This window comes from Streptomyces sp. C36 (genome assembly GCF_040932295.1).
In the GTDB taxonomy this organism is placed as follows: Bacteria; Actinomycetota; Actinomycetes; order Streptomycetales; family Streptomycetaceae; genus Streptomyces; species Streptomyces triculaminicus.
On the sequence record NZ_JBFQGI010000010.1, the window covers coordinates 1 to 56,804 of the forward strand.

Consider the following 56,804-nt stretch of genomic DNA (forward strand, 5'->3'; position numbering starts at 1 on the left):
AGCGCTGGGGCGATCTAGCCGGTGCCCGCTTCGTGAGCTCCGCGCGAGCGGAGGTGAGCCGTCATCGACGATTCCGTCCATGGTCGGCTTGAGGTGAGCTCCGCGCGAGCGGAGGTGAGCCGCCGGTGGCTACGGCGGGCAGTCGACCGACGCGGTGAGCTCCGCGCGAGCGGAGGTGAGCCGTTCACGGAGTACACCCGGAAGAACGTGCAGGAGTGAGCTCCGCGCGAGCGGAGGTGAGCCGGACGGTCAGGGTCAGTACCTGTGGCAGTCCTCGTGAGCTCCGCGCGAGCGGAGGTGAGCCGTTGCCGCGGTCGCGTGCGCGTGGATCGCCGCCGTGAGCTCCGCGCGAGCGGAGGTGAGCCGCAGACCTTCCTGCGGCAGTGGGCCGGCCAGGGGTGAGCTCCGCGCGAGCGGAGGTGAGCCGTGGGGTGGCTTCAGCTTCTCGGACGACATCCGGTGAGCTCCGCGCGAGCGGAGGTGAGTCGAGGGCCGATTCGAGGAGTCGCCCTGGGGCGATGTGAGCTCCGCGCGAGCGGAGGTGAGTCGTCGGTGGGGTTGTAGCTGACGCCGTGCGGATGGTGAGCTCCGCGCGAGCGGAGGTGAGTCGCCTGGATGATGCCGGCCATGCCCTTGAAGACCGTGAGCTCCGCGCGAGCGGAGGTGAGTCGCCATCCAGGTACGGAGCCATCTCCGGGTCGGCGTGAGCTCCGCGCGAGCGGAGGTGAGTCGGTGACGGGTACGTGGGTCAGGCCGATGGAGTCGTGAGCTCCGCGCGAGCGGAGGTGAGTCGTGCCCCAAACCTGCCGCCGTCGCGCCCGCAGTGTGAGCTCCGCGCGAGCGGAGGTGAGTCAAACGTTCCCTGGCCGTCGGGGCGTGGAAGCCGGTGAGCTCCGCGCGAGCGGAGGTGAGTCGCCCGGGGCCGCCGGGTCCAGCAGCTGACGGAGGTGAGCTCCGCGCGAGCGGAGGTGAGTCGCAGCGGGCGATCGAGCGCGGCATCCGCAAGTGGTGAGCTCCGCGCCAGCGGAGGTGAGTCGTCGGCGAGGAGATTTTCCGTAGAGCCGGACGTGGGAGCTCCGCGCCAGCGGAGATGACCACGAGCAGGAATCGGGGCTGCCAGTGTGAGCTCTGCGTAAGCGGAGATGCGGTGGTTTCTTCGACGGTCGGTTTTTCGTCCATGGCCTGGCTCCGCACACGCTGCGGTGAGTCTGTTCCGACCAGGCCTGAACTGTGCGAACACAGCGAGACCAGCACTCGAGGAGGCGAGCTGGGGTCGTAGCACCGGCCAGCTACCCGACGCGTTAGCTCCGTGCAGGCGGAGGTGAGCTGATTCGGGGCGAGGGCGGGGGCACTGCTCTGGTCTGAGCACCACACAGCCTGAGGATGTCCCAACTTCGGTGTCCTCCAGTTTCAGGCAGGACTACAAGCACCAGCAGTAGATTCAGCGATTTGCGGCAGAGATGTCACTTTTGCCCACCCTCCAGGAGAGCAGCATGCCCCAAGTGGGGGGCCGTCCATTCAGGCGAATCATCAGACACTAACGCCCCATGAGCACTTACTGCCCTCGATGTTAGTAAGCTGCCCCGCATGACGTCTCCTCAGAGCGACCGCGAGAAGGTCGTATCGAAACTGCCGGCGGCGCTTCGGCAGAGCCTGAAGGTCCGCACCGCCCAGCTGGGTATCGACATCCAGGATGCGGTGGAAGCCGGCATCACCGCGTGGCGGAGCCTGGGCTCGAATCCCGCGTCCATCGATACCAGTGGTGCCGAGTCCTTCGCCACCTGGCTGCCGGAAGGCCAGTGGGAGGGGTTCCGGGCCGACTCCAGCCAGCGCGGGGTGTCCCTTATCCAAGGGCTCGCGCAGTCTGTCCAGCTGTGGCTCGACAAGAACCCCGCCCCTTCCGATGCGCGTCCGTCCATCGCCAAGCGGAAGATCATCTGCAACCAGAAGGGCGGTGTCGGTAAGACCACCATCACCGCCGGCATCGCCGAGGCCTACGCCGAGGACCCCGCCCAGGACCGTCCGGTCCGTGTGCACCGGACGATGACCGATTCGGGCACCGACGCGGAGATCGCGAAGCTGCAGGGGCTGGGGCTCCGGGTCCTTATGGTCGACTTCGACCCGCAGGGCCACCTGACTCAGCAGCTCGGTCACGCCCGTCTGCCCATCGGTGGCGACAGCCTGGCCAATCACATGGCGGGTGAGCCCAAGGGTGAGCTGCGTGATCTGATCATCCCGATCGACGAGGACCACTTCGGCGGCCGGCTGCACCTTCTTCCCGCTTGCACTGATGCCTTCCTGCTCGATGTCCTCCTGTCGCGGGTGCGGTTCCGTGAGGCTGCGCTCGAGCGCACCCTCGCTCCGCTCGAGCAGGATTACGACGTCATCGTCATCGACTGCCCGCCCAGCCTGGGCATGAGCATGGATGCCGCGGTGTATTACGGCCGGCGCCGGGACGGCGAGGCCCCGGGGGCCTCGGGTATCGGGATCGTCGTGCAGGCCGAGGACAGCTCGGCCGATGCCTACGAGCTCCTCATCGCGCAGATCGAGGACCTGCGCGATGACATGCAGATCGAGCTGGACTACCTCGGACTCATCGTCAATCTCTACGACGCACGGCGCGGCTACGTCACCACCTCCTCCCTGGAGTCGTGGAAGAGCCTGAAGGATCCGCGGGTCGTCGGTGTCATCCCTGAGCTGCGTGAGCAGCGGGAGGCAGTGCGTATGAAGCAGCCGCTTCTGTCGTATGCGCCGTCGTGTGAGCAGGCGGCGAACATGCGGGCGCTGGCGAGGGAGGTCGCGTGACCAGGGCAGCCGACCGTCTGGGAGCCGGCTCCTTCGGGCAGGCCCGTCCTGTCAGCGCGCGTCGCGCGGCGATCGCCGCTGTGACGGAGGCGCCGACTGCGGGGGCTGCGCCGGCGATGCCGGCGACGCTCTCTCTGTCGCTTATTAGCCAGAACCCGGATAACCCTCGCGAGAAGGTCGGAGACGTCTCAGATCTGGCGTCAACGATTAGCGAGGTGGGCCTCGTCCAGGCCATCACCGTGGCCACTGTCGATGCGTACCTCAAGAGTCATCCGGGGCGGGCGGGTGACCTCGAGGACGGCGCGCGGTATGTCGTGGTCGATGGTCACCGTCGTCTCGCCGCTGCGCGTGAGGTCGGCCTGGAGAGCGTCAAGTACGTCGTCAACGACGACTTCGTGACGTCCGACGAGGCGATGCTCGAGGCGGCCTTCGTGGCCAACTACCAGCGCGAGGGTCTCTCCGATCTAGAGGAGGCGGCCGCTCTCGAGCGGCTGGTGAAGCACTACGGCAGCCAGGGCAAGGCAGCCAAGCGTCTGGGCGTCACCCAGCCGTTCATTTCCCAGCGCCTGTCCCTGCTCGAGCTGGACCCCTCGCTGCAGGCCGACCTCGAGGCCGGCGTGCGCAAGGTCGAACATGTCCGCGGCCTGTCGAGGCTCTCCCCCGACGAGCAGCGGCAGAAGGCCGATGCCCGCGCTGCGGAGGCGCAGCGCAAGGCGGAGGAAAAGGAACAGCAACGCCGGGCGAAGGCCTCCGCAGGGGCAGGTGTCGACACCACGCCTATCGGCGTTGCGGCCTCCGAGGTCCGCAGCGAGTCGGCTCCCAGCGGCCCGAGTGTGGCGACCTTGGCGACGGAGAGCAGCCCTGCGCCGCAGGTCTCGCCGTTGCCGGCCGCCCGTACGGCTGCTCCGCGGTCCGAGGATGCCCGGCCCGTCGCGGCTCGTGACGGTGCGGAGGCTCCGTGGGACGACCCGTCGGAGGTGCTGCGGATACTGCGTGAGCGCATGCGTCCGGCGGATCTGCGGCAACTGGCAGAGGCTCTGCTCGAGGTGGTCTAGCCCCACGGGCTGTCAGGTACAAGCTTCGGTGACGAAAGGGAACGCGATGGCCGTAACGCCAGCCGCCTCGCCGACACTCCGGAGGGGAAGTTGTGCCGGGAGTGTCAGCCCGATGGAGGAAGATAAGTCCGTAAACGCGATCAGGCCCCGTATATGGGGGCCTGGCCGGTCGCTCGTCGGTGTGTGGAAGCCCGACGGACGATCAGACACTCCAGCTGCGTCTGAAGAAGGGTGCCTGCAATGAGCAGGGTACAGATGCCGACCGGCATCCGTCGGCAGCCGCCACCGTGCGGCACGTCGGCGCGTCCTCCGTCACGGGACCGCCGGCCGTACCCCTCAAGAGAACGCCACCTCAGCACGCCGCCCCTCATGATTCCGCGCCCTGCCCTGCCACATGCCGGGCGCGGGATCACCGGGCACGGCCACGCCGTGCCCCGGCCGGTCATCCCTGCAGATTCTGCTGTGGGAGCCACCATGACCGTACGGGCCCCGTAACGCCGATGGCCGTTCCTGTCGCCACAACAGGAACGGCCATCAAAGAAGACGACTCCCAGCCTCCACAGCCTGAGTCGTACGTCGGCGGTAAACCGAGGCTCCCGTCCCCACGGGGGCGCGGTCACCGGTACCAGAATAGCCAGACTTCCGGACGCGGTGCAGTACGCGTGTCCTGTGTCACTGATCTGGTGATCGCTCGCCGGCGTATGGCTCCCCGACTTTCGGGGTGACCACCGCCACCATGTACGACGCGACACTACCCAGCACCGGCCCGTACGACACGGGTTTGCACCGCTTCTTCTCTGGCCTCTTCGCCGCGGCCGGGGCCAGCGCCGTCACCACTCCTACGCAGTGTGCGGGGGAGGGGCGATGAGCATGACGTCGGACCCGTTCGCCGGGGAAGAGCTGCTGGAGTTCACCGGCGACATCACGGACTACTGGTCCTACACCCAGGTCCGCGACTGGATCCTGCTGCAGCCCGATCTCACCCGGACGGCACTGCACCTGTACCTGCTGCTGCGGTCGATGGTCTCGGAGACCGCCCGACGTGTGGGCGGCGGCCTGCGCCGTATGTCCCTGGACCAGCTGTGCTGGCTGCTGCCCGGCGTCAACGGCAAGCCGGCCAGCCCGACCATGGTCAAGGACGCTCTGCGCCTGCTCGCCACCCACGACCTGGTGGTGAACCCGGACGGCGGCCGACTGGTCACCTCGGCGGGCAAGGGCGCCATCCAGAACAGCTTCCGCCGCTACCAGGTCAATGACCTGCCCCCCGAGGTCTATACAGGTTGGCGAAACGTCTGGGACAAATTGGACGCCTACGTGCCCGACTGGCGGGACAACCCGCCCCAGCCGCCCACCCACACCCGCACCGCCACCGGAGTGCAGAAGCTCGAAGGCCGGATTTCCGACCATCGAACCGACCAGGCCCCCAGCAGCGAAACCCCAGCTCACATCGATGGTCGGAAATCCGCCCGCCCTCGACGGATTTCCGACCAGCCGGGACGGAAATCCGCCTCACCCGGACGGAAAAAAAACGCCGACAAGCCTCTGACCAGCGAAAACGCCGCCCCCAAAGAAGCCCCCCAAAAAAGTTCTCCCTCTCCCGCGCCCACCATCGAGGCCTCCACCACCCCCACAAGCAGCACCACGAAGAAGAGAGAGACCTCGGCTGCGCCGGAGAGCACGAACACCGACCGCTCGGTGGACCCCGAGCTGGTCAAGCTCGTGCTGCAGGCATGGGCCGACGGCGCCAACCGCCCGCGCCCACCCGCCTCCACCCGCCGCCAGCTCACCGAACAGCTCCCCGACCTCGCTGAGGACTACCCCACGCCCGAGGCACTGCGCACCATCGCCCGGTTCGCCGGCGAACGAACCTGGCACGACCTGGGCCGCGCCGCGCTGCACCCCGACTGCAAGCGCCGCCTCGCCCGGTTCGACAGAACCCAGGAAGCCGCCATGCCCGTCCCAGCCCAGCGCGAACCCGGTATTCGGCCCTACTGCGGGGCGCTGGAATGCGACGAGGTCTCACGCCTGCGCAGCGCCGAGGACGAGCAAGGCTGCACCGTGGTCAGCCCGTGCCCCCAATGCCACCCGTCCGCTGCACGACCCCTGTCAGCTGTCTCCTGACCCTTGCCCGCCCACTCCACTCGCCGTCGTCGCACACCAGCGGAGACGGCGGGCGCGAGACCGAGGAGTGACCCGAGAACTCACCGGCTCGTGCCCCGGAGCCATAACGCCGTTATGGGTCCGGCCCCCGTAGCCCCGGCTGCCGCTCGAAAACTCAGAAACGGACCCACTCAACGTGAGCATCGCCGACGTCCCCCGACCCGCCAACGGCCACTCCGCCCTGCCCGCGGACGAGCTGCCCCCGGAGGACGGCGGTTTCCACCGCGAACCACCACACGATCTGGAGGCCGAACAGTCCTCCCTCGGTGCCCTGATGCTCTCCGCCCAGGCCATCGAGACCGTCGCAGCCGTCATCAAGGACTCCACCGACTACTACCGGCCCGCTCACCAGACGATCTACAGCACCATCCTCGACATGTACGCCGCCAGCACTCGCGGCACCTCGATCGACCCGATCACCGTCACGGCCGAACTCACCAAACGCGGCGACCTCGCCAAGGTCGGCGGCGCCCCCTACCTCCACACTCTCGTCCAGACCGTCCCCACCGCCGCAAACGCCGAGTACTACGCCGAGATCGTCCGCGAGAAAGCCGCACTCCGACGCGTCATCGAAGCCGGCACACGCATGGTCACCATGGCCTACGCGGGCCTGGACGACGCCGACCAGATCGTCGAAGGCGCCATGGCCGAAGTCCAGGCCGCCGCCACCGGCACCACGGACGCCATACCCCTGCTCTCCGTCGCCGACCGCTGGGAAGGCTTCCTCGACGAACTCCAAGCAGGAACGGACCCCCAGGCCCTCGACACCCCCTGGCGCGACCTCAACGAAATCATCGAGCTCAAGCCCGGCCAGCTGATCACCATCGGCGCCGCGACCGCCGGCGGTAAGAGCCTCTTCGGCATGAACCTCGCCGCCCACGTCGCCCTCAAGCGCAACAAGCCCGCCCTCGTCGCCAGCATGGAAATGGGCGGCAGCGAGCTCATGGCCCGCCTCACCGCAGCCGAAGCTGGCGTCAACCTCGACCACCTCGTCCGCCGCAAGCTCACCGAAGCCGACTGGGGCCGCATCGCCAAAGTCGCCGACCAGCTCGCCAACGCCAAGAACTTCGTCCTCGACGACTCCGCCAACCTCACCCTGTCAAAAATCAGGGCCCGCATGCGCTGGATGACCGCCCGCGACAACCCACCCGCCATCGTCGTCGCCGACTACCTCCAGCTCATGACCCCCGAAGGCGGCAAAGCCACCGACAACCGCGCCCAGCAAGTCGCCGAGATCAGCCGCGGCCTCAAGCTCATCGCCATGGAGTTCCAGGTCCCCGTCGTCGCCCTCGCCCAGTTCAACCGCGGCGCAGTCGGCCGACGCCCCCTCGTCTCCGACTTCAAGGAATCCAGCGCCATTGAGCAGGACTCCAACATCATCGTCCTGCTCCACCGCGAACTCGCCGAGGACGGCACCGACACCGGCCCCAAGGCCGGCGAAGTCGAAGCCATCGTCGCCAAGAACCGCAACGGCGCCAGCGGCCGGATCGTCAGCCTGATCTTCCAAGGCCACATGGCCCGCCTGGCCTCGTTCGCCCGCTGACCACAGCGCGCGAACATACACAGAACCTCGTGGCACGGCCTTGCGGGGAAGGTTCTTCTTGGGGTAACTGCCGGGGACCGGGGCCGGTACTGCGGAGGAGGCATCACGAGTCTGCAGCTGTGAGCTTCTGGTGAGCCACATACCCTGCGCGGGACGTGAGTGTCAGTGGCGCGTGACAGGCTGCGGTCATGAGCTACGACATCGCGGTCTGGGAGGGGGAACGCCCGGCGGATGACGCCACTGCGGGCCGGATTTTCCGTGACCTGTACGAGCACTACATCGGCCTCGGCACCAAGCACCCGCCAACCGCACGCATAGCCGGGTACGTTGCCGCTTTGCTGAGCCGGTGGCCTGATCTCACAGAAGATGAAGACGATGCCTCGCCGTGGAGCACCGAGCCGTTGATCAGCGAGGCTCGTGGCCCGCTGATCTACTTCCCGGTGCGGTACAGCATGGCCGACGAAGCATCGGCCTATGCTGCGCACGTCGCTTCGTCGATGAGGCTTGTGTGCTACGACCCCCAGGAACAGCGGCTCAGACCCTGAAAGCCTGCAGAGACAGCGATGGTAGACAAGGGATGCAGAGAATTGGCGGTCCCATGTCCTTGGCCTACTGCTGCTTGTGTGGAGTTCAGTTGGTGGCGCTGGGGGTCTGAAGGAGCGATTGGCTTGTCCTCCTGAGGTAGCAAGTACCACCTCTCATCAGAGGTGGGAGTTTTGTGCTATAGATCCGCTAAGTCTGTTTCGGCGCAAGTGCTCGAGAATCGCGTCTGTGATCAAGAAATCTGCAGGTCACGCAGCTGCTCCCCGCGCACGCAGGGATGATCCCATGCGGCGTCGGTCAGATAGTCGGGCGCCGACTGCTGCTAGTGCTTCCCCCCTTTCTGGAGGAGGGGGAAACCCGGCTCAGCAGTCGGACTGGGCGGGGGCGAGGTGGAGGGTGAAGACGCCGAGGGCTTCTTTCCCGGGTGGGTAGGTCGCGAGCGCGTGTTCAGCATGCTGGCGGGTCTGCTCGGCTTGGCCGAGCCAGATGAACGAGGACCCGGTGAGCAACTGTCAGTCGTCCAGGCACTGAAGGACTTGCGTGAACTCGCCATTCTCGATCAGTCCGGCGAGTACCTGAGTTATGTTGCTGATGCCGGCGTCGCGGACGATCAGCCCGTCCGAGCACCAGAAGTAGCGGCCCCCCAAGGCCTCACCGCTCGCAGCCCAGCGCTTCATCAGGGCCTCAACCTGGGCAACAGTGAAGATGGTCGCGCTCCACCGCGACCCATCTGGCAGCCGCACTTCGACGTCGACGTTGTCCACGGCCTCCAGATCCTCGTCAGCACTCGGCAGAAACGCGGCCTCGAACTGCTCTGTACGGACGCGGTACCAAGGGCCATCCCAGCTGCCAGGCTGTGTGCTCTCACTCATCCGGCGAGTGTGCGGGTGGAACTTGTTCACTTCAACCGCATTGTTCTGCCGTGAAGGGCTGAAAAGACACCTCGTGCGTTAAGCCGTCAAGTCGTGAGGTGGTTGCCACCCCATCGCGCCCGTAGAACCTCGGCCCAGTCGTCGGCGTCCGGACCCGGATCCTCCAGCTGTGGCACCGAGCCGGGAGCTGTCTCGATCAGGTGCACGAGCGTCCAGGCAATGCCATAGCAGTCGTCGGGGCCGAAGCAGGTGGCCAGGGCAGCTGCTTCTTCGGGGGTGACAGGGCGGGAGATCGCCGTCAGCTGGCGTTCACGCCGGTCGATTTCCTCCTCGCTCGCGTCCCAGTCGGGAAGCGGTCCGTGGGCGACGAACGTCTGTACTTCGGGTCTCATGGCTGAATGATCGTCTCCCCTGCCGCCCCTGAACAAGCTGCCCCGTTCCGTTCACGCGGTGGCTGTTCCTGCTGGCTGGGGCTCTGCGGGGAAGGCGATCGCTTCATCGAATGGGATGCGTGCCAGGAGGGAGTGGTGGAGCTGGCCGAGCACCCGGTTGAACAGGTATCGCAGAGCCTGCATGTGCCAGTTCCTTCCCGTCCGGCGACGCCGGTAGTGGGAGTCCGTGCCGGATGAACCGCTGAGGAGGCGAAGGCCCACAGGTAGCCAACATGGTTGAGCCAGTTGTACTTGACGAACCGGCGTCCGACGTAGCGGCGTTTGCCGGAGACCCGCGTGATCGGGGCCGCTCCTCTGTTCCCTGCGCACGCGGGGATGATCCCGACACCCCTTATGCCGCGCGGGTCCACGAGGGCTGCTCCCCGTGTACACGGGGATGGTCCCACCACCGGAGACTGTTCGCCGGTGGGCAGCTGCTCCCGTGTGTGCTGGGCTGCTCCCAAAGCCGAGCCTGAACAGGCCCCTGCTCCTCGCGCGCGGTGGTGTTCCCTCAGCTTGAGCCGAGGCTTGCGTGGTGCGCCGGCCGGTCGAGAGGCGCGTTGCCGGTTGGAAGCCTCGGCTGCGGCGAAGGTCCGAGCAGCACTGCTGGCTCCTCGATCGCCATCGCTCCAACGGTGTCCCGCATGCGGCGCACGGCCTCTCGGCCCGTGGCATGGGTGACACCTTGATCGGCGAGGCGGGGCCTTGCACGGGATCTCCGATTTGGGTGCACTCGCCATCTGGCTGACTTGGCCTCATTCGCGGGCTTGCGCAAGTTCGTTGGGGGAGTCGGTGATGTCTCGTGGGCCCTCTTGGTTGCGATCGACTTTCCCGGTATGTACTGACGCAGGGAGTGGAGTCGGCCTTTCGGCGGCTCGTATCCGGAGGGGGAGTGCATGGGGATCAAGGTCCTGCCTGTGTCTGGGGCGCAGCCAGAACTGATCGATGCAGCCGTTGCGCTGGGAGACCGCTACACCAAGACCCTGGGGCTCATGACGCCTCCCGCCTACCAGAAGATGGCTGAGGAGGAAGGTCTGCTCGTTGCGGTTGAGCACGGGGAGGTTGTCGGGTACGCGCTGTTCGGGTTACCGAAGCGCAGTCCCCACGTCCGCTTGGCACACTTGTGTGTCGCGGAGGAGCACCGGGGGAGGGGCATAGCGCGAGCGCTGATCCGAGCGATCTGTGACCGGCATCCGCAGCGGCTCGGCATCAAGGCCAAGTGTCGCCGCGACTACGGGCTCAGCGGAATGTGGACAAACCTTGGCTTCATCGCCCGTGGCGAGGTTCGAGGCCGCAGCCGCGAAGGAAAGATCCTGGATGGTTGGTGGCTCGACATGGGGCACCCGGACCTCTTCCAGGATGTCGAGAGCGACGCACTGCTGATCGTGGCTGTCGACCACGGGGTGTTCGCCGACCTGTGCGGCATGGAGCCGGCACGTGAGGCAGCCGAGTCGCAGACTCTTGAAGCTGGCTGGCTGTCTGATCTCGTGGAACTTGCCTGCTCGCCCCAAGTGCTCCAGGAGATCCGGGACATCGCCGACACTACGGAGCGGCAGCACCAAAGGGCGGCCGTCCACGGGCTGCGCCAGCTCTCTCCCATGGCAGAGGCGGTTGCGCAGCGCAAGGCCGAACTGCTGCAGGCCGCCCGTGCAGCGCTGGGTGACCTTCCCGAAGGAGCCGGTCGCTGCCTCCAATACGTAGCAGAGGCCTCGTGCGCAGGTGTGCAGGTGCTGGCCACACGGGATCCTCTGCTGGCCCAGCTGGCAGATATCGCCTGGGAGGCCGCTCGGGTACGCGTTGTTGCTCCGTCAGCGGTGACGTTGCACGTGGATGAGCTTCGTCAGGCCCAGGTGTACCGGCCGGCCGACCTGATGGGTACGGAGTTCAGGACGGGTGAAGTCGCGTATGGAGCGGAAGAGGAGCTGGGCGCCTTCTTCGACCAGACGGGAGGCGATGACGGTTCGGCCTTCGTCGAACGGCTGAAGTCCCTGGCAACGGACACGGTGCTCTGGCGACGTGAGATGTTGCGTGATGGTGAGGGGCATCCAGTCGCGCTCTACGTGTGGGCAGTGGACGGTTACACGTTGACGGTGCCTGTTCTGCGCACGGCATCCCACCCACTGGAGGAGTCGCTTGCGCGACAGTTGCTCTTCTCCCTGAAGCGCCATGGGCGAGAGTGCGGTGCCCAGATCGTCCGTATCAGCGATGTCTGCCCCTCTCCTGTGGCGCAAGCCGCTGCTGGAGACGACGGCTTCTTCGAACACAAGGGCAGCCTGGTGGCGCTGCTGGTGGATGTGTGTGGCACGGCCGAGAAGGTCGGGCTGGCGGCATGCGCGATCGCCAGGGAACTTGGAGTGAACGTGGCGTCTCTCCAGGCTGGTCTTCCGGCAGAGGTGGCGTCCACGGTGGAGCGTGCATGGTGGCCGGCCAAGGTGACGGACTCCCTGATGCCGTCCTTCACGGTGCCGATCGAGCCACGATGGTCCACAGAGCTGTTCAACGTCCCCGCCATGCTTCTGCCTCGCAACGACGCCCTCGGGATCAGCCGGGAACACGTCTACTACCGCTCATCCGGGCGCCGTAAAGAGAGCGTGCCGGCACGACTGCTCTGGTACGTGAGCAAGGGGGTAGGCGGGCAGGAAGGACAGATGGTCATCGGCAGCTCCCGGCTGGACGAGGTGATCGTCGATACACCCGACGCCCTCTTCTCGAAGTTCGAACATCTAGGCGTATATGGTCGTGACGAGGTACGCCGTGCTGCAGACTCGACGGGCCGCGCTATGGCGCTGAGGTTCTCCGACACTGAGATCTTCCCGAAGCCGGTCACGTTGCGGCGTTTGAGCGCACTGGCCGCAAGCCTGGGACTACCGTTGTCCCTGATCTCGCTGTCGAAGATCAGCAACGAGCTCTTTCGGACGGTCTACGAAGAGGGGCACAGAACGACGTGAGCGATCTGGACCGCGCGATGCTGCTGTCCGTCCACCCGCGGTTCGCCACAGCGATCCTCGCCGGACGCAAGACAGTAGAGGTGCGACGACAGCGCGTGGCGGCACCACCCGGCACGCCAGTGCTGCTCTACGCCACTTCTCCCACCATGGCCCTGGTAGGCATGGCTCGCATCGCCGCAGTGCAGACCGCATCACCGCGGGAGGTCTGGTCAGCGCACCGCGCACACACAGGGATCAGCCGACGCGAGTACGACGCGTACATGAAGGGCGCCACCCAAGCCAGTGGCCTCATGCTGGAAGACCCCGTGTCGTTCGAAGAGCCGGTTTCGCTCAGCGCACTCCGCGCTGCCGGGTCGTTCCATCCTCCGCAAAGCTACCGGTACATGAGAGCTGACGATCTCCGCCAGGTCGCCGAGGCAGTACCAGCGGCAGGTACGGCTCTGCGTGGCGTACTGGAGGACCTTGTTCCTGCGTAGACCGCCGATCGCAACAAACTCTGGGATAGCAGGCAGTGCTATGAGGCCCTACCTCCTCCGATGCCATGCCACTGGGGTGGCCCTGGACCGGAGGAGGCAGCGCACGGACCAGTTGTCAGCTGGCCGGCAGTCCAGGGCCCGCTGAAGCGCCTTCGTCCGTCATTCCCCTTCAGCCAACCAACGCAGCCGGCCGTCCTTCGGGGACGTTCGGCAGGTGAGTTCCTCACCGCTCGAGGAGATGGTGGTCGCGCCGCTCTCTCGGCACTTTCGGTGCAGTTCGTTGCAGCTCCCCTTCTTCTTGCCTGGGATCTTTGCGCAGCTCTCGGTATCGTGAGCCTCCTTGCCCTTGGGCGAGAGGTTGTCGTAATTGCTCCCGTCATGGCGACCAGGAGAGTCGGTGTCCCCCACGTCGGCTGGCTCGGGTTCGGGCTGTGCCGCAGTGGGACGGCCAGAGGGTGTAGCGCCCTCCGTCTCCACTTCAGTCGGGCCCGAACTGGCCGACGATGGGGCAGACGAAGCAGCAGTCGGATTCTTTTCTGCAGGCGGTGCCGAGCTTGTGCCACAAGCAGTCACTGTGCTGAGCAGTAAGAACACGGCCGACATGGCGGTGGCGAAGCGCGCAGGGAGGCGGGCCTCTATTCGATCAGGCATGACGGCAGCCTAGGCTCGGGCTGAACGCTTGCTTGGCCAGATGGCCGTCTCGTCCGACTCTCATCCTCTGCAGGACCTTTGTCGTAGCTTGTTCCCCGTGCATACGGGGATGGCCTCACTGCCGCCACGACCGCGTGGTGACTGTTGAGCTGCCGCCCGTGCACACGGGGATGGTCCCTGGCTGGCCGGCGTGCTGAAGATCGTGGGCGCCTGGCTCGCTGTGGTACTCACCACCGAAGTCTTCAAGCTCCGCACTGGCACCGGCGACCCCCTGGTGGGCCGCATGATGAAGTTCGACGCGCGGGCCGCCACCTGCGTGGCCGTCCCGCTGCGCCGCGATCCGCGTACCGAGCGCCCCGCTGAGCTCACCGCCGCCGAGCCGTTCTTCGGCCTGCTCTCGCCGGAGGCTGCCGAGGCGGCACGCCAGTCCACCCTCTCGGCGGAGGAGCTCTAGGCACTCCTCAACTCGGGCGAGCCGCTCACTTTCGTCGACGTCCGCGAACCCGACGAGTACGCCTTCGCCCACCTGCCCAGCTCGCTGCTCATTCCCAAGGGCGAGTTCCTCGACGGTGACGCGCCGCCAGGATCCCGAAGGGCCGCAAGGCAGTCTCGCTCCGCCGGGTCGGTGTCCGATCTGCCGAACTTTTCGCCGCCCTCAATCGCAGTGGCCACCCCGGCACGGCGCACTGAGGGTGAGGATGGCTGGTGGCCGCACGTGTTCGAGGGAGCCGTACGATGCGCGCCGTGGATACCTCACAGCACGACGTGCGCTGCGGGCTCTGTGGGCAGGTGATGAATGCCCGGCACGAGCAGAACCATGAGGAGCCGGTGGTGAGCGCGGGCAGGCGCGTGGAGTACGTAGTCATCGGACTGCGCGGCGCCTTTGCCCTCTATCAAGCTGCCGATGACCCCTCTCGGACCTTCAAGACCGGTGCCGACGTGTTGGCGGAGCAACTGGGGATTGACCTGTGCGAGCTTCCTGGCCGCCATTACATGTGCTGGATGACGCCTGGGGAATACGGCGTCATCCAGAGTGGCTTCGAGCTGGCTTGAGCCAGGCGATCCGAAAAAGCGCCCAGCCGAGCCAGGCCTTCTAGCTGGTGTCCGAGGGGGGACTTGAACTCTCCTCTCGGGGACCAGCCCACAACCGCGATCGGACCAGGTCACCGGCCGCACCTGGGGCGTCAAGGGAACGACGCCGTGGTCCGCCGTACCAAGAACTGGTTCTGCGTGAACGTGATGTCCGTGATCAGCACCCGCAGCCGGATGCACTTCATGGTCTTCACCGAGTCATTCGACGCAAAGGTCATGTGCAGCTTCCTTACCCAGATCACCGGACACTTTGACCACAAGATCCACCTAATCGTCGACCGGCACTCGGCACACCGCTCGAAGGTGGTCCGGGCCTGGCTCGCCGACCACGAGGACGAGATCGAGCTGCACCCCCTGCCCTCGTACTCACCCGAGCTCAACTCGGACGAGCTGGTCAATGCCGACCTTAAACGCAGCCTGCCCCACCCCCACCGGGCCAGGAACCAGGCAGAACTCGCCGCCGAACCCGCAGATTCCACCGCCGACAACGCCAACCTCACATCGTCATCACCAGCTACCTCAAAGCCCCACGCGTCCGCTACTCCACTGCGAATGAACTCAATGAGATTCCGATCAATAGTTCAGTTAGTTGATTGCCAATTAATCGTGTGTCGACGGTCAACCAACGTGACGTTTTCTTCAGATGCTGACGATCAATTCACTTAGGCATTGGCGACCGTGTGTTCGTGTATGGCAATGGGTAAGCCCTTAGCCGTGACGTCTTCGAAGCCGCAGGGTCAGCCGCATCCCCTTGCCCCTCTCCCACCTCCAGAGTCAGTCTCTCCTCAGCCACCCCCGCGCAACTATGAGCAAGAGATTAAAGCACTCTTCCAGGAGTACAGGACCCTCCGCGAGGAGATCAATCAACGCATCGCTGGGCGCATGCAGCTCATTGGACTCGTCGGCATCGTGTCAGCCTTGCTGGTTGCATCAGATCGGATCACGTTCCGCGGTCCCGGCGTCTACGTGGCCGGGTTTGCGCTGCTCCTGGCTGCCCTATGGCTGCGCGGGATAAATCGAGGGATTCAGCGAATAGGGGAACATCTGATCGGCATCGAGAAGCGAATCAATACGCTGGCCTGTGAGGCTTGGGGAGCCCCCAAGGAGGTTCTCACCTGGGAAGCCGAGGTACGGGCCGGGAAGCTTCAGGTGCGCGGGTTGGCCGGCTGGGTCGGCCGCTTGGGCGGATACCACGATCGACGGTGAACTCGCCTTCGGTTGAGGCAAGATAGCTTCATGGCGACCGTTGTGGCGTTCCACGCTCACCCTGATGACGAGGTGCTGATGACGGGCGGCACTCTTGCCCGTATCGCCGCCGAAGGACACCGCGTGGTGATTGCGGTTGCCACCGACGGCGAAGTCGGCGCAGCCACCCATGGCGAGCCGGTCCGCATGAGGGAACTCCGCGCGAGTGCTTCCACGCTCGGCGCTGCACGCGTGGTGCATCTGGGCTATGCGGACAGCGGTAGCGGCAGAGAGCTCTACCCCGATCCACCCGACCGGGTGCGGTTCGTACGGGCCGACACGCAGGAGGCCGCCGAGCAGCTGGCCTCACTTCTTCGCGAGGAACAAGCAGACGTGCTCCTCAGCTACGACGTCAACGGAGGTTACGGCCACCGTGATCACCTTAAGGTCCATGAGGTCGGCAGGCACGCCGCCCGCCTAGCAGAAGTGGATCACGTGCTCGAAGCGACGATTCCTCGTGACCTCGTCGCCCGAGTGGTGAAGCTTGTGGATCATTTACGGATTCCGGTGCGCCATGACGCTGTGAGCGTACGCAGTTCCTACAGTCCACGCGCGACAATTACCCACCGGGTCAACGCCCGAAGCTTCGCCCGACAGAAACAGGCCGCACTGGCCAGGCACCAGACACAGCTGAGAGGAAGCGGAAGATTGGCCCCGGTGATGCGGGTACTGGCCCGCCTGCCGGTTCCTGTCTTTGGACTGCTGCTTGGCCGGGAGTGGTTTGTCGACGCTACCGGATCATCCACTCCAGAGGTCCTCTCCAGTATTTTCCAGCCGTTGACCACTCCCTTCCGGCGATAACCATCAACTGGTCTCATGGACAGGAGCCTTTCCTTTCCTCCCCTTATCTCTTCTACCTCTTCGCGCCGCCGCCTTGGCGAGTAGCTCGAAGACCTCTTTGGTCTTGGAGTTCTCTACCTGCTGGTCACTTCACTGGCACCAAGGAGCGCGGCCACCAGGCCCCTGAGAAGGCCTCTGCCCGGTGGCGGACAGTCCGGAACCGTCTGCGCCTGCTGGAAGACGTTCGACTGCATGACTGGCAAGCCAGCAAGATCATGAACGACCTCAACGCGCAAGAAAGTCCGGTGGAGGTCTCGAAGAACGCCCGGCATCACAGCCCCGGCTACGCGATGGAGCGCTACGGCAAGCGCCGCCCGGACGCTGCAAAGACGCTGGCCGGTCGCAGTGCCAGCCGGATCGGTCTGATCTGCGTAGCAGCCTGATCCAAGATCGCTGACCAGTCTGTCACGTTGCCAGTCTCTGAAGGTCCCGAATCGTACTGGCCACGCCTACGCGTGGTTCACTCACTGCGCGCCCTGGGCGGAGACGAGGAAGCAGCCTTTGTGGCCTTGGCGGGAGGCGGGCCTGCCCGAACGGGGTCTGGTGAGTACTGGTCAGCCCAGCCGTGCGCTGAACCCACTGCTGGGCGCCCGCCGCCCATAGAGGCCGTGTCCGGCCCGGCTCGCTACCTCTTGCCGCACGCGGAGATGGTCCGGGTTCGTTGGGTTGGCCAACGGTTGGTGGGGCTGCTCCCCGCATACGCGGGGATGGCCCCGGGTGCGCCTCACCCGCATCCACTGGCTTTGAACCCCTCCAGCTCAGCGTGCCAGGCGTGGATGCGAGCAATAAGCAGGGCACGGCCGTACGCCAGTACCGCATGCTTGGCATCTCGCAGTTCCATGACCTTTCACCACAGTCGCTCGCGCTCCTGCTCATCCGTCGCGGACCGCTGTAAGTAGATGTAGTGCGCGCATAGATCGGAAGCTGTGTCGGCGAACACGTGGTAGACCGTCGCGGTGGGCACGCCCTCGTCCAGGTCGCTCATGGGGATTGACCTTCCCTTCGCGGGTAAGAGGCGGCCTTGTAACCAGTGCGGGGAGTCAGTCGTCACCGTGGCCTGCTCATGAAACGGGCCGCCGGGCTGCCCTGCCCCATAGGGCCGGCATCATCGCAGTCCGCTTCACACAGCCATCTGCACGGCGCCCAGGAACTCTCGCCACGAGGGCGTGCGCCGGCCGGGCAGGGCGCTGCTCAGACTGAGTTGCAGAGTACGGCGCAGGGGGTGCGGGGACTGCATGATGGCTTCGTTACGGGCGGCCAGATGGGCGAGCTCGGCCGGGGTGGGCAGCCGGTCGCTTTTGACGCCGTTGCAGGCGGCGTGTGTGGGGGCAAGGTTCCACAGGGTGTCCAAGTCCGGGCCGTGCCAGGAGCCGATGCTGGCGAAGCGGTGCATCAGGGAGAACGGGAAGACGTGGTCGACGGCTATGGCATCGTCGGAAGCCAGGACGTCGCTACAGATCAGGCAGCGGCCGTGCTGGAATCCGACCGTGGCCTCGACGACGCCGGTCACCGAACGGCGCCGCCGCTTATCGGTGATCGTGAGGCTGTCCCAGTCGACGGCGATGCCCTCCTGGACAAGGCTGCGGCCGACGCCCGCCGCGAAGGAGCTCTCCACGATGCTCCAGCGCGCCCCCAGCTCGCCCGCCAGGCCTTCGGCCTGTCCCGACAAGGCCAGCCGCAGAAGATCGGGAGTCAGGCGCACCACACGGTTGCGCCCGATACCGGTCAGCTCGTAGAAGGTGTGGGGCACCGCACTGTCGCCCCGCAGGTTATGAAACTTCTGCATCACCATCACCGGCATCGAACGCACCGCGGCCGTCAGCAGCCGCTCCGTGGGACGGTCGGCCTCAACACTCGCAGCACTCTCCTGCGCGGCGACGGTAAGGAAGTCCTTGGCACCCAGCTCCACAGCCTGCGGCGCCTGCGGACCCCGGGACAGACGGCGCACGATACCCATGCTGTAGATGCTGGCAAACTCCCCAAACGGAACCGCCTCCTGACCACGCTGCCCGAACTCCAGCAACGCCTGGCCCAGGGCGAACTTATAGGTACGCGAATTGGCCCCCATCAACACGGCCAGCCGCCACGACGCACGCGCCGAGGCATCCTGCGCATAAAAGTCCCGTCCGCCGCTCACATCTCCCCCTTACGCAAAACAATCACCTGCCACCACACCCCGGCACGCCCGAGACGGTCCGCACCCGCATCCACCAGCCGCACCACACGCAGCCCTGCCCGCTCCCCGTCCCGCGCGACCTCCTCGGCCGGCACATCGAACATCACCCGGTCCGCTGGCGGCGCACCACGTCGCAGCGAGACCACCAACAACCCCCCAGGAGCCAGCAGCCCGCCCAGCCGCTCCATCGCCCGCCCCCTCGAGCCCGACGGCAAATGCATCCACACCGCCGACAACAGCGCCAAATCGAAAGCAGCCCCTTCCAGCCGGGACAGTCCGGGCAGAGAATCCTCCACCCAACAAACCTCCTCACACGGGTACAGGCGCCGAGCAACCTCCCGCATGGCGCGTACCGGCTCGACCGCCACCACCTGATAACCGCGCCGCGCCAGCGCCACAGCGTCCCGCCCCGTACCAGCCCCCACATCCACCACCCGCGCCGGGGCCGGCGGCAGCAGATCCAGCACACCGCCGTGAACCTCCTCGAAGGCAACACTCCCGTAGCGCTGCCCGAGGCTGCTGGCGTTCTGCTCGTAATACGACTGCACACCCGCAACAGGCCGACGCACAGCCGCAGATGGCCTACCTCGCTGGATAGCGCTCTCGCCTGTACCGGCCATGGGACCACGCTACGGGAGCCCACTGACACAGCCTGCCCGAGGAGCCTGGGCTAGGCCCCCACAGTGACGCCCTCCCCACGAGCCGGAGCCTGCTCACAGAAGCGTTCAGCACCCCCATTCCCGCGATGTCCAACCCCGTGAACCTGCTTGAGAATGACCTACTGAGGTTTTCGTTAGTTCTGTGGTGGTTTGTGGTGAATGGTTAGTCCGGTGTGGGTGAGGAAGGACCAGGGGAGTTGTTCGTTGGAGCAGACGCGGTGGATGCCGCGTTCGGTGGCGTCGGCGACGTCGGCGAGGTGGCCGCCGGCGAGGTTGGCCAGCTCACGGGTCTTGATGGCCGACCACAGCAGTTCCACCGGGTTGAGTTCGGGTGCATAGGCGGGCAGCCGTTCCAAAGTGAGCCAGTCCTGCTCGGCCACCCAGGCACGCATGCCCCGGCTCCAGTGCGCGGAGAGTCCGTCCCACACCAGCACTACCGGCTCACCGGCGTAGAAGATTTTGACCTGTTCCAGTACTTCGATTAGGGAGATGGTGTTGTAGCTGCCGGGCTTGAGGTGGAAGCACAGCCGCGGACCACGCCCAGGGTCGGTGGCGTGGTAGCCCAGGGCGGCGGCCATCGAGGCGCGTTTCCAGTTCAGCCGGTGCCGCAGGATGGGAGTGCGGCCGCGGGGTGCGTAGGTGCGGCGGACCTGGGGCAGCAAGGACACGCCCGATTCGTCGAAGAACACGATCCAGGCACGTTTCTTCACCGCCCCTTTTTGATGCGCGGCCACTCCTGGGCGACCCACCGGGCGATCTCGGACTCGTCCCGCTCGACCGCCTGGCGCCGGGGCCGCTGCAGACTCCACCCCAGCCGCCCGGTCAGCAGCCGCCACACCGATGCGCGCGCCAGCGTCACCCCGGTCAGCCGTTCAATCACGACGCCGGCCCGCTCCAGGGTCCACAGATCGGCCTCGAACCCGTGCGCCTGGGCGCCCTGTTCCAACGCTGCCCGAACCACCTCGACTTGGGCATCATCCAGCTTGGGCGGCCGGCCAGTGGCCGGCCGTCGCCGCAGCGACTCGAGCCCGCCCTGTTCCCACATGCGCTTCCACCGGCGCACGCTCTCGGGGTGAATCCCCACCATCCGTGCGACCTCGGCATCAGCCCGTCCCTGCTCGAACAACTCGACCGCGCGCATACGCCGGGCCTCAGCCAACTGCGGCCGCGTCAACGGCGGAACGGGAACTTCGGACACAACGGGCGGAGGCTCGGAAGGCACACCAACATCCTCACACTGCTACAGCCCCTGCACCCACAGAACTAACGAAAAACTCAGTAATAGCCAGACAGATACGTAAATGGGCTCTCTGCTCCCCGCGCACGCGGATGACCACTCAAGCAGGGATCACCCACGACAGAAGCGACAACACGGGGATCTGAGGCCGAGGACCACGACGCTGAAGGCTCCAGCTACCTGGGGGACCAACACGACTAGGTGAACTGGGCACGCTCTGCACCGGCCTTCCTCCCGCATGGAGCTCAAGCCACCGCTGCGCGCGCCGCCTGGATCTCCTCCGGCTCACCTCCGTCTGCGCGGAGCTCACGACCCACGGGCCCGCCGTGATCGTGCCTGGGTCAAACAAGGGCGACTCACCTCCGCCTGCACGGAGCTCACCCGTCCTTCAGCTTGCGCATCTGGGCTGCCACCGGCTCACCTCCGCTCGCGCGGAGCCCACGAGGCCAGTCCGGTGGGCGTGATCACGGCGACCGGCTCACCTCCGCTCGCGCGGAGCCCACAAGCCCACCTGGACCAGGGCCAGGTAGGGAGCCGGCTCACCTCCGCTCGCGCGGAGCCCACGGTGCGTCAGCGGTTGGTGCCGCTCAGCACGTCGGCTCACCTCCGCTCGCGCGGAGCCCACAAGCTCGACCGAGTTACTGCTGAGGTGCGCGGCGGCTCACCTCCGCTCGCGCGGAGCCCACGGAGGCCAGGGAGGCGCCGCCGATGCCGGTGGCGGCTCACCTCCGCTCGCGCGGAGCCCACGGCCCGGTCCTCGGCACGCGCTTCACGGTCGGCGGCTCACCTCCGCTCGCGCGGAGCCCACACCACCGGCTCCACCTCCACCGTCACCCTCAGCGGCTCACCTCCGCTCGCGCGGAGCCCACCTGGCCGCCTCCTTCCCCGGCCAGGTGACCTACGGCTCACCTCCGCTCGCGCGGAGCCCACCCTGCAGGCCCGCACCATCCACCACGACCCCGCGGCTCACCTCCGCTCGCGCGGAGCCCACCGGGGCTCCCCGACGAGCAGCCTTCCCCTGTCCGGCTCACCTCCGCTCGCGCGGAGCCCACCTCACGAACTGCACAGGTACATGCAGAATGAACGGCTCACCTCCGCTCGCGCGGAGCCCACAGGCTGCGGCCATCGTGGATGCGGTTGGCCCACGGCTCACCTCCGCTCGCGCGGAGCCCACTGGAACCCCGTCGGCTTCTGGATCCGGCAGGGCGGCTCACCTCCGCTCGCGCGGAGCCCACCCTTCGTGACCTGCATCGTTGTTAGGGCTTTGCTATTTCTTGACTAGGAAACGCTCGCTACAGCCCCATTGAACACGACGAACATGCGCAGCGGCTCAGGACCGAGAACGGCGATTGGCCGTTCAGCCTCTGCTTCTAGGCTGTGTGCCTGATCGATGAAGATGCTTCCGGCGGCCTGGCGATCCGGGTGGAGGGCTCCGGACCGCGACCAGTTCACATCCTCCTCTACGAGCAGCGCTGCGGGTCACGAAGGTGAGCTCGGCGCAGGCGGAGGTGGCGCGGCAACACCGTGGAACGCTGTGTCCAGACTCCCGAGGCGATGTGGGGGCCAGCTGTAGGGCGGATCATTGGTCTTCGTGTTCAATTGCAGCGTGCCTCTCCACCTCTATTTCAAGAAAGAGCAAAGCCCTAACAACGATGCAGGTAACGAAGGGTGGGCTCCGCGCGAGCGGAGGTGAGCCGGACGCTGCCCTTGCATTCATGGTCCAGGCTGGGTGGGCTCCGCGCGAGCGGAGGTGAGCCGACGAGCACTCTCTCCGACCGGGGCAGGTCCACGTGGGCTCCGCGCGAGCGGAGGTGAGCCGTCTGGCAGAGCGGGGCCGTCCGACCCGTCAGCGTGGGCTCCGCGCGAGCGGAGGTGAGCCGCGGGCCGGCGGTGCGGAGATGCTGCGGCTGCGGTGGGCTCCGCGCGAGCGGAGGTGAGCCAGGCACGGCGAACTTCACGCGGATGCTGACGGGGTGGGCTCCGCGCGAGCGGAGGTGAGCCGACCATTGCGAGTTTGCTCGCGTTCCTGATCTCGCGCTCTCCGTGCAGGCGGAGGTAAGCCGACCTGGTCCCCACCAAAGAAGCTGGTCAGGGCCGTCCACCGGGCTGGTGGGCAGGCCCTGGACCCCGGCCGTCCGCCAAACGCGGGCCGGTCGGTAATGACGTGCTCGTCGTGGACGGAACGCTGGTGCCCACGCGGGACCGGTCGGTCGGCCGCCCCGTCGAAGCGTCACTGGTATTCGACGAGCCGCTCGAGTGATCGTCTGACCTGCGTTGACCCAACGAAGTTCCCGGTTGACGCGCGAAACCAACTCTCAGTAGTTGCCGCCGTTTTCCGGGGGGCTTCCTGGTTCTTGTGCCCTGGGTATGCCCTCGGGGCACAGGAGAGCGGCCCAGCTTTCCAGCGCCAGCCCGGTGGCACGCGCTGCCAAGGTGATGCACGTTAAACAGGCGCAGTGCCTGTAAGTGATCACCGTTGCCGCATCTACGCTGATGGAACACGATTCCGTCGCGAGGAGTAGATCATGGGGCAGCATCCGGACCGCTACACCGCCGTTGTCGATGTCTGCGTGATGCTGCGCCGCGCCGATGGATGGGTGCTGTTGTCCGAGCGAGCGAACACGGGGTTCTCCGATGGGCTGCTCGGTATCCCCGGTGGGCGGCTGGAAGCCGGCGAGTCCCTTACCGTGGGCGCGGCGCGGGAACTGTCCGAGGAGGTCGGGGTTCAGGTTGACCCCGACTCGTTGAAGTTTGCACATGTCGCACACCACTACGGCGAAGAGTGGGGCGCGCGACTCGGCTTCTTTTTCGAAGCGGACGCCTGGGAAGGCGAACCGGTGAACCGCGAGCCTGAGCTCTGCGCCGGCCTGCGCTGGGTCGACCTGGCAGACCTCCCCGACAAGACGATCCCATATGTGGCGAACGTTTTGACCGAGATCCGGGCGGGCAAGACGCTGTCTCTGCACGGCTGGTGACCAACCGCCCCGGTGACGCGCCGGAGACAGGAGGCACACGGTGGGCCTGCCCTCCCCGATCGGCGAGCAGCTCGCGCGCCTGCGCGCCCGGCGCGGCCTGACCCAAGAAGACCTGGCGTCGCGTGCAGGGGTCGGCGTGGACGTCGTGCGCCGGCTGGAACAGGGAGTGCGATCGACCGCACGGCTTGCGACTCTGGCGCGGCTTGCTAAGGCGCTCGACGTCGGCCTTCCCACACTCATGGCCCAACCGGACGTGCTCAGCGCGTCGAGCCCGTCTCCGGCCGGCAAGGGGATGCTCGACCTACGTCGCGTGCTCACGCCCTCGGACGCGCTGACGGGCTTCGCCGCCCATGGAGACGTAGATGTCGGTGCGCCGACCCTCGAGGCTCTGAGCGCGTCAATTGGCGAGGCGTGGGGGCTGTATCAGGAAGGCAGCTACTCGGCGGTGGTCGCTAGCTTGCCTGACCTGATTGCCGAGTTACGTCATGCGGTACGCGACTCCGCGGACACCGACAAAGTGGTGTTGAACGAGTCCATGGCGACCGCCTGCGAGATTGCTGCGGGTGTTGCCATCGCACTCGGCAAGGAGGATCTGGCGTTCATCGCCGTCGAACGCGCGGTCGCCGCCGCCGAGGCATCTGGCAGCGAATTGCAGCAAGCGTGCGCGGCGAACTTCGCTACCTGGATTCTGTGCCGACAAGGCCGGTACGACGAGGCTGAGGCATTCGCGGTCTGTGCTGCGCAGCACTTCGAGCCATCCCTCTCGCGCGCCGACGCGCCACACGTCGCCGTGTTCGGAGCGCTGCTGATCAATGCCTCGGCCGCTGCCTCCCGCAACGATCGCGCCGCGTCCTGCCGTGATCTACTCGGAGTGGCGCGGGCTGCTGCTGCCCGGTATCAGGTCGATCACGCTGACCGGCAAGCCGTGTTCGGGCCGAGCGTCGTGGCCATGTCCGCAGTGAGTGACGCGGTCGAGTACGGCGATCTCGACGAGGCGCTGCGCCTGGTCGACGAGGTGCCAGAAGACGGACGGGTGCCCACGACATGGCGCGCCCGCTACCTGCTGAACGTCGCGTACGTCCAGCAGCAGGCCAGGAAGGACGCCGACGCGGTAGCCACCCTGATGCAGGCGCGCGCATTGGCACCGGAATGGATGACCTACCACCCCCTCGGCCGCGATGTGGTGGCCGAGCTGCTCGACCGGCGTGGTCGACGTCGCATGCCCGAGCTCGGTGTTCTCGCCGATCATCTCGGCGTACGAGCCTGACCAGCACTGGTAGGCCACTACGGCATACCTGCACCGTCTGAGCTGCGAAAACTGTGCCGGGCCGTCCCTTACCCGCTCATGGGCGCGCCTTTACGGTCCGTTGTGCTGCTACGAAGCAGCGCACCGACCACCGGCAAGGAGGCTGCGTCATGACCGCTACCGCCCCGCCCGCCATCAGCGTCAAACTGCCCGAAGCGTTCGACCCGCGCTGGGCCCGTCTGCCCGGCATCGAGGTCCACGGCGCGGACATCACAATCGACCCCGCGAAGTACTTCTTCCGCTTCGACTCCGCGTCGTGGCTCGTGTGCGACTGGGAGCCCGTCCGCGCCGACCTCCTCAGCGTCAAGGAGACAGCCGGGGCAGCGCTCGAGCAGACCGCCCTCGACTTCATTCGTGCCAACGGGCGCACCACGACCGACCCGGCGAAGGTGCTCACCACGGCATGGGAGGTCTACGCCTACCTCTTCCGTGACGAACTGCTGCCCGTCGCCGGCCTCGAGCAGATCGGCTCCACTGAGCTTCGGATGCTCCGCGAAGCTGCCACGCTCATGGCCCTCAACAAGGTCGAGCTCGACGGCACGATCAGCAACGTCGGGCCGTGCTGGTTCTTCCCCGCCGCGACCTCGGTCGTCTTCGACCTCGACGAGGAAACGGGCGGAATGCTCGACGAGGTGTACCACTCCACATGGTTCAACGAGTCGCGGCGCGTGGAGTCCATCAAGGCGCACGCTGCGCTCGGCGGCCGGCTGGTGCACGGCTGCCAATCCGTGCCCGACCAGTCCGGCGGTGCCTGCCTCCCCTACGGCGCGTCCATCGACCGATTTCGCGAGGACCTGCGTGCCTTCCGCTCCGAGTGGCTGACCGCCGTGTACGCCTGCGGCACGACGAGCTGACACGGGAGAACGACAGTGGACACCACGGACGTCACCGCCCTGCTGCCGCGACTGCTGGCAGACGCCGGCCTCGAAGCCTCACACACCCGAACGCCCATCCGGGTATGGGCCCGATCCGGCGTGGAACGCCTGACCTTCCCGGACGGTGCGTCCGCGGTGTTCAAGTACGCCGAGGAACCGTTCGACGCCGAGGATTACGCCCTCGGTGTGGCTGCTGCGGCTGGGCTTCCTGTCCCCGCCTTGCACGCCGCGCAGCACCGCGGGCCGCTGCTCGGAATGCTGATCGAAGACCTCGGCGCCTCGGTCCGGGACGCCGACGACCTCGACGGCGCCACGGCAGCAGCAGCGATTCACCAGGTCAGCAACGATCCTGGGCTGCGCATGCTCGACGAGGCAGCGCTCGCGACCCTCCCCACGCGCCTCTGTGAGCGCCTCGAGCGGCATGGAGCAGCCGAAGAGCTGCGCAGGGCCGCCAACGCTCTGTACCGCGCCGCTGAGGCCAGGGCGCAGGGCGCGCAGCTCCCGCCGTTCGGCCTGGTGCACTCAGAGTTCCACCCCACGAGCGTCCACATCGGTGCCGGGGAACTGCGCATTCTCGATCTCGCGCGCGCCTTCATCGGCCCTGGCCTGATCGACCTTGCGTCTTGGCACGGCACGTTGGACGCGCCGGACCCTGACCGCACCAGCGCTCTACTCGAACGGTACGTCGAAGCCGGCGGCGCCCGGGAAGCACTGGACGTCCGTGGTGGGCTGGACGCCGCCTCCTGGGCGCTCGGATGGCATCGCATCTGGGCTGCCGAGTGGTTCACCGAGCAACTCGACCGCGGCTGGGCCAAGGGAGCCGAGGACAAGTGGATGAACGCCATCAGGCGCCACGTGGGCGAAGCCGTCGCCCTGCTCAAACCGTAGAACCTCCCCGACGCCTCGAGCTCACCCGAGCCCCCGGCATCGGCCCGGACGCAGCCTTACTCGGCGACCTGTGCGGCTCCCTGGTCGTCGAGCTGGGCTGCGGCAGCGGGCACAACCTCGCTCACCTCGTGGTCCACGCCGGAGCACTCGGTATCGGCGTGGACCACGATCCTCACAAGATCGACCGGGCACGCGCCCTGTACGGCCACCTCGACCGGCTGCGTTTCGTCCGCGCGGATGCCGCCGAGTATCTGCGGAATCTCCCACCCCACTCGGTCACCGCCTGTCTCTCCATCTTCGGAGCGTTCAGCTTCTCGGACCCTCGGCCGCTGCTCATCGCCTCCGCCGCCGCCCTGCGCCCCGGTGGACTGCTCTTGATGACCATCCGTGCCGACGACCGTCACGACCGAGTGACCTTGCTCAAGCGTCGTTGATCACCGGAAGGGATCACCCGCCAATGCTGCTGTACCTCGATATCGATGGGGTCCTCATCCCGGGCCCTGACCGCCAGGGACACATCCCTGCCTCGCACCGCCTCGACAACGTCACGCCCGAGGGGTACACGGAGCCGGTCAAAATCTGGCTCAACCCCGATCACGGGCCGCAGATCCTCGAACTGATCGACGCCACCAGCCTGGAACCGGTGTGGTGCAGCAGTTGGCGCGCCGATGCGTCCACCTTGATCGGCTCCCGCCTTGGACTGCCCGCTTGGCCCCATGTGCCGCTGCCGCGCTTACTCCTGACGACCAGCCATCCCGATGGGTACCTATGGAAGAGGGATCACGTCGCCATTCATGCTAACGGCGCCCCGTTCGTCTGGATAGACGACGATTTCACCGCCCTCGACCATGACTGGGCAGCAGCACGCACCGCCGCCGGCCACCCGACGCTCCTCATGCAACCCGAGCACCGCGTCGGCATCCTGCCCGAGCATCTGTACGCCGTCCGGTCATGGGTTGCGGCGGGCGACCTGCGACGCAGCGCATGAGGACGGCGACCGGGCCTCGCCACCGAGCGTCGACCCACCGACAGGACAGGCTCGGTACATTCCTCAGCGCCCTGTGGGCTGCGGGCAATGCCGCAGGGCTTGTCCTCCTTGCAGCGCTCGGCCAGCAAGACCTGAGTAGCCATGGGGCAGGGCATGCCTGGCCTGTTCCGGTCACGACACCGGATGAGCAGCCTCCCGCCCTCTGATGCCGGCTTTCCCGCGCGCGTAGAGCGTTGCGACCGGTCGCAACGCTCACTCGTCGCATCGCCTGGTCCGGAAGCCTGGACGTGCTGGATAGGAACGAGCGCGAAGCAGGTGATGAGGGCGCAGCTGTCCGGTCTTCCAGCGGGCCGTGCCGAGCAGGCCCCACCGCAGGTGACGGTGCTCGGTGCCACGGCGTAGGACATTCAGCGCGCACGTCGAGCTACCAGCCGAGCGCCCCGGCTTGCAGGCGCCAAAAGGTGCGGGCCGGTGCGCGGAACCCGTAGTGAAACTCTCCCGAAGGTGTATGCACGGTGAGTGACTACGGGGCGCAGCCGGGCCGCGCCTCTACGAGCTCGCGGCCGTCGACGACGCTGCCCGGGGCGATAGTGGCAGGCAGTCCGACGCCGGGCAGCAGCATTTCGAGAAGGGTCTTCGTCAACTGCGCATTTCGTGCCCTGCCAGCTGGCTTCCAGGTAGTCGATGTAGGGATCTGGGGACTCACCTCCGCCTGCGCGGGGCTCACTTCCTGGGAGGCGGCGAAGAGAAGGCCCGTGAGCTCGGCTCACCTCCGCCTGCGCGGAGCTCGCGGCGAGATCAGCGCCGACCGGGCGCGCTCCGGCGGCTCACCTCCGCCTGCGCGGAGCTCACGCGGTGGCCATGGCCGCTACGGCCTGCTGGGCCGGCTCACCTCCGCCTGCACGGAGCTCACGGCCCGGTCGTCCTCGGGCCTGCCGCAGGGCGAGGCTCACCTCCGCCTCCACGGAGCTCACGTCTACCCCTCGCCCGGCGCCTCGCCGCTCGACGGCTCACCTCCGCCTCCACGGAGCTCACCAACCGCCCTGGTGGGAAGCCCCCGGAACAGATGGCTCACCTCCGCCTCCACGGAGCTCACGTGGCTCCCGGAGGCGTGCCGCTGGTCGAACCCGGCTCACCTCCGCCTCCACGGAGCTCACCCTTCGTGACCTGCAGGGGTGTGATGGCTTTGCCATTCCTTGATGCAGAGCTACGCCTGGCTCACACTCATTGAACACGATGGCCCCATGTTCTTGCTGAGGTGAGGCAAGTCGCCACTGTGCAGGCCTGTTGACCTTGCCTCGCTTCCCAGTTGCTCGAGGAGGCACCCACGTTATGAACTTCACTCAAGGCCCCTCAACTCTGCCAGCGGGCACATCACGCCTCCTTCAGCGAAACGCAACGTCCTTCTACCCCAAGGCCTGCAGGGCCCGACACCTCGCACGAGTTGCTTGCTAAGAAACGACGGATACTCGTCGGCCGTCCACGGGTGGACATCGATCGTGACAACCGCCAGGGCCATCGCTTACGCTGCCCTTTGTCGGCGTACGACCTGATTTGGCTCTGGCAAGATTTTCGTAGTCGGAGATCATTTTGACGCGATGGTCAGCCGGTCCGCGTAACGGGCAGCATCTGGTTGTGTGCTGTTGAAGTGTCTTGTCTTTTACCGCACTTGACGGGTGTTCTGGTGGTGTCGGTTGATGCTTCCGGTCCTGTTGTGGTGGTCCGGGCCCGGACGCGGCCGCGTGCTCCGGCAAGGTGTACGGGATGCGGCGTGTTGAGCGAGTGGGTCCACAGTCGCTACGTACGGCGCCTGGCCGATGTCGCGCTCGGCGGCCGGCCGGTCCGGATCGACCTGAGCGTACGCCGTCTGTACTGCGAGAATGCAGCCTGCTCGAAGACGACGTTCGCCGAGCAGGTACCCGGACTGACCGTGCGCTACCAGCGGCGCACGCCGCTGCTCCAGCACCTGGTCGAAGCGGTCGGTGTGGTGCTGGCTGGCAGGGGCGGTGCCCGGATGTTGCGCGTTCTGAACGTCGCGCTCTCGCGGTGCACCGTGCTGTCCCAGCTGATGCGCGTGCCACTGCCGCCCCAGGAAGTGCCCCGGGTACTGGGAGTGGACGACTTCGCTCTCTACGGCGACACCTACGGCACTCTCCTGGTCGATGCCACCACGCGCCTCCCGCTGACGCTCTGGGAGGGCAGGGATGCCGGGCAGCTGAGCCGATGGCTGCGTGGACATGCCGGTGTTGAGGTTGTCTGCCGCGACGGCTCGCTCGTCTACCGGCAAGGGATTACCGACGGTGCCCCCAATGCCCTCCAGATCAGTGACCGCTTCCACATATGGCAGGGACTGTCCCGGCGTGTCCAGGACGTCGCCGGTGCTCACCGCGCCTGCCTGCCCGCCGCACTCCCGGCCCTGGAACCGGCTGGACCCGAGCCGGCGGAAGCGTCGTCGGCAGACCGCGGAGAGGCGGACACTCCGGCAGGCCGGCATGCCCGGCGGCTGTTCGAGGCTGTGCACACGCTGACCGATACCGGCCGCACCTACAGCGCGGTGGCCCGTGAGCTTGGCCTGGACCGCCGCACGGTACGCAAGTATGCCCGGGCCCGCACCTGGCAGGAAGTGATGCGCCGCCCGCCCCGCAAGGCCTCCACCCTGGACCCCTACCTCGACTACCTGCAACAACGCTGGGACGAGGGACAGTACAGCGCGAAGATCCTGCACGAAGAACTCCAGACCAAGGGCTACCTCGGGCACTACCAGCGCGTGAAGATGGCCGTCGCACCCCTGCGACGGGGCCTGCCTCTGGACGAGCCACGCGAGCGACCGCCCTCTCCGCGCGAAGCCGCACGCTGGATCACCACCCGCCCGGACCGCCGCAGCCTGCACATCAACGACCGTCTGCCCCGACTCCTCGACCACTGTCCCGAACTCAGACTCACCCACGACCTGGTCCGCCGGTTCGCCAGCATGATCGACAATCGTGACGCCACATCCTTGCCAGGCTGGCTCGACGACCTCGCACACAGTGGACTGGCCCCTCTCGCCGGCCTCGCCGGAGCCCTGCACGAAGACCGGCACGCCGTCGCCCAGGGAATCACCACCCCTTACAACTCCGGGGTCAACGAAGGCCGCATCACCGACGTCAAACTGCAAAAACGCCTGATGGCCGGACGCGCCAGCGTCCCACTCCTCCGCCACCGCGTCGTCCTGATCGCACACCTCCGCCGCCGTTACGCGGACCGGCCGACCATCGCGTCAAAATGATCTCCGGCTACGAAAATCTTGCCAGAGCCCCTGATTTCCCCAGTTGCGTACGGATGAATGGGGTCTGGCGCTGATCTTGTGACGAGGGCTGTAGCTGCGGTGAGGGTCACCGGATTACGTCGATCTTTGGCATGGGGTGATCCCATGCGCCTATCAGCTCGAGCATGGCCTGGCGGGCCAGCGCGCGGACTTCGCTCCAGCCGGAGTCCGTCTCCAGGGCTTCCAGGGTCCAGCGGTCTGCATTCTTCCGGCCGCTCATCTCGGTAAAGATGGCATCGATCGCTCTCAGGCGAGCCATGACAGTCACTTCGACACGTCCTTCCTCAGCCAAATGGTGCGGCGGTCCGCAGCGCGTGATCGAAGTCGAGTGCCAACTCGTCGGCGGCAACACCGTGCTCCTCGACCCAGGCCCTCTGCCTTGAGGACTCGGCTGAGAGCGCGGTCAGCGACTCGGACAACAGCCACCAACGAAACGAATCATTATCAGTGCTTGCCACCGCACGATCGTCGCATGAGCCGTCCGGGCGGGTGGCTGCGTAGGTGAAAAAGAAGAGCGCTTGTTGGTGAGAGCTGGCAGCACCAGGCGGCCGTGGGCGTGTCGAATGTTGATGAGAAGCAGCAGCGGCTCCGGCGCCCGGGAATGCTGGTGACGTCGGCTCGGAGGCGTCCGTATGCTTCGCTGGGTGAGTCTGATCGAAGTAGATCCAGGGCAGGTCGAGCTCGTCGTTCGGGGGTCGGGGGCGCAGGCGCCGTCGGTCCGGTTGTCTGAATGGTCGCGGGCGGATGAGTACGAGTTCGCTTTCGCGGTGGAGGCCATCGACGACGGTGTGCGCGCACGGCTTGAGACCGTGACCGTGACGGTCTGGGACAACATGAGCGAGTTCTTCGATGGCCTCGCGCGCGACTTCCGTGGTTGGGAGGGCGAGCGGGTCTGGGGCAATAACCACCTGGTTGTGACCGCGACGTTCGGCTCGGGTGGCCATGTGCATCTGAGCTGGACCCTGCGATCTGGCTTCTTCCCCGGCGACTGGAACTGCACCGTGACGACCGTGATCGAGGCCGGTGAAGGAATGGCCACTGTAGCGGCTGACCTGCGGGAATTCCTGCGCGAAGAGTAGGCCATCGCCCGTCGGGCCGTCCTGATCGGTTCCTCAGCCGACAGCTTGCTGTTCTGCGCGGCCATCGTCGACCGGCTCACCTTCAACGGCACCATCATCGAGACCGGCACTGACTCCTTCCGCCTCGCCAGCACCAGGGCCCGAGCCGAGGAACCCGCCAAGGCCGGCTGACTCTCACCCTGCTCTTGAAGGGCGGGCTTCCCCGTCCGGAGGTCCGCCCTGGCGAGACAATGCCAGCAACTCATCCAGCGTCGGGGGCCCCGGACCCCGAACCGGATGACCAACTTCGGATGGCCATCCGGGCCGGACGCGATTTACGAAGTCAGCGAAGTCCGCACGCAGATAGTGGGGATCGGTCGGCTTCAACCGGATCTGCTTGCGGCTGTCAGCCCACCAGACCTCGAAGTCGCTCACAGTGCCTTCGGCTGGCCAGGACTCGCTCCGCTCGGGCAACAGCAGGACGTCGACGAAGCCCCCGACGCTCAGGCCAACATCCACGAAGATCCCAGTCACACCTGGACTGGGCACCTTCACAACAGTGCCTTCAAACACCTGCCCGAAGTGCAGGCCTTCCCGGATCCGAGCCCACTCCGCGTCTGCCACCACGAACGCATCATCGCACCAAGGCCAGACCCCGACTGCATCGGAGTCTCCAGGCCGGCGCTCGGCCGAGGCGACACCCTGATGCCGTCATTTCTCGTGAGTATCCACGAGCCAGACACCCGCCAACTGCTGCCGGAACTCGCAGATAAACGCTGCTGCTGAACGTGAACGAAGCCACCGCGGCCCTAAGGTTGTCGTAGCGGACCTTCCCGGTCGGCACTCCGCCCAGCACGTTGAGAGCGTGAACGTGGCCCTCGAAGAACGCCTCCTGCCCCGCCGGGGCGAAGATCCGGTGCACTGCCTTGCCCGAGTAAGACATGCGGAACGCGAACAGGCAGCAAGGTCACCACCTCGCTGCCCAACCGTACGGTCACGTCCCCGAAGTCGACCTCCGCCTCAGCCCCGGGCTTGTGGGTCTGCGGGACGAACGCCTCCACCACACTCCGGCCGGCCTGAACCCGGATCTCCTCACGACGGCCAGCGACGTAGCCGCGGACCACATGGTAGGGAATCTCGTTCGCGCCGTGCTCATCCACCAGCCGCTCGAAGGTCCGCTTCACCGTGTGGCGCTGCTTTCGCGGCGCGTCCAGGTCCGCCCGCAGCATCTCGTCGATCAACGGCTTGAACGGATCCAGCCGAGTCACCCTTGGCGGAAGCGGCTTTCGCGGCTCCGGCCAAGCCGACGACAACGCCTTCTGCACCGTCAGGAACCCGACACCGTACTTCCGCTGGAGAGCACGGTTCGACAGCCCCTGACGCGCATCACAGCGGATCGCCGCGTACAGATCGACCTTGGACTTCGGCAGCACCCGGGCCCCCTCGTCGTGCAGAGCACAACCATGGCCCCGACGCAAGCATCCAGGTGCTTTCAAAACTCGACGACATTACTCTCCCGTGGAAGAAGCCGCTCTCGCCGCCGAGCTACAGGCGCTCTCGAAACTCATCAACAAAGCCAGGGCGGGCGACGGAGAATACATTTGTGGTCGGCCATGGCACATGAGCTGCTCAAAGGGCGGGCATGGAGCTGGTGGTCACCGTCCAGCGCCGTTCTCCGCGCCCAGATGGAACTTGCTGGTGAAGCCGTCACGCGAGTGGCTGAGGCCCTCTCTTTCAGCACCACCTCTACCAGGCGGGCGATGAGGCTTTGCCACGGTTTCGCCCTGGTGTTCCAGTACTTCGTCCCTCTTTGAAGCAGGCGTTGGCGGCGGCGCGGTGCGGGCGCCAGCCGCGTACTGATGCGCGGACGATTGTGGAGTCGACCGAGATGGCCCAGCCGATCTCACCTGCGACGTCGTGGTCGACGGCTCACCTCCGCTCGCGCGGAGCCCACAGAGGAGACGCTGGCGAACCGATCCCTACCGTCGGCTCACCTCCGCTCGCGCGGAGCCCACCCGGTGGGCTTCCCCTCGCCGTCCTTCACCTGCGGCTCACCTCCGCTCGCGCGGAGTCCACAAGGACACCATGACGGATTTCCCCGAGCGCACCGGCTCACCTCCGCTCGCGCGGAGTCCACGGCCGCAGCACGGATACGCAGCAGCGGGCCGCCGGCTCACCTCCGCTCGCGCGGAGCTCACCCTTCATGACCTGCATCGTTGTTAGGGCTTTGCTATTTCTCGGCTAGGGAGACACTTGCTACAGCCCCATTGAACACGACGAACGCGCGCAGCGGCTCAGGACCGAGAACGGCGATTGGCTGTTCAGTGAGCAGCGCTGTGCTGGCAGGTACGGTCAGGGGATTTCTTTACTCGGCGTCAGGCCCGTTCCGTCTGGTGGTGCACCAGGCGCGTGAGCAAGTGCGCTGGGGTGAAACGGATGCGGCATGGCGTACTTTGCCCGCGACCCTGCCCTGACGGAGGCCCGCGGGCGCGGCACCCTGATCATCTTGCACCGCTTGGCATGGTGCCGGTACCGGCTTCGGGCTGCTTCCCCATGCTGGCGGCGGCGGTGGCAGCTGGCCCACTGGCTCTGCAAGGGAGGCCGTAGGGTTCTGCCTCGTGCCGTACCTTGAGATTTCGGACCTGATCACGGCGGTGGACCCACACAGCGGCCACCGGCTCCCCGTACGTCGCGCCGCGGTCATCCAGCAGCTCCGTGAGAACGGTGACGAGCGCGCCGCCGGCATCGTCGCCGGGTTACCCACCGACCACGACGGCATACTCGACCCGCATGCCGTGGACCGCCTGCTGATCAGCGTGCACACTGAACTTCAGCGCCTGAGCGAGGAGCTACGGACCGGCGAACGACTCGTCCACCTGCTCCGCCCCCTCTTCACCGCGATCCGGGCAACTACCGGGCAGCCCGGACCGTACCGCCTGGTCGACGTCGGTTGCGGCCTGGGCTACCTGGTCCGCTGGCTGGCAACTACCAACGCCCTTGGCCCGGACGTCGAGCTGATCGGAGTCGACCTCGACGCCACGCTGGTCGGCGAAGCGGACCGCCTCGCCCGCGCCGAGGGACTCAACTGCCGCTTCATCCACGGAAATGCCTTCGACCTGCCGGAGGCGGCGACCGTCTACATCTCCACCGGTGTGCTGCACCACTTCCGTGGCCCCGCCCTGACCGAGTTCTTCCGGGCCCAGGCCGCCTCCCCAGCGCAGGCCTTCTGCCACTTCGACATCGCCGTCACCCGCCTCGCACCCATCGGTGCCTGGATCTTCCACCGCGCCCGGATGCGCCACCCACTCGGCCGCCACGACGGCGTCGCCTCCGCGCGGCGCGCGCACAACGACGAGACACTGCTACGCGCCGCCGCCGCCCCCGGCATCCGACCACTGCTGTACGAGCCGCGCGGCACGGCGAACCCGTTCTGCACCACGCTGCGCCCCATCATCGGAGTGCGCCCGCCGCTGGAGGCGCCGCTACGCCGGGCCCTCGGGCGGGCCGCCCGCCGCCTGGTCGGCCCGGAGCACCTCGACAAGGCCACCGGATGACGCCTGCCATACCGCTCGCACTCCTCGGCCTGGTCGACGCGGCATTCAGCGGCTTCCGCGCATACGCCGGCCGCGACGCCCGCATCCGCAAGCACCGGGCCACCGCCCAGGCCGCCCTGCGCGGGCTGACCGCTGGGGCCGTCCTGCTGCTCGCCCCCACGCTGACCGCCGCCCTTGTGCTACTGACCGCACCCGACCAGGCCCGGACGTACAACACCCTGGCCGCCGGCGGCCTCGGCTACCTGCTCCCACTCACCGCCTACGCCACCGCCGTACTGATCTCGCTCGCCGCCTACTTCCTCCTGCCGTTCCGCGTCGGCACCCTGGCGATGGTCGTCGGCCTCGGCCCGCTGACCCTGCTGCGCCCGCTCGCCATTGCCGCCGCCTGCCTCGGCGCGCTCCTCAACGGCGGTGGTGTACCCGCACTGCTGGTCGGCACGACCGCAGGCGCCGCCGTGCTGTGCGTCGAACCTGCTGTACACCGACGCTGGTACCGCCACGTGCGTTAGCCATCCGCAAGGTGCATCGCCTCTCGGCGCTCAATCACGCTGCCCCATACAAATGCGCTGCAGGAAACTCTGAGTGGCAGGGTCGGTGGCATAGAAGCGGATGCCTCTGATGCCACGGGTCGCCAGGACACGAAGCGACACTACCGAGCCCAGCGACCAGCGCGCGAGCTGCTGGCGGTGATCCGGGCTGGTGGCTGATCCCCGGCTTTCGGCCGGCCCAGTACCGGCGCGGCAACACCGTGGAACGCTGGGTCCAGACTTCCGAGGCGAAGTGGGGGCCAGTTGTAGGGCGGATCATTGGTCGTCGTGTTCAATTGGGGTGTGCCTCTCCACCTCTACGTCAAGAAAGAGAAAAGCTCCCACAACGTTGCAGGTCGCGAAGGGTGCGCTCCGCGCAGGCGGAGGTGAGCCGACCAACGGATTCCTGGCGGATCTCTGGATTTCGTGCGCTCCGCGCAGGCGGAGGTGAGCCGGCGATGGCGAAGGTCAACCGGTAGCGCCATGGGTGCGCTCCGCGCAGGCGGAGGTGAGCCGGCTGCTCCCAGTACACCGGCCGGTCCGAAAACGTGCGCTCCGCGCAGGCGGAGGTGAGCCGGCCACGCGGGAAATGCGGACCTCGCGGTGGCGTGCGCTCCGCGCAGGCGGAGGTGAGCCGGTGGCTGAGGCGTACGGGCTCGACGGCGTGCGGTGCGCTCCGCGCAGGCGGAGGTGAGCCGGGTCTGCATGCGGACACGCAGGGCCTGCAGGTGTGCGCTCCGCGCAGGCGGAGGTGAGCCGACCTCTCGCGACGCCGAGGGCTGGGGCGCTGAGTGCGCTCCGCGTGCGCGGAGCTCACTCGTATCCGTTCCGAGTCGTGGTGCGCAGCGTCGGCTCACCTCCGCCTGCGCGGAGCTCACCTGTCGAGGAAGATCACGGAGTTCCGGACGAGCGGCTCACCTCCGCCTGCGCGGAGCTCACCCGCAGTGGCCTGCCCCCATGCAGGGGGTGCGCGGCTCACCTCCGCCTGCGCGGAGCTCACTTCGTCGTAGCAGGCCCGGCTCTGTTATTCGACGGCTCACCTCCGCCTGCGCGGAGCTCACAGGAAGGCTCCTACCGCGCGCTGCACTTCGTCCGGCTCACCTCCGCCTGCGCGGAGCTCACCCTTCACGACCTGCAGTGTTGTTGGGGCTTTACTCTTTCTTGGCAGGCCCGGCCTGGCCAGAACGCTACAGGTAGCGGAACACCGTCGAACGGGCCATTAACAAACTCAAGCATGCCCGAGCCGTGGCCACCCAGTACGACGAGCGTGGCGCCACTGTAGCTGCCCTTGTCATCCGGCTCCGAACATGCCCGACCGGTCAAGTCCTAGATGTATTGCCGTGCGGTCCCGTGGACTCCGCCCAGGAGGTCGTCGAGGTCCGCGAGATGCGGATGGATATCTGGGACAGCGACGATCCGGACGGCAGGACTTCCCCTGGTGGGGAGAACTGTGGATCCCCGTTCGCCGGCAGCGACGGCGACGACCACTTCATCGAGGCAGGCCCAGGGCTATGGCACAACCATCTCGGCCATGCCGCACGCGACGACCAGGGCTGGTTCCTGAGATGGCCCAGCCTCGCTACCTGGCTCCACGCCGTCGCGGAAGCGATGCACCACGCGCCAACCCAAAAACACCCCTGCGACCTGACCAGGACGGACCTTAAGAGCCGGGGTTGACGGGTCGTTTGTAGTACCGCCAGGGGAACCATCCGGCGCCGACCGGGATCCAGCCTTCCGATTGCATGCGCCGGTGTCGCGCGATGGAGGGGAGCGTAATCCGGCAGTGTTCCCAGGGGTGGCCGGAGGCCTCGACTTCGTGGAAGAAGGGGCCGTAGCCGATCATGTGCCAGCCGTCGCGGCCGGCTTCCTCCAGGGCGGCCATTTCGTTGAACGCGGACAGTCCGCTGAGGGTGCGGCGCTTGGGGGCGTTGGGTCCCCCGGCGGGCGGTGCCGAGGGGCCCGCGTCTGCGGCCTTGGCCGCGAAGCGCTGCTGGGCGGCCTGGCGGCTCACTCCCAGGACGCGGCCCACTGTGTCCCAGCTGTGGCCGGCGGCCCTGGCGCCCTGGACGGCCTCGTGCAGCAGGCGGCTTGCCTCCTGGGCGCCGACGCGTGAGGCGTCCACCAGGCGCAGGTACCCGTGGGCGTCGTGTTCGAGCGAGTCGGCCAGACCGTCGGGGGCGCCGAGGACGGCTGCGGCGATCCCTTCGCGGATCCGGTCCATCTCCGCCGGGTGGAGCAGGGGTTCGTCACTCATCGGCGCAGTCCGGCAAGAGGCTCGAGGGCGTCGAGGACTGCCGCGTCGCGGTGCGCCTGCTCAGCGGAGTCGCGGGCCGCCGCCCGGGCGGCCAGGCCGGCCGTGCAGGCGATGAGTACGAGGCCGACAACGATCAGGGCGACGGTGGCGGAGGTGCCGAACCGGTCGCCGAACATCACCGTCAGGGCCGGCAGGCTTATGGCGAGCGGCAGCGCGGCGGCCATGGGTGCGGGGGCGGGATAGAGGTTCCGGGGTCGGGCCTTCGAACTCAAGATCAACATACGTCAAGGAAACCTTGACGCAGCCAACTTGTCAAGAATTCCTTGACGCCCGAGTCTCCGGGCCGCCACATTTCCCTGGCCAGCACGCCGCACCTCGCCCGCCCCCCCAGGCCCTGGAGGACCGTCGCGGCGCCTTCGGTGGCAAGACCAGGTGACAGGGAGCCGGTTCCGTGACCAGTTCATATGGGGCGGAAGCCCCGACACCGCCGGAGACATCTGTGCCGTGCTTCAGTGCCCGGCTCGGCGCAAGGCGACAGCCCGGTCTCCACCTCCACCACGTGCCGCTCCCACTCAACCTCCGCCCGCGCGGGCCCCGGCAGCGTCTCCAGCAGGCCGAACGTCTCCATCTCCGGCAGCAGCTCCGCGCCGTAGTCTCCAGCATTCCGGCCATGTGGTTGTGCCTGAGCACGGAACTTGCACCCGACAGCTGCCCCCGACCCCGCCCTCCGAGACGGCGTGAGCGGGATTGCTGTCACCGAAGGTGAATCGTTCTTGTCACCTTGAGATCGTTTGTGGTCTTGACCCTCGACACAGACCGCCCGGAGGAGACGAGTTGATCACGGAGTACCAGCAGAAGCTGCGCGAGCGCTACATCGCCGCCACCGTCATGCCGGCCCCGGAGCCGTGGCAGCCGGTGCTGGACCACAGGACCCCCATCGGGGGTCTGCTCGGCATTGGCTTCGCCGTCCATCCCGACAGCGGGCACGACCTCGTCATGGTCGTGTCCAGCGGCGGCCATGGACTGTTCGACGCGGTCACCGGCGAGAAGGTCGCCCGTGACCGGGATCCGGACCCCGACACCAGCACTCCGGAGGCGTCGCCGGAGCTCACCTGCCCCGGGCTCGGACCGATCGAGGGCACGCCGGTGCGTATCGCCGGGCTCTTCGGCGGCGGCCTGCACAGCACCACACCAGACGGCTGGACCCTGGACGTCGTCAGCCCGGAGTGGCCTCACGACCGCGTCATCCTCTCCGCCGACGGCGGGTCCCACAAAGGCCCGGCGGGAGGGACGTGGTGGCACATCTTCCACTCCGAGTACTCAGAACTCCGTACAGCCGGGTTCTCTCCCTCCGGCCTGACCCTGGCGGTCGCCACCAGCAGCGACCTCACCCTCTGGACCCGACCTGAGCTCCACTTTGACAACTGAGCGGACAACGAGACAGCAGGCGAAAGGGCGACAGATGGACCGTGCAGAACTCGCCGGGATGCTGGGAGGCCAGACCAGGGCCTGCGAACCCGCGAGAGCGGCGCTTCTCGGCGGAGGCGAGTTCGTCGTATGGGACGGCAGCGTTCCCAGCCAGCAGCTTGCCAACGTCTACGCGGCTCGCCTCCGACGGGCGAGGAGCCGAGGTACTGAGACTCTCGCCTTGCCGTCCACCGTCGACATCCTCACCCGGCTCGAAGCCGTTCAGGTCAGGATCGGCCGCATCTTCTCACCGGACCGGACGTGGGCCTTCATGCTCTTCCTCGCCGACGACGCCAGCGCAATCCTCGCCTGCACGGGAGTCCGACGAGCTGAGCGGTGACACTTGTCCTGCTCAAGTGAAATCCACCTTGCTTCGGCACAGTGGTAATCCTGTTGGCACCACAGTCGGGTGGAAGTGCAGGCTTGCGCGGTGATTGCCGAACTGGCACCCCGCTTTCTGACCTGGGACGATATGGACCCCGCCCGTCATCCCTTCGACAGCCCGTCGGCGCCGCAGGTGGTGCGGTCTCTCGGCCCGCCAGTCAGATGCCCGGCCGCCCCGACATTCCCAAAGGGCCCCGGCGATGAGTGACTGGAGCTGGAGCGAGGGGAAGCCCTTGGGCAGATGCCATGGCGTATGCCCTCGCCGAGCACTATGGCCGCTGGACCGTGGGCTGGCGCTGGGCGCACGACGAAGGCGACTTTGACGGAGGCCCCGTCGGGAACTGGTGCTGCCCAAGGGACTCGATCACCACCCCGGAGGAAACACTCACCCGTGTCGCGGCAGCGCTGTGCGAGTGGCGGGCATAGCTGGAGAGTCTCGCCGGATGGTTCGAGGCGTACCCGCTGGCTCTTGCCGACGCAGACGACCAGCGGATCCTGTGGGAGCGCGCCGCCCGGAACCTGATCCTCCTGGTGACCGGCCATATCGGCTGCGGCAGCGGCTGGTACGGCCACTACCGACAGGTGCTCACCTGATTCCTCAGCCGTTGGGGCGTCGCACCCGACCTCGCGGAGAATCTGGTCGACCAGGCGATCGGCGGACGGTTCGAGAGCCGGACCGGACCCGACGCGATGTTGGCCGACGATCTCGCGGAACGGCTCACGCTGTCGCTTTGGCTGGCCGACAACACACGGTCCACCGGGCCCACGCCGGACCACCTCGAGCACTGGCTGCCGGTGCGCGAGACCGTGTCGTGGGAGGAAGCGCCGGATGGCGGCGGGGACGGACCGGTGACCCCGTCGTGCGATGGCGCTGCGGAGGACATCCGCGCCTTCGATGCGGACCGAAGCGCCTGGCATGACTCGGTACGATTGTCTGCCTTTGGGTGGCCCGGGCGTGCAGGGGGCCTCAGATCGCATGGAGGCCGGGCAGTGCGGTTCGTTTGCCGGAACTTTGGATTGTCGGATCTGCCGCGGCGCGGTCTCGCCCCGCATGAAGCTCCCCTGGACGTGCTTCTCCTCGACATCGAGGCTGAGCTGTCCATCTGGGAAGACGGGCGGGTGGTGTGGTCCGAGGAGGCGTTCCCCGTGGCCGAGCTGGCGTACCACCTGGCGCTCTGGCTCCAGAGCCCGGACGCCGGCCAGGAAGGCTTCGAGCTTGACTCGATGCAGGCCGATCTGGGGTTGCTCCAGATCGGGAGCTCCGATGAGGGCTGGCGGGTTGGCTCTATCCTCACGCCAGTTTTCTGGACCGCACCCATCGCCTGGGATGTTCTTGTGGCGGAGATCAAGCAGTTCGTCACTGGCGTGCGCGGGGGCGTTGCTGCCATGGACATCGAGCCCGCCTTCCTCCCGGAACTCTGACGGATGTTCCCACCCGGCCTGGCCCGGGTGGGACGATCTTGATGTGGCTGGTGTGATCACGGCGTCGGATCCGTCCTAATCCCCGACGCCGACGACCTCTTCGAACGCCCCCGCAACCGCCAGGTCCTCGACCGCCGCCCCGCCGACGCCGAACACGACGCCCTCACCGTCATCACCGCCCTCGCACACGCCGACGAGCCCATGACCACCCAGACGCTCGCGCTCGCACTGACATGGACCACCCACCGGCTCGACACCGCTCTCCAGCACGCGCGCACACATCCTGACGTCGGCGGCGCGCTCGTCCTGCGCACCGCCCCGCCCGACGGCTACACCGCCACCCCGCGCCTGGACATCCTCCGGCCCGACCAGGCCGACGCAGTCGCCGGACGCGGAAACCTCCACCCCCACATCCGCGGCGCCATCCAGCCCACCGAGGCCGAGGTCCTCCTCCGTGTCTGGGTCGACGGCGGCATCGACACAGGCGACGCCGTCCAGCGCCAGGCCCTCGACGCGCTCGTCGGCGCCCACATGGTCAACCGTGGCGACATCGTCGACCAGCTGCACGACAACGTCGCGTACAGCCTCCGCATGCTCGACGAACCGTCACGCCAGTGACACCTGAGATGTCCAACCAGTGACACCTGACGTCCAGCATCTCGATGACCAACAGCAAATCCGTTGACTGACTTCTGGCTCAGAGCTACCGTCAGAGGCCAAAAGATCAAGAGCGGATGGACAAAGGTACGTCCCCTTGGGGACGTACGCGGCTCGCCGTTGAAGGACCCCGGGGGGAGGGGCGGCAGCACATGGCCTGGGTCACGCGGATCGTGGACATGGAGCAGGTCGAGTACCGCCTCTCCGGAAATTCCGGTTGCTACGTGAGAACCGACGCCCAGGACGTGGCCCAGTCGGCCACGGACACCCAGGTCGACTACCGCATGCAGCCCGGCGAGAACAGCGGCCTGGTGTGGATCGGTGAAGGCCTGACGGACGTCGGTCTGACTGCTGGGACCGCCCTCGGTGAGGCCGGCAAGGAAGCGGCCCGCGCGCTGGCGAACGGCGTCCACCCCGTCACCGGCGACCGTCTGGTGCGTGCCGAACTGCGGGCGCACCCGCGTTCCCAGCTGACCGGTGCCCGCCTCGTCGAAGCTGTCGAGGCAGCTGCCGCGGTGGCTGGCGTGGAGCCGCTCGACCTCTTTCATGGCAAGCCCAAGCAGCAGCAGAAGTGGGCGACGCTGGCGCGCATGGTTCACCAGCACGGCGAGCGCCACCGGCTCCAGATCGATTCCCTGCACCGCATCGCCCGCGCCGCCGGACTCGACCTCGAGGACATTTACGAAGCCGGTGAGCTCGCTGAGGCACGGGCGCACGAAGGCGCGCGCGTCAACATCCGGGTGCGCGCCTACGACCTCGTCGCCGACCTGCCCAAGGGCGACTCGGTGCTGTGGGCGCTGCTCGCCGAGCAACGCGAAGAATCGTTTCGGGACCTCGTCCACCAGGCCAAGCGCGAGGCCTTCGCACAGCTGGAAAAGTGGATCGGCTACGGCCTGGTGAGCGAGGACGGCACGCTGCACCGCATCGCCACCGGCGGACTGCTGGGCTGGACGGTGGAGCATCAGTCGGCCCGGCCTGTCGACGATGAGACGCCAGGCGATCCACACCTGCACGTCCACATCGTCATGGTGAACATGGCCCGGTGCGAGGACGGCCAGTGGCGCGCGATAGCCAACGGCGGGATGGACCTGCACCGGCACGCGCGCGCCTTCGACGCGCTGTTCAAGGCGAGGGTTCGCGCCCTGGCCGGTGAACGGTTCGGCGTGCGATATGAGCGCGACGCCAAGACGCGAGCCTGGAACGTCGTCGGCATTCCCGCAGAGCTGCGCGAGCACTACTCCCGCCGCGCTGCCCAGGTCAATGCCGAGGCCGGCGCGGACGCCAGTCGCGACGAGAAGATGCGGGTGTCCGCCGAGACCCGGCACGCCAAGCACGACACCGGCACCATCGACCTGCGTGCGCACTGGCGGCAGCGGGCGGAGAGCCTGGGCATCGACGTAGACGCCATGGTTACGGCCGCCGCCCCAGGACCGCCCGGACCGGACAGCGGGCTCACCGCCGACGTCTCCAACGGACCCCGGACGCCGACACCGCAGCAGATCGCCGCCGAGGTTTTCTCACCCGCCCACGGCCTGACCGCGCACGAAAAAACGTTCAGCCGGGCGCAGCTGCTGGCCGCCGTCGCGAACGCATGCCCCTACGGTGTCGACAACGGCGAACTCGACGGCCTCGCAGACCGTGTGCTCGCCGTCCACGGGTACGCCCATGCGCTGCCGCACCGTGGCTCGACCGTCATGTCGAACACCGCCCGCTACACCACCTACGACATCCTCGCGGCCGAGCAGATCATCATCAGCCAGGCCCAGGCACGCTACGCCGACGGCACCGCCCGCCTGACCGGCGACCAGGCCGCGGCGGCACTATCGGTCTTCCAGGTCGCAGCCGGCTTCGAGCTGGCCGCCGAACAGCGCCGCGTTGTGGAGCGGCTGCTGACCGCCGGGCACGGCGTGGACGCCGTGATCGGTGTCGCCGGTTCCGGCAAGACCACGCTGATGGAAGCCTGCCGCATCGGCTGGGACGCCGTCGGCATGACCTACGCCGGCGCCTGCCTGTCCGCGGTCGCCGCCCAGAACCTCTTCGAAGGATCTGGGGTTCCGTCGAGCACCATCGCCTCCTGGCTCCAGCGCATCGACGACGGCACCGGACTGCGCGGCGTGGACGTCCTGGTCCTCGACGAAGCCGCCATGACCGACGACCGGGCGATGGCAAAACTGCTCACCGAGGCGGCCCGCACAGGCACAAAGATCATCGCGATCGGCGACCCCCAGCAGCTCCAGGCAATCGGACCAGGCGGCGGATTCGCCGAGGTACACCGCCTGGTCGGAGGCGACACCCTCACCGACAACCGCCGCCAGAAAGACGCCGGCGAGCGCGCAGCCCTCGAGATCTGGCGCCAGGGCAGATCGCAGCGGGAACAGGCACTGCGGATGCTCGCCGCAAGCGGCCGCGTACACGCCACCGACACCTCCGACGAAGCCCACACCCAGATCCTCGCCGCATGGGACCAGGCCCGCACCAACTGGCCGGACGCACACGACACCCTGGCCCATCTCGTCGTCCTCGCCGCACGCAACGACGACGCCGACATCCTCAACACCGGTGCCCGAGCACTGCGGCGAGCAGCCGGCGAGCTCGGCCGGGAACACACCTACCTGCGACCCGGCCGACAGAAGCTGACCCTGGCCGTCGGCGACTTCGTCCGCATACGGCAAAACGACTACCGCTCACGCCGCCGCAACGCCGGCCCCGACGTCCTCAACGGATTCCGCGCCGTAGTCACCGACATCTCCACCGACCGCAGCGTCCAGATCACCTGGCGACGCCAGCACCCCAACGACACCTACAGCTACGAACAGGCATGGCTGACCCCAGCCCAGATCAGCCAAGGCGCCCTCAGCCTGGGCTACGCCATGACCATCGCCGCATCCCAGGGCCTGACCGTCCAAAAAAGCCTGATGTACGGCCTCGGCGCGAACGCCTACAGCCTCTACCCCGGCATCACCCGCGCCAAGACCGAAAACCACCTCTGGCTGCCCACAGCCGCACTCGAGAACGAAGAAACCCGAGCCGAACTCGGCGAGCCCCACACCGAGGCCGAACTCCTCGAGCGCGCCATCACCGCCTACGCGAAGCTACTACGCCAAGACCACCCCGAAAGCATGGTCAGCCACCAGCTGCGCCCTGCCCCCGATCCCATCGCACCCCCCGCACCCGCGCCGGCACGTGAAGGGACGGCGTTCCCCGCGTGGGACGACACTGTGGCCCGCCCGTACGGCACCTTGACCGACACGGACCTGAACGCCCACCTCGCCGATGCCGAGCAGCGCGCTACAGCGGCGGCACGCGCGGCCACCGACAAGACGCGCGCCCTGGAGACCGCGGCCGCCGAGCTCGCCACACAGCTCTCGCCTGGCCGGCGCATCGCCGCCGAAGCCGTCGCTGTCCTCGACGAGGCCGACCGGCTCGCCACCATCGCTCAGCACGAGACGGCAAACGCCGATCAGGCGACCCACGACGAGGCGACGGCGCAGGCGCTGCGGGAGAAGACAGTCAAAGCCCTCGACCGCAGTCGGCTCGCCCTTCGTGTTTCCGGCACATCCCGGGGCGAGCAGCAGCGACTGCTCGCCCAGTACACCGAGCAGATGGCAGCCGCACAGGAACGACAGCACCACGCCCGCCACGCTGCTCAAGCCGCCCAACGCGACGCCTGGCACACGATCACCCAGTCGCCGTACGCGAGAGTCCTCCTAGCACAAGGCACCACTGGAGCCCCGCCCCGTGATCTCGCCGAGACGCAGCAGCGCTTCGCCGCGATGCGTGACCACCTGGCCACCCTCGCGCCGCGGATCGACGCCGAGCGCGCCGCGGACCTCGAATACGCCCGCAGCCAGGCTGCCCACCTCCACGGCCAGGCTCAGGCCCTCCGTACAACCGTGAGCGCTCTACGGAGAGAGCGAGAGCTACGTCAGCAGATCGCGGAGGAAGCCCGCCACCAGCACGACGCAGAGCTCAAAGCTCGGCGTGCGGCGGGGCACCGTACTGCTGTCCACCAGGATCAGCGGATCCCCCGGCAAGCGCCTTGGCCCGATACCGCGCCGCGGCAGAGACCAGCGGCGCCCCCGCCTGTCCCGAGGGCTGCCAGGCCATGAAGTTCGGTGGCTTCGTTCTCTCCAGGCGGGAACGACTGTCGGCGAACCTGCCGATTTGGAAGTTAGCCCGATCAGGATGTCTGGTGGGCTTCCGGTGCTCTTCGCACAGGTGGAGGCGAGCCGCAGCTTCTGGCCCGTGGTTCTCTCGTGTGCGCAGGGCTGGACGATTGGTTGTCGTGTTCAATGGGATGTGTGCTTGTCCACTCTTGCGTCAAGAAAAAGCAAAGCCGTCACAAGGTTGCAGGTCGCGAAGGTGAGCTCCGCGCAGGCGGAGGTGAGCCGGTCAGGGCCGCGTACCTTGCGGCACGGGTGTGGTGAGCTCCGCGCAGGCGGAGGTGAGCCGGGCTCAACGGTTGTCCCGAACCACGCGGGGCCGTGAGCTCCGTGCAGGCGGAGGTGAGCCGGCGGTGGCCGAGGCTACTGCCCCGGTGGACTCGTGAGCTCCGCGCAGGTGGAGGTGAGCCGCCTTGGCAGTCCCCGAGCTCCGCGCAGGCGGAGGTGAGCCGCAGCTGTGGGGTGAAGCCCGGGGCGAGGCCTGGTGCTCTCCGCGCAGGCAGAGGTGAGCCGCAGGCCCGCTATCTGTACAAGGACGGCGACAAGTGAGCTCCGCGCAGGCGGAGGTGAGCCAATGTGGCAGCAGGTAAAGCGCGCTCGCGGCATGTGAGCTCCGTGCAGGCGGAGGTGAGCCGGGGCACGCGATGACCGCACAGCCGATCCACCCGTGAGCTCCGCACAGGCGGAGGTGAGCCAACTCGAGCGCTTGTGTGAGGCGCCCCGCATCCGTGAGCTCCGCACAGGCGGAGGTGAGCCGGTGGCGAGGTGGGGGTGCAGGTCGAGCGCGTCGTGAGCTCCGCGCAGGCGGAGGTGAGCCGACGGGGCCGAGCTGCTCCTGGAGGAGGAGCAGGTGAGCTCCGCGCAGGCGGAGGTGAGCCGGCACGCGCGAGATCGGCGTTCTCGTCGGTAGGGTGCTCTCCGCGCAGGCGGAGGTGCCGCCCACCGTCGTTCGGCCCCGGATCAAGGTCACGTGCTCTCTGCGTAGGCGGAGGTGAGCCGGGCGACAAGGGAGACCCGGGCAACGAGTCCGTGTGCTCTCCGCGCAGGCGGAGGTGAGCCGACCGCGGCGAAGCCCGGGCTTACCCACACCCCGTGAGCTCCGCTCAGGCGGAGGTGAGCCGGAGCCGAGCCCCATGACCCGACCCCGCCTGGGGTGAGCTCCGCGCAGGCGGAGGTGAGCCGGCCAACGTCGACGTCACACGCCGCCACGATCTGTGAGCTTCGCGCAGGCGGAGGTGAGTCGGAGCGCCTCAAGCGGATCGAGCAGGAGAACGCGTGAGCTCCGCGCGGGCGGAGGTGAGTCGGTACGTCCCCTCACGGGGACGTACGCGGCCCCGTGAGCTTCGCACAGGCGGAGTTGAGCCGATCACCAGCGTCTCTGACGCGAAGGTGTGGACGTGAGCTCCGCGCAGGCGGAGGCGAGCCGCGACGCCGATTGGCTAGGTCCGAGGACCACGTGTGCTTTCCGCGTCGGCGGAGGTGAGCCGGAAGCTGGCAAGGAAAGCATCGAGATCACCGGTAATGCTGGTAGAGGCCCCACCGCCGCTGCCGCACGAGTGGACCGCACCGGTGCGGAACCACGGTCGAGTTGCGTTAGCGTGCGCAACATGACCAGCGACGCCCCCGCCTGCCCTGAATGCAGCCAGCCCATGAAGTTCGGTGGCTTCGTTCTCTCAAGGCGGGACGATGACTGCCGGCGAACCTGCCGGTCATTGTGGAGGTGTGCCGATCGGCATGTCTGGTGGGGCTGGGCCGATCAGCTGGACGAGCCGTTGGAGGTCTGCCCAGTGCCGGAGCTGTTCCATGACACCCAATGCTGACATCAACGGCCAGATCTTTGGCAGCCGTCGGTAGCTGAGCGTGGCCCCAGTAGACACAAGTGGCCTGCTCTGTCGCGGGTAGGTTGAACTCTTTGCTGCCGGGGGTGCGTGTGCAGGCGAAGAGGCACTCTTGCCAGATATTGGCCCTGCTGGGCCTGACAGGGGCAACGCGTCATGACGTGCCTGGTTCCTGTTGACTGGCCCTGCACGAACTGGGTGTCGGCGGCCCCACGGCGTCAGCCGGGCTGTCGGGTGGCTGGTTGGCCGGGGCGGATCATGACGGTCAGGACGGGGGCGGTGTCCTGGGGCTGGGCGTGCCCGATGGGCACGTACCCCCATCGCTCGTAGACGGCTTGGACCTTCCCGTTCCCGGCGAGCGGGTTGACCATGAGGGTCGCCCTCCCCGTCCAGCTGGCGAGCAGATGGTCGTGGACCTTCCGGGCGGTGCCGGTGCCGCGCCAGGACGTCAGGACGGCGATCTCGTCGAGCCGAAATGTGCGCTGCCCGTCCTCACGGAGGATGTCCGATGGGGGTTGCGGGTAGACCCTGGGCCACCATGTGTTCGACTCGCCGAGCGGGCAGCCGTAGGCGTAGCCGACCGGTTCGCCCTCGTGCCATGCGAGGGCGGCCAAGCAGCCGGGCCGCGCGGCGTGGCGCTCCAGCTGCTTGCGCATGCGGGGCGGTTGGTAGTGCTCCAGGTGCTGGAGTTCGGCGCGCGCGTCGACGTAGACGGCGAGGATCGCGTCGATGGTCTCCTCGGTGAGCGGGGTGCGGGTGAATCGGTCAGGGGTCATCGGGCGGCTTCCATGGTCCGGGTGAGGCGGTGGAGTGCGGTGTGGACGCGTGCGCTGCCGGGAAGGTCGGCGGCAAGTTCGGTGGCGCGGCGGATGGTGTCGGTGGCGGCGTCGAGCTCTCCCTGGGCCAGCTGGGCCTCGGCCAGGTGGACGCGGTAGAGGGCGCGGTCGCGGGTGTAGTCGGCGCGTGCGGCGGAGAGAGCGGCGTGCGCGTGGGCCTCGGCGTACCGGGGCCTTCCCAGGACACGCAGCGCCTTGCCGTGGAGGGAGTGGAGGTCGGCGGTGCCGTAGAACCCGAGCCATCGGGGCCGGGGGATTTTCTCAGTGGTGGCGAGGGAGTCGTGGGCACGGTCGAAGGCGCCTTCGGCGCGTCGGCGGTCGGCAAGCAGGGCGGCGGCTGTGCCGAGCCGGGCGTGGGCCAGGGATCGGCACAGCGGGTCCTGGCGGGCCGCGTGGAGGGAGCCGAGCTTCTCGGCCGCGGCCATGGCGTCGGCGCGGCGTCCGGTGGTCAGCGCGTAGTGCACCTGTGAATTCCAGGCGTGGAGCAGGGCGTAGGGGTCGCGGGAGAGGGCGGCGAGCCGTGTGGCGGCGTCGATGTGCTGGGCGGCTGAGGTGGTGCGGTGTCCGTCGAGGGCGTACCAGGCACTGGCGGCCTCCGCGTCGGCGGCCACGGCGTAGAGCTTGCACTGGATGCGATCGGAGCAGCCGCCCGAGTTGATCGCGGAGGTGGCTTGGTACGAGATCGCCTCGGCCGCCCGCTCGAGCGTCATACCGCCTCGGGTCTGGTCGGTTCGGGTGAGCTGGTGCAGCTGCTCGCGCAGTTGCTGCACGTCTTTGGCGCCCGTGCGCCAGCGGCCTCCTGCGGCGGGTGCGGTGACCAGCGTCGCCGTGGCAGCGGTGGCGCAGTTGATGAATGCGCGGCGGTGCACGGGGCCCTCCTCCGAACGTGCGGATGGGTGAACGAACCCTAAGTTTTCGGCTGTCATACCGCTGACCTTGGCGAGGGCGATGAGCTGGATGGTCCGGGGCCACGCGGTCTCCCCGGAGCGCCATTTACGGATGGTCCCCTCGATCAGTCTTCCCTCTCGGCCGGTGATGGCACCGATTTCGGCGTTGAGTGCCTTGGCCAGGGCGGCGGCACTCAGACCCCGATCGTCCATCCACACGACCAACCGCGTGTTGCGCCTGCGCTGAATGCTCACAGGCCCCAACGGTAGGGGCGAGAGCCACCAAGGGCCAGGTAAAAGATGGGTCAATTCGATAGGGGTCGTCCCAGCAGAAACCCGCGTTCCGGTAGGGGCGCCGGGCGTCTTCTGGGAGTTGCCTACTCCGTACAACCCCTCGTGGCGGGCCGCTCAGGCTGACGAGTCCGCGGCCCGCCGCTCGCTCAAGGAGACCCACGCCGTGATGACCACACCGCCCCCTGCCGTACCGGCTCCGGCTCCGAGCAGGACGCCGATCTTCGTATCCCACGTGGCGCCCTTGAAGCGTGACGTGTCGTACGACCACCGTGCCGCCCAGGCCGCCATCCCCGTGAAGGTCCACTTCCGCGACGACACGAGCACCGAGACGTTGCTGGTCCTCGACCCCGATCAGCTGGCTTCCCTGCTCCAGCAGCTGGAGCGGGCCGCCGAGCAGCGGCGCCGTCAGCAGAACGAGCTCACCAGGGCCTCCCGGTGACCGACGACCATCCGTTACGCGCCGCGCTCGCCCTTCTCGTCCTCGGGCTCGCCGGCCCCGCAACCGTGCTCCACCAGCAGGTCGGCAAGCCTTTCGGAGCCCCCGAAGGGCCGGTGCTCGCGGCCCCGGATGTCACCGCGCCGGACGAGCGGTAGCCCCTCACCGACTCCCCGGCCGTAACCGCGGGCGGGGTGAAACGGAGGACGAATGCCGTGGTCGTCCTCCCAGACCAGATGGAGGTTGCAATGCCCGACACCACCATCAGCAACGCCCCCTCGGGCGGGCTGCTGCGCTCGAAGAAGCTGATCGAGGTCGCTCGCCGGCGGGACGCCGTCCCGGGTGACGGCGGCGGCACTGGCAAGTCCGACGGCAACGACTAGGAGCACACCCCGCGATGACCCCGCTGCGCATCGCGGAGCGCCTGGGCGAGGACTTCCTCGCCCAGGCGTTACACCGCGACTATCACCACCTTCCCGCCGCCGTTGAGGCGACCGGGCTGCTGACCTGGGACGCGCTCAACAGCATCCTGGCCAGCCACCGCCTCGAACCCCCGCGGCTGCGCCTGAACCGCGGCGGCGAGACCCTGCCGACCCTGGCCACCAGCGCGCCGGAAGTCACCCGACGCCACGTCGTGTGGCACCGGCTCCACCCCACCCCCTTGCACACCCAACTCGCCGACGGGGCCTCCCTGGCCCTCGACAGCGCGGACGAGCTTCACCAGCCGCTCGGCGAAGTCGCCGAAGAGCTTGAGCGGCTCTTCCGCACCCGGTTCCAGACGAACGTCTACGCCTCATGGACGGCCACCGAGGGCTTCGGCTGCCACTGGGACACGCACGACGTCGTCGTCATCCAGCTCGACGGCGCCAAACGCTGGCGTATCTACGGCCCGACCCGCCCCTACCCGCTGCACCGCGACACCGACGAACCGGCGGCCCCGACCGGCAAGCCGGTCGCGGACCTTGTGCTGCGCCCCGGGGACCTGCTGTACGTGCCGCGCGGCTGGTGGCACAGCGTCAGCGCCGACCAAGGCGTGCGCAGTCTGCATGTCACCTTCGGCGCCCAGCCCCACACCCCCACCGACCTGCTGTACTGGGTGTGCGACCGTCTCGTCGCGCACTGCGAGTTCCGCACTGACCTGCCCCTGCTGTCCTCGCCGGAGGCGCAGGCGGCGTTCCTGGCCGGGGTGCGCAAGCTGGTCGTCGAGCAGCTGGACGACCCCCACCTGATCGCCCGGTACGTCGAGCACCAGGACGGGCAGGCTCTCGGCCGGATGGCCCCCAGCCTCCCCCACCTAAATGGCGTTCCGGCCGACCACCGGCTGCGGGTGCGGATGACGACAGCCCGCGCCGTGCTCACCCTCGAGGAGGACGCGGTGCACCTGGCGGCGGCCGGCAGCGCCTACGAGTTCGCTCCGGCCGCCGGCCCCGCCCTCCAAGCCCTCGTCACCGGCGGCGAGCACACGTTGGGGAAACTCGCCAACGCTGCGGGCGTGAGCGTGGACGACATCGCCTCTCTGGTCCGGGAGCTGGTCGAGGGCCAGGCCGTCGCCATCACGGGGACCGCCCGGTGAGCCCCGCTCTGGGCCTGGGGACGTACAAGGTGCGCGCCGTGAAGGACGCGACGCGCACCGCCTGCGCCCGGGGCGCGGCGTGGGTGGACACTGCTCCCAACTACGGCGGGGGCCGTGCCCAGGTTGAGCTCGGCCCGGTCCTTGCCGATTACCCCGCGGTGAGGCTCTCGACGAAGACTGGGTACTTCACCCCCGATCAGGGGCAGGCAGCAGTGGCCGCCGGCGTGCTGTGCCAGGGCCAGGCCACGGCTGGGTACAGCCTGGTTCCGGCGTTCGTCCGGTGGCAGGTCATGCGGTCGGTCCGCCAGCTCGGCCGGGTACCCGACGCCGTGTACGTGCACAACCCCGAGCGGGCCGCCCTGCACGTGCCCCATATTCACGCCGCGCTGCGGGAGGCTTCGTCGTTCTGGAGGAGCTGGCGGACGCGGGCCACATCGGCGGGTACGGCGTCGCCACCTGGGACGGCCTCAAGCACGCAGTGTTCACCGTCCCGGTGCTGGTGCGGCTCGCCGAGCAGGCCGCTGGCTCCGACCGGCACCGCCTCGTCGCCCTCCAGCAGCCGGTCAACCTCGTGGACGACGCCCCGATCCGGCAGGACCTCGACGGAAAAGGCCCGCTCGCCCAAGCCCACGACCACGGACTGACGAACGCTGGCTCGGCCCCGCTGCGTGGCGGTGAGCTCCTGGGCATGGCGACGGACGAATTCGCCGAGTTCATCCGCCCCGGTCTCTCGCCAGCCGCCGCCTGCATGCTGGTCGCCGCGTCAACTCCGAGCCTTGACGTCCTCCTCGTCTCTGCCAGCAGCCCCGGACATTGGGCCGAGGCACGGGACGCGCTCGCCCTACCGTTGGGGGCCAAACGACTCAGGGAGATCACCGATGTACTCGCCGCCCCCTGACCTCGGCACCGCGCGGCGCATGCGCGCCCACCACAACCGTGCCGCCCGCGCACTCGGCGTCACCTGCGACGACGGCAGCGAGCTCTGGGGGTGGGCCGGGCGTACCCTCGGCCGCGCTGGCTCCGCCACGGACGGGCGCCGCGTGTGGCTGCGTCTGCTCACCGCCCCGGAAGCCAAAGCCACCGGCAAGCTGTGGGAGGGCAACCAGGCCGCCAAGAAAACCTTCGGCACCCTGGGCGGGCGCCGGCCCGAACTCCTCGCCATCCACGACACCCGGGAAGCTGGGGTCGTGTACCGCGCTGAGCTGAGCGCCCACCTTGACATGCTCGTCATCTCCGCCGACCCCATCCTGCGCAGCACTGTCGAGCTGTCTGCCGGATGGTGGGAGAGTCTGCACAGCGTGCTTCACGCGGTCGCCGATGCCACCACCGACCGCATCGCCGTCCGGCTCGGGTACCTCGAGCGGGCCCTCCCCGAATTCGTCGGCGTCCCCGCCCCGGAAACCATCGAGTGGGCCGTCGTCCACGGGGATCTCCACTGGGCGAACCTCACCCGGCCACGACTCCGGGTCCTGGACTGGGAGGGCTGGGGCCAGGGACCCCGTGGTTACGACCAGGCCACGCTGCTCGCCTACAGCCTGCTGCAGCCCGACACCTCGCACCGTGTCCGCGAGTGCTTCCCCGAGCTGGGCAGCCCCGCCACGTGGACAGGCGAGGCCACCGTCGTCGCCGAGCTCCTGCAAACCGTCGCCCGTGGCGACAACGAGGAACTGGCCGAACCATTGCAAGCGTGGGCCGAGCAGCTCTGCAAGCGCGCCCGGAGCTACAGCACGCCGCATCAGACCTGTTAACCCCCGACGAGCCCGGGCACCCTTTGCCTCTGCTTCCGGCATGAGCGGGACCTTGGCCGTGGACACCACGTGCCCGCGGCAATGGCGGAGTCCGGTCACCAGACGACGCGGAGTGGACGCCGCCGACGAAGGTTGCGCCCGCTGCCTTCCCACGACGACAGGCGGTCCCCCGGCACTTGCCCTTGCCGGCGCGCTTCACCGCCCGCCCTCGTCCGCCGGACGTCTGGCGGCGCCTGCCATTTTTTCTTCCGTTCTCTTGGCCCTCTTCCCGTGAAGGATTTCGATCGCATGAGCACCTGGAGCAGAACCGGCAGAGCCACGTCCGAGCCGTCCCATGTGGCGGATGACGCGAGGACGAGGCCGCGGAGGTCATCAAGGAGGTCCTTGGCCCGGGCTCAGCGTTACCGCCGGCTGGCCGGATCGGTTTCTGGACAGAGGTGCTGTGCGGCTTCATTGCAAGGGGAACCGTCATGGCGGAGAAGGCGGCGGATGCCCTTCCAGATGACGGCCGTCGCACAGCCGTACGGAAGATGGTTGACGAAGTGCGGGATTACGCCCAGCGTTTGGATCCCGGCCTTGGCCGACAGCCTGCCTTCGCCTGCTGCCGGGGGCTGGCGGAGTCCGCTGCGCGGCTCCGGCGCGTCCTGGCCAAGCTGGACCTGCTCGCCAGCGGTTCCAGCGGCATCGTGACCGATGCCGCCCTCGCCTGATGCCTACGGAGTCGAGGGCGCCGACGTCGCCCGCGTGATGCCAGTCGACGGCATCACGGAAGTGCACCGCACCCAGCACATCAGTCGGCAGAACCCCGAGCACACCCTCGCCCAGATAGACGCCGTTCGCGCCACCCTCACGGAACTGAAGAAGGCCACCGAACACCCAGATGCCTCGGACAGCACCCGCGAGTTCTACGTCACCACGCTGCTAGCAGCGGCGTGTATGACAGGCCCCCGGCGTGGTATCGACGGCCGGTAGCGTCGGTGTGCGCCTGTGTCAGGCGCTCTCCCCGACGTGCCCGGTAAAGGGTGGCTCGGGAGATCCCGTGTAAGCCAATGGCAGGGATCCTGCCCCTCCCCTTCCCCCGCCGCGCCTATGGTCAGCGGCCCAACCAGCAGTCAACGCCCGGAGGCCCTCTGTGTACACACCATGGCACAACAACACAGGCAGCCGAGAGCATGGCAGATGCTTAGAGTGTCTTCCAAGCTTCTCGCAGGTCACTTCAGACATCGATGCTGCCGCCAAGGCGTTCGCTGACTTTCGCGGCCCGTCGGACGCGGAGCTGGCGGCGGTCACTGACCGTCTACGTGACCATTCGCGACGGCTCGTATGTATGGTGCAGGAACAGCTCGAGTCCTCGTTTGCCCACGAGCGCACGGTTCGACTCAACGCCCTCGGCCGCGCGATGAAAGTGATCACTCGTCTGCCCAGTACCGACCCGAAGGTCGCCGCTAGCCACACCCGTGCTCTGGCCCGGGCATGCAGCACCCTGCTCAAGTTCTACCCCGAGGCCTCGTGATTCCCGCGGAGCGGTGGGCGAGGCAGTGGAGAATGTCGCCGTGTTCTGAACGGCTGGTCGTCGTGTTCAATGGAGTGGTGTTCCGCTCCGAGCGCCGTGCCAAGAAACAGCAAAGCCACAACAACGTTGCAGGTCGCGAAGGGTGAGCTCCGCGCAGGCGGAGGTGAGCCGCCCGGAGGGCGGTCCTGTGAGCCCTCTCGAGCGTGAGCTCCGCGCAGGCGGAGGTGAGCCGCGCGGGGCGTCGTTGTTCAGGTGAGCGCGGCCGTGAGCTCCGCGCAGGCGGAGGTGAGCCGCTAGCCCCATCATCTAGCAGTTTCTAGTAGTAGTGAGCTCCGCGCAGGCGGAGGTGAGCCGGCGTGAGGGGGCAGACCGAACGGCGCGTGGTCGTGAGCTCCGCGCAGGCGGAGGTGAGCCGCCAGACTCGCCCGACGTGACGTAAGTTGATCAGTGAGCTCCGCGCAGGCGGAGGTGAGCCGGCACAGGGCTGGTCCGGAAGCGACGCCGACGGGTGAGCTCCGCGCAGGCGGAGGTGAGCCGCCCGCCCCCGCGCTCACGGAGCTCAGCACGACGTGAGCTCCGCGCAGGCGGAGGTGAGCCGCGATTTGGAATGCCAAACGGTCTGGTCAGCGGGTGAGCTCCGCGCAGGCGGAGGTGAGCCGAACGCGCCGCCCGTAAGGACGCGGCCCGCGACGTGAGCTCCGCGCAGGCGGAGGTGAGCCGGCCCGGCAGTGGCAGAACCACCACGTCGACGTGTGAGCTCCGCGCAGGCGGAGGTGAGCCGGAACAAGCAGCCTTCGAGCGACTGCGTATCGCGTGAGCTCCGCGCAGGCGGAGGTGAGCCGCTCCCCAACCAGGCCGGGGCACTCGTCATCGTGTGAGCTCCGCACAGGCGGAGGTGAGCCGCTGCCGGTACAGGTCGGGGTCGGACTGGTGCAGTGCTTTCCGCGCAGGCGGAGGTGAGCCGGAGCGCCAGGAGCCGATGATCGACGTCTCGCAGTGCTCTCCGCGCAGGCGGAGGTGAGCCGCGGACCGGCACGTTCTCGTTCCCGGTGCACCTGTGAGCTCCGCGCAGGCGGAGGTAAGCCGACACCAAAGACGGCCCGCAGTCTTGCAGCCTGTCC

General features: G+C 67.7%; 52 protein-coding genes, 3 pseudogenes and 8 CRISPR repeat arrays. Of the genes and pseudogenes, 41 read left to right on the plus strand and 14 right to left on the minus strand.

The features are described from left to right. Positions 1 to 32: 32 nt before the first annotated feature. Positions 33 to 1,147: a CRISPR direct-repeat array (repeat unit 26 nt; unit sequence GTGAGCTCCGCGCGAGCGGAGGTGAG). Positions 1,148 to 1,587: 440 nt separating this feature from the next. The 5 genes from AB4K12_RS27205 to AB4K12_RS27225 all read left to right on the plus strand — a co-directional run bounded on the left by AB4K12_RS27205 (position 1,588) and on the right by AB4K12_RS27225 (position 8,108). Beyond that, positions 1,588 to 2,805 (plus strand): ParA family protein, encoded by a 1,218-nt coding sequence (locus tag AB4K12_RS27205; protein ID WP_368436965.1) that lies wholly within the window; start codon positions 1,588 to 1,590, stop codon positions 2,803 to 2,805. Next, positions 2,802 to 3,860: a ParB/RepB/Spo0J family partition protein gene (locus AB4K12_RS27210; RefSeq protein ID WP_368436967.1), complete on the plus strand. Its 1,059-nt coding sequence runs from the start codon at positions 2,802 to 2,804 to the stop codon at positions 3,858 to 3,860. The genes AB4K12_RS27205 and AB4K12_RS27210 overlap by 4 nt, the downstream gene beginning before the upstream one ends. 864 nt (positions 3,861 to 4,724) lie before the next feature. Next, positions 4,725 to 5,981 (plus strand): hypothetical protein, encoded by a 1,257-nt coding sequence (locus AB4K12_RS27215; RefSeq protein WP_368436969.1) that lies wholly within the window; start codon positions 4,725 to 4,727, stop codon positions 5,979 to 5,981. Positions 5,982 to 6,156: 175 nt separating this feature from the next. Continuing rightward, positions 6,157 to 7,563, plus strand: a complete 1,407-nt coding sequence (locus AB4K12_RS27220) for a replicative DNA helicase (protein ID WP_368436971.1) — start codon at positions 6,157 to 6,159, stop codon at positions 7,561 to 7,563. A 188-nt stretch (positions 7,564 to 7,751) separates the two neighbouring features. After that, positions 7,752 to 8,108: a hypothetical protein gene (locus AB4K12_RS27225; RefSeq protein ID WP_368436972.1), complete on the plus strand. Its 357-nt coding sequence runs from the start codon at positions 7,752 to 7,754 to the stop codon at positions 8,106 to 8,108. A 510-nt stretch (positions 8,109 to 8,618) separates the two neighbouring features. On the opposite strand, the gene AB4K12_RS27230 is transcribed toward AB4K12_RS27225, so the two are convergent. Together AB4K12_RS27230 and AB4K12_RS27235 are read right to left on the minus strand one after the other, a co-directional pair. Further along, positions 8,619 to 8,978 carry a hypothetical protein gene (locus tag AB4K12_RS27230; protein ID WP_368436973.1) on the minus strand — a complete coding sequence of 120 codons (360 nt, stop codon included), beginning with the start codon at positions 8,976 to 8,978 and terminating at the stop codon, positions 8,619 to 8,621. A gap of 86 nt (positions 8,979 to 9,064) precedes the next feature. Beyond that, entirely contained in the window at positions 9,065 to 9,370 is a 306-nt protein-coding gene (locus tag AB4K12_RS27235) for a hypothetical protein (protein WP_368436974.1), read from the minus strand. A gap of 935 nt (positions 9,371 to 10,305) precedes the next feature. Between AB4K12_RS27235 and AB4K12_RS27240 the strand changes: the two genes are divergently transcribed. From AB4K12_RS27240 to AB4K12_RS27275, 8 genes and pseudogenes are all read left to right on the plus strand, one after another. Further along, complete coding sequence (locus AB4K12_RS27240; protein ID WP_368436976.1) at positions 10,306 to 12,357, plus strand: GNAT family N-acetyltransferase; 2,052 nt, start codon at positions 10,306 to 10,308, stop codon at positions 12,355 to 12,357. Further along, positions 12,354 to 12,833, plus strand: coding sequence for an ASCH domain-containing protein (locus tag AB4K12_RS27245; protein ID WP_368436977.1), 480 nt, complete (start codon positions 12,354 to 12,356; stop codon positions 12,831 to 12,833). Before AB4K12_RS27240 ends, AB4K12_RS27245 begins: the two co-directional genes overlap by 4 nt. Before the next feature lie 841 nt (positions 12,834 to 13,674). Next, positions 13,675 to 13,938 (plus strand): hypothetical protein, encoded by a 264-nt coding sequence (locus tag AB4K12_RS27250; RefSeq protein WP_368436978.1) that lies wholly within the window; start codon positions 13,675 to 13,677, stop codon positions 13,936 to 13,938. A 290-nt stretch (positions 13,939 to 14,228) separates the two neighbouring features. Further along, on the plus strand, positions 14,229 to 14,537 hold the full coding sequence (locus tag AB4K12_RS27255; protein WP_368436979.1) for a hypothetical protein: 309 nt from the start codon (positions 14,229 to 14,231) through the stop codon (positions 14,535 to 14,537). A gap of 97 nt (positions 14,538 to 14,634) precedes the next feature. Next, a pseudogene (locus tag AB4K12_RS27260) lies at positions 14,635 to 15,169 on the plus strand (IS630 family transposase); the annotation flags it as partial. Positions 15,170 to 15,458: 289 nt separating this feature from the next. Further along, positions 15,459 to 15,782 carry a hypothetical protein gene (locus tag AB4K12_RS27265; RefSeq protein WP_368436980.1) on the plus strand — a complete coding sequence of 108 codons (324 nt, stop codon included), beginning with the start codon at positions 15,459 to 15,461 and terminating at the stop codon, positions 15,780 to 15,782. Positions 15,783 to 15,812: 30 nt separating this feature from the next. Continuing rightward, on the plus strand, positions 15,813 to 16,622 hold the full coding sequence (locus tag AB4K12_RS27270; protein WP_368436982.1) for a PIG-L deacetylase family protein: 810 nt from the start codon (positions 15,813 to 15,815) through the stop codon (positions 16,620 to 16,622). Between the two features lie 254 nt (positions 16,623 to 16,876). Next, positions 16,877 to 17,044 carry a hypothetical protein gene (locus AB4K12_RS27275; RefSeq protein WP_368436984.1) on the plus strand — a complete coding sequence of 56 codons (168 nt, stop codon included), beginning with the start codon at positions 16,877 to 16,879 and terminating at the stop codon, positions 17,042 to 17,044. Positions 17,045 to 17,508: 464 nt separating this feature from the next. Here AB4K12_RS27275 and AB4K12_RS27280 read toward each other — a convergent pair whose 3' ends face one another. From AB4K12_RS27280 to AB4K12_RS27300, 5 genes are all read right to left on the minus strand, one after another. Beyond that, positions 17,509 to 17,646: a hypothetical protein gene (locus tag AB4K12_RS27280; RefSeq protein WP_368436986.1), complete on the minus strand. Its 138-nt coding sequence runs from the start codon at positions 17,644 to 17,646 to the stop codon at positions 17,509 to 17,511. A 135-nt stretch (positions 17,647 to 17,781) separates the two neighbouring features. Continuing rightward, positions 17,782 to 18,798, minus strand: a complete 1,017-nt coding sequence (locus tag AB4K12_RS27285) for an HNH endonuclease (protein ID WP_368436988.1) — start codon at positions 18,796 to 18,798, stop codon at positions 17,782 to 17,784. Continuing rightward, positions 18,795 to 19,385: a class I SAM-dependent methyltransferase gene (locus tag AB4K12_RS27290; protein ID WP_368436989.1), complete on the minus strand. Its 591-nt coding sequence runs from the start codon at positions 19,383 to 19,385 to the stop codon at positions 18,795 to 18,797. The genes AB4K12_RS27285 and AB4K12_RS27290 overlap by 4 nt, the downstream gene beginning before the upstream one ends. 245 nt (positions 19,386 to 19,630) lie before the next feature. Next, on the minus strand, positions 19,631 to 20,206 hold the full coding sequence (locus tag AB4K12_RS27295; RefSeq protein ID WP_368436990.1) for a transposase: 576 nt from the start codon (positions 20,204 to 20,206) through the stop codon (positions 19,631 to 19,633). Beyond that, positions 20,203 to 20,637: an IS630 family transposase gene (locus AB4K12_RS27300; protein WP_368436992.1), complete on the minus strand. Its 435-nt coding sequence runs from the start codon at positions 20,635 to 20,637 to the stop codon at positions 20,203 to 20,205. The genes AB4K12_RS27295 and AB4K12_RS27300 overlap by 4 nt, the downstream gene beginning before the upstream one ends. 377 nt (positions 20,638 to 21,014) lie before the next feature. Then, positions 21,015 to 21,968: direct repeats of the CRISPR family, unit length 29 nt; unit sequence CGGCTCACCTCCGCTCGCGCGGAGCCCAC. Positions 21,969 to 22,401: 433 nt separating this feature from the next. Further along, a CRISPR array of direct repeats spans positions 22,402 to 22,796; the repeat unit is 29 nt; unit sequence GTGGGCTCCGCGCGAGCGGAGGTGAGCCG. 462 nt (positions 22,797 to 23,258) lie between these two features. On the opposite strand from AB4K12_RS27300, the gene AB4K12_RS27305 reads away from it, so the two are divergent. The 7 genes from AB4K12_RS27305 (at position 23,259) to AB4K12_RS27335 (ending at position 31,033) form a co-directional block, all read left to right on the plus strand. Next, positions 23,259 to 23,708, plus strand: a complete 450-nt coding sequence (locus AB4K12_RS27305; RefSeq protein WP_368436994.1) for an NUDIX domain-containing protein — start codon at positions 23,259 to 23,261, stop codon at positions 23,706 to 23,708. Positions 23,709 to 23,748: 40 nt separating this feature from the next. Continuing rightward, a complete protein-coding gene (locus AB4K12_RS27310; RefSeq protein ID WP_368436996.1) occupies positions 23,749 to 24,975 on the plus strand; it encodes a helix-turn-helix domain-containing protein in 1,227 nt (408 codons plus the stop codon). Positions 24,976 to 25,124: 149 nt separating this feature from the next. After that, positions 25,125 to 25,868, plus strand: a complete 744-nt coding sequence (locus AB4K12_RS27315) for a hypothetical protein (protein WP_368436997.1) — start codon at positions 25,125 to 25,127, stop codon at positions 25,866 to 25,868. Between the two features lie 15 nt (positions 25,869 to 25,883). After that, complete coding sequence (locus AB4K12_RS27320; protein ID WP_368436999.1) at positions 25,884 to 26,777, plus strand: aminoglycoside phosphotransferase family protein; 894 nt, start codon at positions 25,884 to 25,886, stop codon at positions 26,775 to 26,777. A 128-nt stretch (positions 26,778 to 26,905) separates the two neighbouring features. Next, positions 26,906 to 27,211: a methyltransferase domain-containing protein gene (locus AB4K12_RS27325; RefSeq protein ID WP_368437001.1), complete on the plus strand. Its 306-nt coding sequence runs from the start codon at positions 26,906 to 26,908 to the stop codon at positions 27,209 to 27,211. Positions 27,212 to 27,234: 23 nt separating this feature from the next. After that, the gene (locus AB4K12_RS27330; RefSeq protein ID WP_368437003.1) at positions 27,235 to 27,765 is read left to right on the plus strand and encodes an HAD domain-containing protein; all 531 of its coding nucleotides are present in this window, start codon (positions 27,235 to 27,237) and stop codon (positions 27,763 to 27,765) included. Between the two features lie 699 nt (positions 27,766 to 28,464). Beyond that, positions 28,465 to 28,922: a CRISPR direct-repeat array (repeat unit 17 nt; unit sequence GGCTCACCTCCGCCTCC). Between the two features lie 530 nt (positions 28,923 to 29,452). Then, positions 29,453 to 31,033 carry an ISL3 family transposase gene (locus AB4K12_RS27335; RefSeq protein WP_368437314.1) on the plus strand — a complete coding sequence of 527 codons (1,581 nt, stop codon included), beginning with the start codon at positions 29,453 to 29,455 and terminating at the stop codon, positions 31,031 to 31,033. Positions 31,034 to 31,139: 106 nt separating this feature from the next. Here the strand turns inward: AB4K12_RS27335 and AB4K12_RS27340 are convergent, their stop codons facing one another. Continuing rightward, positions 31,140 to 31,340: a hypothetical protein gene (locus AB4K12_RS27340; protein ID WP_368437005.1), complete on the minus strand. Its 201-nt coding sequence runs from the start codon at positions 31,338 to 31,340 to the stop codon at positions 31,140 to 31,142. Between the two features lie 16 nt (positions 31,341 to 31,356). Further along, positions 31,357 to 31,530 carry a hypothetical protein gene (locus AB4K12_RS27345; protein ID WP_368437007.1) on the minus strand — a complete coding sequence of 58 codons (174 nt, stop codon included), beginning with the start codon at positions 31,528 to 31,530 and terminating at the stop codon, positions 31,357 to 31,359. A 186-nt stretch (positions 31,531 to 31,716) separates the two neighbouring features. Between AB4K12_RS27345 and AB4K12_RS27350 the strand changes: the two genes are divergently transcribed. From AB4K12_RS27350 to AB4K12_RS27360, 3 genes and pseudogenes are all read left to right on the plus strand, one after another. Then, positions 31,717 to 32,151, plus strand: a complete 435-nt coding sequence (locus AB4K12_RS27350; RefSeq protein WP_207248812.1) for a DUF6228 family protein — start codon at positions 31,717 to 31,719, stop codon at positions 32,149 to 32,151. A 48-nt stretch (positions 32,152 to 32,199) separates the two neighbouring features. Then, a pseudogene (locus AB4K12_RS27355) lies at positions 32,200 to 32,322 on the plus strand (AAA family ATPase); the annotation flags it as partial. Between the two features lie 105 nt (positions 32,323 to 32,427). Continuing rightward, positions 32,428 to 32,916 carry a hypothetical protein gene (locus AB4K12_RS27360; RefSeq protein WP_368437009.1) on the plus strand — a complete coding sequence of 163 codons (489 nt, stop codon included), beginning with the start codon at positions 32,428 to 32,430 and terminating at the stop codon, positions 32,914 to 32,916. A gap of 23 nt (positions 32,917 to 32,939) precedes the next feature. Here the strand turns inward: AB4K12_RS27360 and AB4K12_RS27365 are convergent, their stop codons facing one another. Continuing rightward, a complete protein-coding gene (locus AB4K12_RS27365; RefSeq protein WP_368437011.1) occupies positions 32,940 to 33,563 on the minus strand; it encodes a hypothetical protein in 624 nt (207 codons plus the stop codon). A gap of 492 nt (positions 33,564 to 34,055) precedes the next feature. Continuing rightward, a CRISPR array of direct repeats spans positions 34,056 to 34,328; the repeat unit is 24 nt; unit sequence CGGCTCACCTCCGCTCGCGCGGAG. A 420-nt stretch (positions 34,329 to 34,748) separates the two neighbouring features. On the opposite strand from AB4K12_RS27365, the gene AB4K12_RS27370 reads away from it, so the two are divergent. The 3 genes from AB4K12_RS27370 to AB4K12_RS27380 all read left to right on the plus strand — a co-directional run bounded on the left by AB4K12_RS27370 (position 34,749) and on the right by AB4K12_RS27380 (position 37,888). Then, positions 34,749 to 35,684 carry a class I SAM-dependent methyltransferase gene (locus AB4K12_RS27370; protein WP_368437013.1) on the plus strand — a complete coding sequence of 312 codons (936 nt, stop codon included), beginning with the start codon at positions 34,749 to 34,751 and terminating at the stop codon, positions 35,682 to 35,684. Next, on the plus strand, positions 35,681 to 36,193 hold the full coding sequence (locus AB4K12_RS27375) for a hypothetical protein (RefSeq protein WP_368437015.1): 513 nt from the start codon (positions 35,681 to 35,683) through the stop codon (positions 36,191 to 36,193). The genes AB4K12_RS27370 and AB4K12_RS27375 overlap by 4 nt, the downstream gene beginning before the upstream one ends. A gap of 383 nt (positions 36,194 to 36,576) precedes the next feature. Beyond that, positions 36,577 to 37,336: a CRISPR direct-repeat array (repeat unit 29 nt; unit sequence GTGCGCTCCGCGCAGGCGGAGGTGAGCCG). A 225-nt stretch (positions 37,337 to 37,561) separates the two neighbouring features. Beyond that, positions 37,562 to 37,888, plus strand: coding sequence for a hypothetical protein (locus AB4K12_RS27380; protein WP_368437016.1), 327 nt, complete (start codon positions 37,562 to 37,564; stop codon positions 37,886 to 37,888). Here AB4K12_RS27380 and AB4K12_RS27385 read toward each other — a convergent pair. After that, positions 37,872 to 38,465, minus strand: a complete 594-nt coding sequence (locus AB4K12_RS27385; protein WP_368437018.1) for a hypothetical protein — start codon at positions 38,463 to 38,465, stop codon at positions 37,872 to 37,874. The genes AB4K12_RS27380 and AB4K12_RS27385 overlap by 17 nt on opposite strands. Continuing rightward, on the minus strand, positions 38,462 to 38,737 hold the full coding sequence (locus AB4K12_RS27390) for a hypothetical protein (RefSeq protein WP_368437020.1): 276 nt from the start codon (positions 38,735 to 38,737) through the stop codon (positions 38,462 to 38,464). Before AB4K12_RS27390 ends, AB4K12_RS27385 begins: the two co-directional genes overlap by 4 nt. A gap of 562 nt (positions 38,738 to 39,299) precedes the next feature. Here AB4K12_RS27390 and AB4K12_RS27395 point away from each other — a divergent pair. The 5 genes from AB4K12_RS27395 (at position 39,300) to mobF (ending at position 46,504) form a co-directional block, all read left to right on the plus strand. Then, the gene (locus AB4K12_RS27395; protein WP_368437022.1) at positions 39,300 to 39,893 is read left to right on the plus strand and encodes a hypothetical protein; all 594 of its coding nucleotides are present in this window, start codon (positions 39,300 to 39,302) and stop codon (positions 39,891 to 39,893) included. Positions 39,894 to 39,927: 34 nt separating this feature from the next. Then, positions 39,928 to 40,272, plus strand: coding sequence for a hypothetical protein (locus AB4K12_RS27400; protein WP_368437024.1), 345 nt, complete (start codon positions 39,928 to 39,930; stop codon positions 40,270 to 40,272). A 734-nt stretch (positions 40,273 to 41,006) separates the two neighbouring features. After that, positions 41,007 to 41,738: a hypothetical protein gene (locus AB4K12_RS27405; protein WP_368437026.1), complete on the plus strand. Its 732-nt coding sequence runs from the start codon at positions 41,007 to 41,009 to the stop codon at positions 41,736 to 41,738. A gap of 201 nt (positions 41,739 to 41,939) precedes the next feature. After that, on the plus strand, positions 41,940 to 42,356 hold the full coding sequence (locus AB4K12_RS27410; protein WP_368437027.1) for a hypothetical protein: 417 nt from the start codon (positions 41,940 to 41,942) through the stop codon (positions 42,354 to 42,356). Positions 42,357 to 42,547: 191 nt separating this feature from the next. Further along, positions 42,548 to 46,504, plus strand: coding sequence for a MobF family relaxase (gene mobF, locus AB4K12_RS27415; protein WP_368437029.1), 3,957 nt, complete (start codon positions 42,548 to 42,550; stop codon positions 46,502 to 46,504). A 253-nt stretch (positions 46,505 to 46,757) separates the two neighbouring features. Further along, a CRISPR array of direct repeats spans positions 46,758 to 48,046; the repeat unit is 30 nt; unit sequence GTGAGCTCCGCGCAGGCGGAGGTGAGCCGG. Positions 48,047 to 48,614: 568 nt separating this feature from the next. Here mobF and AB4K12_RS27420 read toward each other — a convergent pair. Both AB4K12_RS27420 and AB4K12_RS27425 read right to left on the minus strand, forming a co-directional pair. Then, the gene (locus AB4K12_RS27420) at positions 48,615 to 49,172 is read right to left on the minus strand and encodes an N-acetyltransferase family protein (RefSeq protein ID WP_368437031.1); all 558 of its coding nucleotides are present in this window, start codon (positions 49,170 to 49,172) and stop codon (positions 48,615 to 48,617) included. Continuing rightward, positions 49,169 to 50,101 (minus strand): hypothetical protein, encoded by a 933-nt coding sequence (locus AB4K12_RS27425; protein ID WP_368437033.1) that lies wholly within the window; start codon positions 50,099 to 50,101, stop codon positions 49,169 to 49,171. The genes AB4K12_RS27420 and AB4K12_RS27425 overlap by 4 nt, the downstream gene beginning before the upstream one ends. Before the next feature lie 553 nt (positions 50,102 to 50,654). On the opposite strand from AB4K12_RS27425, the gene AB4K12_RS27430 reads away from it, so the two are divergent. The 10 genes and pseudogenes from AB4K12_RS27430 (at position 50,655) to AB4K12_RS27475 (ending at position 55,683) form a co-directional block, all read left to right on the plus strand. Further along, the gene (locus tag AB4K12_RS27430) at positions 50,655 to 50,852 is read left to right on the plus strand and encodes a hypothetical protein (protein WP_368437035.1); all 198 of its coding nucleotides are present in this window, start codon (positions 50,655 to 50,657) and stop codon (positions 50,850 to 50,852) included. Continuing rightward, positions 50,849 to 51,007, plus strand: coding sequence for a hypothetical protein (locus tag AB4K12_RS27435; RefSeq protein WP_368437037.1), 159 nt, complete (start codon positions 50,849 to 50,851; stop codon positions 51,005 to 51,007). Before AB4K12_RS27430 ends, AB4K12_RS27435 begins: the two co-directional genes overlap by 4 nt. Before the next feature lie 90 nt (positions 51,008 to 51,097). Further along, complete coding sequence (locus AB4K12_RS27440) at positions 51,098 to 51,232, plus strand: hypothetical protein (protein WP_368437039.1); 135 nt, start codon at positions 51,098 to 51,100, stop codon at positions 51,230 to 51,232. Between the two features lie 14 nt (positions 51,233 to 51,246). Next, entirely contained in the window at positions 51,247 to 52,422 is a 1,176-nt protein-coding gene (locus AB4K12_RS27445) for a cupin domain-containing protein (RefSeq protein WP_368437041.1), read from the plus strand. 83 nt (positions 52,423 to 52,505) lie between these two features. After that, a pseudogene (locus AB4K12_RS27450) lies at positions 52,506 to 52,718 on the plus strand (aldo/keto reductase); the annotation flags it as partial. Positions 52,719 to 52,900: 182 nt separating this feature from the next. Next, on the plus strand, positions 52,901 to 53,320 hold the full coding sequence (locus tag AB4K12_RS27455; protein ID WP_368437326.1) for a hypothetical protein: 420 nt from the start codon (positions 52,901 to 52,903) through the stop codon (positions 53,318 to 53,320). Next, positions 53,301 to 54,170 (plus strand): hypothetical protein, encoded by an 870-nt coding sequence (locus tag AB4K12_RS27460; RefSeq protein ID WP_368437043.1) that lies wholly within the window; start codon positions 53,301 to 53,303, stop codon positions 54,168 to 54,170. Before AB4K12_RS27455 ends, AB4K12_RS27460 begins: the two co-directional genes overlap by 20 nt. A 371-nt stretch (positions 54,171 to 54,541) precedes the next feature. Next, on the plus strand, positions 54,542 to 54,880 hold the full coding sequence (locus tag AB4K12_RS27465; RefSeq protein WP_368437316.1) for a DUF6415 family natural product biosynthesis protein: 339 nt from the start codon (positions 54,542 to 54,544) through the stop codon (positions 54,878 to 54,880). After that, positions 54,864 to 55,142, plus strand: coding sequence for a hypothetical protein (locus AB4K12_RS27470; protein WP_368437045.1), 279 nt, complete (start codon positions 54,864 to 54,866; stop codon positions 55,140 to 55,142). The genes AB4K12_RS27465 and AB4K12_RS27470 overlap by 17 nt, the downstream gene beginning before the upstream one ends. Positions 55,143 to 55,302: 160 nt before the next feature. After that, positions 55,303 to 55,683: a DUF6415 family natural product biosynthesis protein gene (locus AB4K12_RS27475; protein ID WP_368437047.1), complete on the plus strand. Its 381-nt coding sequence runs from the start codon at positions 55,303 to 55,305 to the stop codon at positions 55,681 to 55,683. 142 nt (positions 55,684 to 55,825) lie between these two features. Next, positions 55,826 to 56,769: direct repeats of the CRISPR family, unit length 24 nt; unit sequence CTCCGCGCAGGCGGAGGTGAGCCG. Positions 56,770 to 56,804: the final 35 nt, after the last annotated feature.

Excerpts from the sequence above, each read along its gene's own strand:
- AB4K12_RS27205 (WP_368436965.1), top strand. The coding sequence starts at position 1,588 with ATGACGTCTCCTCAGAGCGACCGCGAGAAGGTCGTATCGAAACTGCCG.
- AB4K12_RS27215 (WP_368436969.1), top strand. The coding sequence starts at position 4,725 with ATGAGCATGACGTCGGACCCGTTCGCCGGGGAAGAGCTGCTGGAGTTC.
- AB4K12_RS27225 (WP_368436972.1), top strand. The coding sequence starts at position 7,752 with ATGAGCTACGACATCGCGGTCTGGGAGGGGGAACGCCCGGCGGATGAC.
- AB4K12_RS27230 (WP_368436973.1), bottom strand. The coding sequence starts at position 8,978 with ATGAGTGAGAGCACACAGCCTGGCAGCTGGGATGGCCCTTGGTACCGC.
- AB4K12_RS27235 (WP_368436974.1), bottom strand. The coding sequence starts at position 9,370 with ATGAGACCCGAAGTACAGACGTTCGTCGCCCACGGACCGCTTCCCGAC.
- AB4K12_RS27240 (WP_368436976.1), top strand. The coding sequence starts at position 10,306 with ATGGGGATCAAGGTCCTGCCTGTGTCTGGGGCGCAGCCAGAACTGATC.
- AB4K12_RS27265 (WP_368436980.1), top strand. The coding sequence starts at position 15,459 with ATGCAGCTCATTGGACTCGTCGGCATCGTGTCAGCCTTGCTGGTTGCA.
- AB4K12_RS27270 (WP_368436982.1), top strand. The coding sequence starts at position 15,813 with ATGGCGACCGTTGTGGCGTTCCACGCTCACCCTGATGACGAGGTGCTG.
- AB4K12_RS27275 (WP_368436984.1), top strand. The coding sequence starts at position 16,877 with ATGAACGACCTCAACGCGCAAGAAAGTCCGGTGGAGGTCTCGAAGAAC.
- AB4K12_RS27280 (WP_368436986.1), bottom strand. The coding sequence starts at position 17,646 with ATGAGCGACCTGGACGAGGGCGTGCCCACCGCGACGGTCTACCACGTG.
- AB4K12_RS27300 (WP_368436992.1), bottom strand. The coding sequence starts at position 20,637 with ATGCGCGCGGTCGAGTTGTTCGAGCAGGGACGGGCTGATGCCGAGGTC.
- AB4K12_RS27305 (WP_368436994.1), top strand. The coding sequence starts at position 23,259 with ATGGGGCAGCATCCGGACCGCTACACCGCCGTTGTCGATGTCTGCGTG.
- AB4K12_RS27315 (WP_368436997.1), top strand. The coding sequence starts at position 25,125 with ATGACCGCTACCGCCCCGCCCGCCATCAGCGTCAAACTGCCCGAAGCG.
- AB4K12_RS27330 (WP_368437003.1), top strand. The coding sequence starts at position 27,235 with ATGCTGCTGTACCTCGATATCGATGGGGTCCTCATCCCGGGCCCTGAC.
- AB4K12_RS27360 (WP_368437009.1), top strand. The coding sequence starts at position 32,428 with ATGACCAACTTCGGATGGCCATCCGGGCCGGACGCGATTTACGAAGTC.
- AB4K12_RS27375 (WP_368437015.1), top strand. The coding sequence starts at position 35,681 with ATGACGCCTGCCATACCGCTCGCACTCCTCGGCCTGGTCGACGCGGCA.
- AB4K12_RS27385 (WP_368437018.1), bottom strand. The coding sequence starts at position 38,465 with ATGAGTGACGAACCCCTGCTCCACCCGGCGGAGATGGACCGGATCCGC.
- AB4K12_RS27400 (WP_368437024.1), top strand. The coding sequence starts at position 39,928 with ATGGACCGTGCAGAACTCGCCGGGATGCTGGGAGGCCAGACCAGGGCC.
- AB4K12_RS27405 (WP_368437026.1), top strand. The coding sequence starts at position 41,007 with ATGTTGGCCGACGATCTCGCGGAACGGCTCACGCTGTCGCTTTGGCTG.
- AB4K12_RS27410 (WP_368437027.1), top strand. The coding sequence starts at position 41,940 with ATGACCACCCAGACGCTCGCGCTCGCACTGACATGGACCACCCACCGG.
- mobF (WP_368437029.1), top strand. The coding sequence starts at position 42,548 with ATGGCCTGGGTCACGCGGATCGTGGACATGGAGCAGGTCGAGTACCGC.
- AB4K12_RS27420 (WP_368437031.1), bottom strand. The coding sequence starts at position 49,172 with ATGACCCCTGACCGATTCACCCGCACCCCGCTCACCGAGGAGACCATC.
- AB4K12_RS27440 (WP_368437039.1), top strand. The coding sequence starts at position 51,098 with ATGCCCGACACCACCATCAGCAACGCCCCCTCGGGCGGGCTGCTGCGC.
- AB4K12_RS27445 (WP_368437041.1), top strand. The coding sequence starts at position 51,247 with ATGACCCCGCTGCGCATCGCGGAGCGCCTGGGCGAGGACTTCCTCGCC.
- AB4K12_RS27460 (WP_368437043.1), top strand. The coding sequence starts at position 53,301 with ATGTACTCGCCGCCCCCTGACCTCGGCACCGCGCGGCGCATGCGCGCC.
- AB4K12_RS27470 (WP_368437045.1), top strand. The coding sequence starts at position 54,864 with ATGCCGCCCTCGCCTGATGCCTACGGAGTCGAGGGCGCCGACGTCGCC.